This is a genomic window from Yersinia aldovae 670-83 (genome assembly GCF_000834395.1).
In the GTDB taxonomy this organism is placed as follows: Bacteria; Pseudomonadota; Gammaproteobacteria; order Enterobacterales; family Enterobacteriaceae; genus Yersinia; species Yersinia aldovae.
In genome coordinates, this window is the sequence record NZ_CP009781.1 from 4,091,311 (window position 1) to 4,148,981 (window position 57,671).

Genomic DNA, 57,671 nt, shown 5'->3' on the forward strand with positions numbered 1-57,671 from the left:
AGCGCGCGATCCATACGACCACGAAAATCTGGCACCAAGGTTTCAATTTTAATGGTTGGATTTTTGGCTCGAATTGCTGCAATGCAATCGGCAAAATGCTGAGCACCGCCATCACGCAGGTCATCCCGGTCAACCGAGGTGATAACCACATAGCGCAAGCCCATATCCTGAATGGTCTGAGCCAGCTTTTGCGGCTCATTGGCATCGGGTGTCGTTGGGCGACCGTGGGCCACATCACAGAATGGGCAACGGCGGGTACAAATCGCGCCGAGGATCATAAACGTTGCCGTACCGTGGTTAAAACATTCAGACAGGTTGGGGCATGAAGCCTCTTCGCAAACCGAATGCAGGCCGTTTTTACGCATTGCAGCTTTAATGCCCTGAATGCGGCTGGAATCAGCAGGGAGCTTGATTTTCATCCACTCGGGTTTACGTAACAGCTCCTGACGTTCAGTTACCACGGTTCTTACCGGGATCAACGCCATTTTGTCTGCATCGCGGTATTTAACGCCGCGTTCCATCTGAATCGGTTTACTCATAATCGTGCAGGTTCCAGTTATGAATCTCTCAACTTGAGATTTTTCATTAAATTCAACGGGATGTGGCTTTCGTTAAAAAATATTTGAAAATTGTTTAAAAATTATATCATTTTAACCCTGCCCATTCAGCCCCCAATTTTCGTTGTTACTTGTGACTGATACGGTGCTGGCAGCTTAAGTTGCGTAATTTACAATGGGTCAGATGATAAATAGTCAGTCAGCGACCACACCTGCTGCTTGGCCTCTGGGTAACCCAACTGGCGGGTGAATTCACGCGCTAATATCGGTTGAACGTCGGTAACGGTTGTTCCCGCAACCAGCGTGCTGACCTGCGTCATCTGCATTCCCGCATAGCCGCAAGGGTTGATGCGCTGGAACGGTTCCAGATCCATGTCGATATTCAGCGCCAGGCCATGAAACGAGCAGCCCCTGCGGATGCGCAATCCCAGTGAACATATTTTCTGCTGACCGACATAAACGCCAGGGGCATCTGGGCGGGCCTGTGAATCAATGCCGAAGTGGGCCAGAGTTTGGATGACGGTATTTTCAATGGCGGTCACCAACTGCCTCACTCCTAACTTGGCCCGCTTGAGGTCAATCATGATATACATGACCTGCTGGCCGGGGCCGTGATAGGTAACTTGGCCGCCTCGATCACTTTGGATAACTGGAATATCACCGGGCATTAGAACATGTTCGGCTTTTCCTGCCTGACCCTGAGTAAAGACGTGTTGATGCTCAACCAGCCAGATTTCATCTGGAGTAGCGTCAGTGCGGAACTCAGTGAAATTATGCATGGCTTGAGATACGGGAGCATAGGGCTGTAACCCCAGTTGACGTAAAATGATCGTATGTTGTTGCAAGCGAGGCATCGTCTGGTTACAGAAATGGTGGCGTCAGTATACCAGCCCAGCGGTATGGGGCTACTGTTTTGATGTTTGAAAAAGCGGTTTTACTGTCTGAAAAGTATGGATGGATGTTTTACATATCAGACTTGGTAATTAAAAATAAGGCCCGATACGTAAATAAACGGTTCGGGCCAAGTGAATAGCGCGGATATTTTGCGTCGGCAAAATGGGCTGAACTACAGTACCATCCGCACCAGTTCAAGTTCAGCTAGCTCCTTGTACAGGGTTTCCACTTGATCAATATGGATGGCTGTAATGGTGATGGAGACAGAGTGAAAATTGCCTTTGCTGCTCGGTTTTATCTGCGGGGTATAATCACCTGGAGCATGGCGCTGTACCACTTCTACCACCTGGTCTACCAACTGTGGTTCAGCAATGCCCATGACCTTGTAGGTAAAAGAACAAGGGAACTCAAGCAGTTCGTTCAGTTTAGTTTTCATGTGCGCTCCTGGGGTGTTGACGGACAGAGGGTTGCCGGACGGGGTCTGGGATAGCGAAAAAAGTATCCGGCTATAAAAATTATAACTCCCGCCGGAGCGGGAGTTTTACATTATTTATAATATGGGGATTATTTTGTGGCTTTCAAGCTCATCGACTAACCGAACCAGCGGTGGAACATCAGTTTGATGTAATCCACCATGCGGCTGAAGAACCCGCCTTCTTTAACTTCGTTCATCACCACTAATGGGCGTTGATCGATGGTTTTGCCATCTAACTGGAAGTTAATCATGCCAACAACCTGGTTCTTCGCCAATGGAGCATGAATCTCTGGGGTATTTAGCACATAACTGGCTTTCAGGTCTTTCATTCGGCCGCGTGGGATCGTCAGGTATGCATCTTTATCCACACCTAGCTGCACCCGGTCGCTGTCACCGAACCAGACTGGTTCTGAAGCAAACTCTTTACCGACTTTCAGCGGTGCGACGGTTTCAAAGAAGCGGAAGCCCCAAGTCAGCAGCTTTTTACTTTCAGTTTCACGGCCTTTATAGGTGTGACCACCCAATACGGCTGAGATTAAACGCATTTGACCATCGGTAGCTGATGCCACCAGATTATAGCCAGCAGCTTCAGTATGGCCGGTTTTAATACCATCAACATTTAAGCTGGTATCCCACAGTAAACCATTGCGGTTCATCTGACGGATATTATTGAAAGTGAATTCTTTCTCTTTGTAGATGGCATATTCATCTGGCACATCACGAATCAGTGCCTGACCAATCAGAGCCATATCGCGCGCAGAGCTATACTGACCCTCTGCATCTAAACCGTGAACTGTTTTGAACTGGGTATTTTGCAGGCCCAGTGCTTTAACGTAGTTATTCATCAGGTTAACGAATGAATCCTGACTGCCAGCAACGTAATCAGCCATAGCAACACAGGCATCATTACCGGATTGCAGGTTGATACCGCGAGTCAGTTTAGACACGGGCACCCGGTCGCCGGGTTTCAAAAACATCAGCGAAGAGCCTTTGAACTCTGGGTTACCCGTCGCCCAGGCATCTTTACCCACGGTAACCATATCTTCCGGCCCGATTTTGCCTGCTTTAATGGCCTGCCCGATAACATAGCTGGTCATCATTTTGGTCAGGCTGGCTGGGTTGCGGCGTGCATCCGCATTCATTTCTGCCAATACTTTACCGGAGTTGTAATCAATCAGAACGTAGGCTTCCGCATCAATCTGTGGCACGCCGGGGATCATGGTTTTCAAATTGACGTCATCAGCGTTAGCAGCTGAAGCTGCGCTCATAACAATAACAGTACCGAGCGCCAGGCTCTTGATAATGCGAGAAGTAGTTACATATTTCATGATCAAGACAACAACATCCGTGGGAGTAAGTTAAATACGTGCCACACTATACCATAGCCTGCTGACTTGACGCTGTAGCCTTGCTGCAACGCCAACTGATTTGGCTATACATTTATGTGGCGTTTATGCTTTTAACCGTAACATCCTGTTTGCACAGAGAGTTACGGTTATTTTCATCTGATGAACCTTAAATTGCTACAAGGCATGTCTGCCTCTTGGCGAATATTTAAGGTGCCGCGACAACAAATGATTGCTGCTGTGCTTCGCTCGACAAGCGCTGCTGTAATTCAACGGCTTGCTGGCGGCTGCTAAATGGCCCTAACTGAACCCGATGCACGCTGCCATTACTGGTCACTTTACCCGGTACGCTAAAGCGCTGACTCAGACTTTCCTGCCAGCTTTGCGCTCTTTGTGCATCACTCAGAGCACCGACTTGAACAACATACCCACCTGATGCGACTGCGGCTGGTGATGTCGCGGCGACGGATGAGGTCACGGGGCCGGGGTTAGCAACAACCGGTGGCCGTACCGCTTCGGAACTTATGACCGGTTGCGCGCTGACGGTTGGCTCTGCGCTTTCCAGCACACCGGCAGGAACCGGCGTGGTGGCACGCAGGAAGCCGCTGCTCTGCGGTGCTACCGGTTGAGTGGCATCTGCTCCGGATAAGTTACTGTTATCAATAGGGCGCACCGGGGCGCTGATTGCTGGAGCATCCTGCTGGATAGGGGTACCCATACCGCTGGAAGCCAGATTAGGGCGGTCAGGTAAGGCATAACTCTGTTTGGCGATCGTGGTGCCAACCATACCAGGGCCGGATAACGAACCATCAGGTGCCACATTGATAAAATCAATCTTCACCTTGGTATTATTCGAGATATTTAGGCGGTCAGCGGCCGCTTTAGATAAATCAATCACGCGGCCCGGTGTGTAAGGGCCACGGTCATTAACGCGTACTACAATTTGACGACCATTGCTGACGTTGGTGACACGGACATAGCTTGGAATGGGCAGCGTCGGGTGAGCGGCGGTCAGTGCATTAGGATCAAAAATCTCGCCGGTGGCCGTGGCGTTACCGCTAGCTTCTTCACCATACCAGGCCGCAAGGCCAACCTGAGTGAAGTTTTGTGGATCTTTGATAATACGGTAGGACTGGCCGTTCGCTTTATAATCCTGATTAACATTAGGATTAAAGGGTTCATAGCGAGGCTCGGCTCCACCAATCTCTTCAACCGGGCCGTTGTAGGTTTGTTGTACTTGTTGCTGGGGGGCCGGAGGCTGACTGGTACATGCTGACAACAGCACGCCTGCGATGCCGACCCAAAGCCATTCCTTACGCATTGCTCACCTCTATAAATTCTTGGATAACATTTTTCGATGAGTATGTATCGACATCACGATACCAAACCCGGCCATCAGTACTATCAGCGCCGAGCCTCCGTAGCTGACCAAAGGCAAAGGTACGCCAACTACCGGTAAAATTCCACTGACCATTCCTATGTTAACAAACACATAGACAAAGAGTATCAGCATCATACCGCCCACCATGACCCGGCCAAAGGTGGTCTGTGCATGGGCGGCAATCACCAGGCCGCGCATAATGACACACAGATAAAGCCCCAATAGCACCAGTACGCCAATCAAACCGAGTTCTTCTGCCAGTACAGCAAAGATGAAGTCGGTATGGCGTTCCGGTAAGAATTCCAGTTGTGACTGGGTGCCGTGCAACCAGCCTTTGCCCGATAACCCGCCAGAACCAATCGCAATTTTAGACTGAATAATATGGTAACCGGCTCCGAGCGGATCACTCTCTGGGTCCAGTAACATCATCACGCGATCCCGCTGATAACCGTGCATCAGGAAGAACCATAGGATAGGAATGAATCCGGCCACCAATACTGCCGCAATGCCAATTAGACGCCAGCTCATGCCTGACAGGAACAAAACAAACAGGCCCGAAGCGGCAATCAGAATCGAGGTGCCAAGGTCAGGCTGGGCGGCCACCAGCAAGGTTGGCATAAAGATCAAAATCAGCGCGATACCGGTATTTTTCAATGATGGCGGGCAGACGTCACGGTTCATAAAGCGAGCCACCATCAGCGGAACGGCAATTTTCGCAATTTCAGAGGGTTGGAAACGGATAAAACCCAAATCCAGCCAGCGCTGAGCGCCTTTACTGATCTGGCCAAATGCATCCACCAGTACCAGTAAAATCACACAGACAAAATAGAGATAGGGTGCCCAACTTTCATAGACGCGTGGCGGGATCTGAGCCATCACTAACATGACAACCAGGCCGATAGTAATTTGGCCTACTTTGCGCTCCATCATACCGATATCTTGCCCGCTGGCGCTCCACATCACAAAGGCGCTATAAGCTAGCAACGCCAGGATGCAAATCAGAAACGGCAGGTCGATGTGCATTTTGTACCACAAAGAACCTTTTTGTTGATTATCAGTCATGAGTTGCCTTAATCCGCCTCAACCCCAGGAGGCAGCGGAGCCGCATCCGGTAGTTCAGTATTGTTATCGCCCAATAAGATATGGTCGAGGATTTGCCGGGTAATGGTCCCTACCGCAGGCCCGGCACCGCCATTTTCTAATATCATGGCGACAGAAACCGTTGGGTTCTCGTAAGGCGCGAAGGCAACCATTAACTTGTGGTCACGCAGATGTTCTGCCACTTTGTGAGCATTATAGGTTTCATAACTGTAAACCTGTGCCGTACCGGATTTTGCTGCGGCTTTATACGGCGTGCCTTCAAAGAACTTACGTCCGGTCCCGTTCGGGCGATTAGCGACACCATACATGCCATCTTTGGCGATTTCCCAATAACCTGAGTGAATATCACCAATCTGCGTTTTATCTTCCTGCTGGTAAGGCACTAATACCCCATCAATACGGGTACTTTGCAGCAAGTGGGGTGTTTTGACCGCACCGTCGTTAATCAGTGTCATCAGTGCTTTTGCCATCTGGATCGGTGTGGCGGTCCAGTAACCCTGACCGATACCGACCGGGATGGTATCCCCCTGATACCAGGGTTTCTTATGACGTTTTTGCTTCCACTCACGGGTCGGCATCAGCCCCGCGCGCTCTTCTGACAGATCAATGCCGGTATATTGACCGTAACCGAATTTACTCATCCAGGAAGAGAGGCGGTCAATCCCCATGTCATAGGCAACCTGATAGAAGAAAGTATCCGCTGATTCTTCCAGTGCTTTGGTGATATTCAGCCGACCATGCCCCCATTTCTTCCAGTCGCGAAAGCGCTTTTCTGAACCGGGTAATTGCCACCAGCCGGGGTCAAACAGGCTGGTGTTTTTGGTGATAACCCCAGCACTGAGCGCTGAAACGGCAATATAGGGTTTCACCGTCGAGGCGGGTGGGTAAACGCCCTGAGTCGCACGGTTAATCAGCGGGCGGTCTGGGTCGTTGAGTAACCCCTGATAATCTTTGTTAGATATGCCGTCAACAAACAGGTTTGGGTCATAGCTTGGGTTAGACACCAAGGCTAATATTCCACCAGTGCGTGGATCATTGACCACCACGGCGGCGCGGCTGCCACTGAGTAGTTTTTCGATATAGGTTTGCAAATGGAGATCAAGCGTCAGATAAATATCTTTACCGGCTTGTGGCGGTTGCTCGTGTAACTGGCGTATCACCCGGCCACGGTTATTGACTTCAACTTCCTCATAACCGGTTTTGCCGTGCAACACTGATTCATAATAGCGCTCAATGCCCAGCTTACCGATATCGTGAGTCGCGGCATAGTTGGCCAGAATGCCTTCCTTATCCAACCGTTCGACGTCTTTATCGTTAATTTTGGAAACATAGCCAATAACGTGGGTCAGGGCAGAGCCATAAGGGTAAAAGCGGCGTTGGTAGCCTTTGACTTCAATCCCAGGGAAGCGGAATTGGTTAACTGCAAAACGGGCAACCTGCACTTCAGACAATGGCGTTTTAACCGCTATTGAGGTAAAGCGGCGCGAGCGTTTGCGCTCTTTTTCAAAATTAGCGATATCCTCGTCCGTCAGATCCACTATCGGGCGCAGTGCATTGAGGGTGGCGGGAAGGTCTTCAATTTTTTCCGGCATCAGCTCTAACTGATAAATGGTCCGGTTCATCGCCAAAGGCGTGCCGTTGCGGTCAAATATCATGCCACGGCTGGGGGCGATAGGGACCAACTTGATACGGTTGTCGTTCGAGCGGGTGCTGTAATCGTCGAAACGCACTATCTGCAAATTGTACATGTTGGCTACCAATATCCCGCTTAACAGCAGGATACCGAGAAAAGCCACTAAGGCGCGGCGAACAAACAGAGCTGATTCAGCTGAATAGTCGCGAAAAGGGTTAGGTTCTTTTTTCATCCGCAACTACTTCATCTTGTCCAAAAACAGCATTTTGCCCAACGCCAGCATGTCACTAAAAGCCATCACTTTACTCAGATTCATCGCCCGCTTATTCCCGGTGATAAGGGTGATTGGTCGTAATACTCCAGGCGCGATAGAGGCTCTCGGCCACTAATACACGCACTAAAGGATGGGGGAGCGTCAACGGAGAGAGCGACCAGCTCTGCTCTGCGGCAGCTTTACAAGCCGGGGCTAACCCCTCCGGCCCGCCAATCAACAGACTGACATCACGGCCATCCTGTTTCCAGCGTTCTAATTGTTGAGCCAACTGTGGGGTTTCCCAGGGGGTGCCTGGGATATCCAGCGTGACAATACGGTTGTTCTTACCTACCGCTGCCAACATCAGTTCGCCTTCTTTTTCCAAAATGCGTTTGATATCCGCATTTTTGCCCCGTTTACCCGCAGGAATTTCTACCAGCTCGAAGGGCATATCTTTAGGAAAACGGCGCAGGTAATCGATAAAACCTGTCTGCACCCAGTCTGGCATTTTTGTGCCGACGGCTACCAGTTGCAGTTTCACCGTTTAGCTCCAGAGCTTTTCCAGTTCATACATACGGCGGCTTTCTTCTTGCATCACATGCACAATCACTTCGCCTAAATCGACCACAACCCAGTCAGAGACACCCTGACCTTCGACACCCAGCGGTATCATGCCGGCGAGGCGCGATTCTTGCACCAGATTATCTGCCAGTGCCATAACATGGCGGGTTGAGGTACCGGTACAAATGATCATGTAATCGGTGATGCTGGACTTACCCTGAACATCCAGAGTGGTAATGTCCTGGCCTTTCAAATCATCGAGCTTGTCGATAACAAATTCTTGGAGCGCTTTACCTTGCAAAGGTTCCCCCTCGGGTGATTTCTGTCCATACCCTTCGTTCTGGAAGTTGCGGGGTGTTAGCTGCGCTTTCTCAGCCGAATCACTTAATTTATGTAAGCTCATCGGAATTTGGGCGCTGGCTGTCTACCTGCAACGTCAAGTTCTTTGGGTATATAACGTTCATAGGTATTGTTTGCCGGAGATCCCGCGAACAGTTACCGGTATGAACAGTTAGAATGTAACGGTTTTTCAGCGAATACCTGAAATTTAGCGGCGGAGTATAACATGGGTGAATGCATCGCGATATAAACCCTCAGTTACTCAGCCGCGATACAAACCTTGTAACTCAATATATCGCTGTACCGCGCGTGGTAGCAGGTCATCGCAGCTTTCGCCGTTATGTCGCCGGCGGCGAATATCGGTTGCCGAAATATCCAATAAAGGTGTATCTGCCAGATAGATTGCGCCATGTGGCCGTTGGCTTAACGCTTGCGGGCCAAAGACGCGATGAACGTCAAGCCACTGCTGTAGCGCCGGTGTTTCCATCGTTTGTGAATAACCGGGCCGGGCGCAGACCAGCAAATGACAAACATCCAACAGTGATTGCCAACGGTGCCATTTATGCAGTGTCAATAATGAATCCTGCCCAATGATAAACGCTAAGGGCAGTTCGGCACCACGTTCTTTACGTAGGTTTTCTAAGGTATCGATGGTGAATGATGGGTTATCACGTAATAGCTCGCGTGCATCGACACTGAACAGTGGGTTATCGGCGACGGCTAATTCCACCATCTTGAGTCGCTGCTGTGCATTGGCCTCCGGTTGGGGGCGATGAGGTGGAACGTGATTCGGCAGTAAAATAATGTGTTTCAGACCGACTTGCTGAGCCAAGGCTTCAACCGGTTTTAAATGCCCGTAATGGATGGGATCAAATGTACCGCCGAACAGGGCATGTAGCGTGCGAGTCGGGGATGTATTAGGCATCAAAAAAACTCTCAGGTAATGTTTTTCCACACATCAGCATAGATAAGGTTTCTAACTCAGGCCAGATTGATTGACCGTAATCCTGTTTCAGGCGAATTTCCATTCGTGTTAGCAAATGAACCGCTTGTTGCAGTTGTTGCAGCGTAAGACGTTGCAGCGCTTGAGTCATCATTGGACGACGATTTTGCCAGACCTTAAATTGATCAAACAAAGATCGTAATGGAACCTGATCCATCCGGCGCTTAAGTGTGAGCAGTAATAGCAGTTCACGCTGTAGGGTGCGCAGCAAAATAACCGGTTCACTCTCTTCTAGTTGCAGTTGTTGCAAAATATGCCATGCACGTTTGCTCTTGCCCGCCAGCAATGCATCCAGCCAGTGATAAGGCGTGAAATGCGCTGCGTCATTGACTGCTTGCTCCACTCTGGGCAGCGTCAGTTTGCCGTCAGGGTAGAGCAGTGACAACCGCTCTAATGCCTGTGATAGCGCCAGCAAGTTACCTTCGTAGCAGTAACAAAGTAGCTGTGTTGCGGCATCGTCGACTTCCAGGTTGAGGAGCTTGGCGCGGGCACTTACCCAGCGGGGAAGCTGAGTCTGTTCCGGCGTCTGGCAACTGACCAATACGCCATTCTTGCTAAGGGCTTTGAACCAGGCACTGTTCTCCTGTGCTTTGGTCAGCTTGTTGGCGCGTAAAATCAACAAAATATCCGGATGCAACAAACTGGATAATTTGACTAACTGTTCGTTCATTGGGGCGGTCAAGCCACTTTCTGGGAAGTTAAGCAGCAGTGTCTGGCGACTGGCAAATAAACTCAGCGCCTGACATAAACTAAAGATAGTGTCCCATTCGGTGTGAGCATCCAATGTAACGCTGAAATGCTCGCTAAAATCGTGTTGTGACGCAACGTGGCGAATGTGGTCCTGACTTTCCTGTAACAGCAATGGCTCGTTGCCACATAACAGATAACAAGCACGCAGCCCCTCATGGAGCTGCGTGACAAGTTGTTCAGGGTAAATTCGGATCATTGGGCCGGGGTACTGACTACGGGTTTGCCGATATTAATTTCTTTAACTGCGGCGGTACCGCTTACCTTATTGCCACCAAGTGGTTTGACGCCCTCTTCCTGCACATTTTTTACTTCTGCCGCATGAACTGCCAGCAACTGACGCACTAACTGCTGGGCCGCTTGATCACGCATTTCTTGGCGCAGAACCTCTGCTTCAGCATCTTTCGCCAGTGCGGTCAGCGGGTTATCGAAGAATGTGCGGAAAATATTGACCTGCAACGGGTAAATATCATGGCCTGGAATCAATACCTGAGCTTGCACATGCAATACCAACTGATACTCTGCCGTCACACCGTTTTGGAAGATAGACACGGTGTCCTGATTTTCGGATGAACCGATAATCCGCAGTGTGGGTAAGTCTTTACGCATCGGATCATCAACAATAGTGACGTTGTTTAAACGTAATTGTTGACGTACCGCGCGGGTCAGCGGGCCATAAGGATCGCCACTTTCCAGCAATAGTTTTTGCAGTTCAGATGGCACCTGAGTGGTACCGCGCAGATTAAAGCCACAGCCAGCGGTGACCAGCACCGCCAACCCCAGCAACAGCGTCAGAATACGATGTCGCACAACTCCTCCTTGTCTTAACCCACAACCAGGTTAAGCAGTTTGCCAGGGACATAGATTACTTTACGCACAGTAACCCCATCCAGGTATTTAGCCACCAGGTGTTCCTGACCAGCACGTTCACGCACTTGCTGTTCAGTGGCATCGGCAGGCACCGTAATGCGGCCACGTACTTTACCATTAACCTGCACGACCACTAATTTAGAGTCTTCAATCATCGCTTGTTCATCAGCGATCGGCCACGGTGCGGTATCAATATCACCTTCTCCACCCAACGCCTGCCACAAGGTGAAACAGATATGAGGGGTGAATGGATAAAGCATCCGCACCACTGCCAGTAATGCTTCTTGCAACAGAGCGCGGTCTTGCTCGGTTTCCTGCGGCGCACGGCCTAACTTGTTCATTAGCTCCATCACCGCAGCAATCGCGGTGTTGAAGGTTTGGCGGCGGCCCACGTCATCTGTAACTTTGGCGATTGTTTTGTGCAAATCACGACGCAGGGATTTTTGCTCTTCTGTCAGGCTGGCAATATCCAGTGGTGCTGTTGCCCCTTTTGCGGTGCTTTCAAACACCAGACGCCAGACACGTTTCAGGAAGCGGTTCGCTCCTTCAACACCTGACTCTTGCCATTCCAGCGTCATTTCTGCCGGTGAAGCAAACATCATAAACAGACGTACGGTATCGGCACCGTATTTCTCTACCATGATTTGCGGGTCGATACCGTTATTTTTCGATTTCGACATTTTGCTCATGCCAGCGTAAACCAGTTCATGACCTTCGGCATCAGTCGCTTTAATGATACGCCCTTTTTCATCACGCTCGACAATAGCATCTACTGGCGAAACCCAAACACGTTCACCGCCAGTCCCTGTGTAGTAGAAGGCATCAGCCAGAACCATACCTTGACATAACAGGCGTTTGGCTGGTTCATCTGAATCAACCAAACCTGCGTCACGCAGCAATTTGTGGAAGAAGCGGAAGTACATCAGGTGCATGATGGCGTGTTCGATACCACCAACATACTGATCAACCGGCAGCCAGTAGTTCGCGGCGGCAGGATCGAGCATCCCTTCGTCAAATTGCGGGCAGGTATAGCGCGCGTAATACCATGATGATTCCATAAAGGTATCGAAGGTATCGGTTTCACGCAGGCCCGGCATCCCGTTAACGGTGGTTTTAGCCCACTCAGGATCAGCCTTGATTGGGCTGGAAATACCATTCATCACCACATCTTCTGGCAGGATAACCGGCAGTTGGTCTTCTGGCGTTGGCACCACCGTGCCGTCTTCCAGCGTCACCATTGGGATTGGTGCGCCCCAATAACGTTGGCGAGACACACCCCAGTCACGCAAACGATAGTTGACTTTACGCTGACCAACCCCCAGTGCGACCAGTTTGTCGGCAATGGCATTAAAGCCATCTTCATAATTCAGGCCATCAAACTCACCGGAGTTGAACAGGGTGCCTTTTTCGGTCATGGCTTCCTGACTTAAGTCAGGCTCGCTGCCATCAGCGGCTAAAATAACCGGTTTGATTGGCAGGTTGTATTTGGTAGCAAATTCCCAATCACGGGCATCGTGGCCTGGAACTGCCATTACCGCACCGGTGCCGTAATCCATCAAGACGAAGTTAGCGGCCCAGATGGGTAGCTTCTCGCCAGTGAGTGGATGGATGACATACAGGCCAGTGGCCATGCCTTTTTTCTCCATCGTTGCCATTTCAGCTTCGGCAACTTTGGTATTACGGCATTCGGCAACAAAATCGGCCAGTGTGGGTTGAGTCGCAGCGGCTTGCAACGCCAGTGGGTGACCGGCCGCAACGGCTACGTAGGTCACCCCCATAAAGGTGTCCGGGCGGGTGGTGTAAACTGAGAGTTTCTCTTCGCTATCCGCGACATCAAAAACAATGTCGACCCCTTCAGAGCGGCCAATCCAGTTGCGCTGCATGGTCTTAACTTGTTCTGGCCAGCTTTCCAGCGTATCCAGATCGTTGAGCAACTGATCAGCATAATCAGTGATTTTGATAAACCACTGTGGGATCTCTTTGCGTTCAACTTTGGTATCACAGCGCCAGCAGCAGCCGTCGATCACTTGTTCGTTAGCCAGTACCGTCAGGTCATGTGGGCACCAGTTAACCGCAGCGGTCTTTTTATAGACCATGCCTTTTTCATATAATTTGGTGAAGAACCACTGTTCCCAACGGTAATAATCCGGTTTACAGGTGGCAATCTCGCGATCCCAATCGTAGCCGAAGCCCAGTAGTTTCAACTGGTTCTTCATGTATTCGATATTGTCGTAAGTCCACGGCGCAGGAGCGGTGTTATTTTTTACCGCAGCGCCCTCAGCCGGCAGGCCAAACGCATCCCAACCAATGGGTTGTAGGACGTTTTTACCCAGCATTCGCTGATAGCGGGAGATCACGTCGCCGATGGTGTAGTTGCGAACATGCCCCATATGCAGACGCCCTGAAGGGTATGGCAGCATAGATAGGCAGTAATATTTTTCTTTGCTCGCGTCTTCAGTGACTTTAAAAGTTTGCTTCTTCTGCCAGTGAAGCTGTACTTGCGTTTCGATATCTTCTGGGCGGTATTGCTCTTGCATGGCGGCCGGTGGTCCTATAGTGAAAAACAGCTACGCCTGTAGCATCATCTGTTTCATTACATAAAGAGAGATCCGCATAGCATAGCTGATAAGCGGCAGGCGCAACAACACTCAGCGTCCCCCTAAAGGGTTTTTCTGCGCAGTGGATGGCAGAAATAGCCAAAGTAAGGGGATAACCACCTGATGTTCGCATGACTTCAGTCATTTACGACTAAAATAATTAACGATAGCTTTAATGTAGGCACCCAGAAAAACCAGGCAACGGGAACTAAAAACATAAAAACAGGCGAAAAGTTAGCCTTATAACTATGTTGTATTAGCATGATTTGCTTTATTACAAACCGTGGATCGAGGAGACAGTATGAACAAGGTAGCTCAATATTATCGTGAGTTAGTAACATCACTGACCGAACGCTTGAAAAATGGTGAACGTGATATCGATAAGCTGGTGGATAGCGCCGAGCAGCGGCTGGATGCTGTTGAAGAGTTAACTCGCAGTGAGGTTGAGCAGATAATTCAGGCGGTGCGCCGCGATTTGGAAGAGTTTGCCCGCAGTTATGCAGAGAGCAAAGATGAGTTCAGCGACAGCGTATTCATGAGAGTAATTAAAGAAAGCCTGTGGCAGGAACTGGCTGATATCACCGACAAGACTCAATTAGAGTGGCGTGAAGTGTTTAAAGACGTCAGTCATCATGGGGTTTATCACAGCGGAGAGGTTGTGGGGCTGGGCAATTTAGTGTGCGAAAAATGCCACTATCATCTGGCTTTCTATACGCCAGAAGTGCTGCCGCTCTGCCCTAAATGCGGGCACGACCAATTCAATCGCCGGCCATTCCAGCCTTAATATTTGCGAAATATTATCAACCCCTCTCAAGATAGAGAGGGGCGAAAGGCAATCAGTGCAGGATTTTCGCCAGGAAGTCTTTGGCGCGGTCTGATTTAGGGTTGTTGAAGAAATCATCTTTGTTGCTGTCTTCAACGATTTTGCCTTCATCCATAAAAATAACCCGGTTTGCCACTTTGCGGGCAAAGCCCATTTCGTGGGTCACCACCATCATCGTCATCCCTTCCTGTGCCAGTTTGACCATCACATCCAACACTTCGTTGATCATTTCCGGATCAAGTGCCGAGGTGGGTTCGTCAAACAGCATGGCGATCGGGTCCATGCACAGAGCGCGGGCGATGGCGACACGCTGCTGCTGGCCGCCCGACAACTGAGACGGGAATTTATCCGCGTGGGTTGTCAGACCGACACGCTCTAGCAGTTTCAGCCCTTTCTCTCGTGCTTGTGCTTTGTCGCGCTTTAGCACTTTGACTTGCGCCAGTGTCAGATTTTCGATAATAGACAAATGTGGGAACAGCTCGAAATGCTGAAACACCATGCCAACTTTGGAGCGCAGTTGTGCCAGATTGGTCCCTTTATCATTAACGGTAATGCCATTGACGGTGATGTCTCCTTTTTGAATGGGTTCCAGCCCATTAACCGTTTTGATTAAGGTTGATTTACCTGAACCAGAAGGGCCGCAAACCACCACGACCTCACCTTTTTTGACTTCGGTGGTGCAGTCAGCCAGCACCTGAAAGTGACCATACCACTTAGAAACATTCTTCAGGGAAATCATCAAACAGTCCTTTTCTTCAAATAGTTAACCAGCATCGACGCGGCAATGCTGATAACAAAATAAACCAAACCGGCAAACAGTACCATTTCGACTTGAGTACCGTCACGCTCGCCGATGGTGGTGGCGGTACGGAAGAAATCAGCCAGGCTAAGGACATAGACCAGTGACGTATCCTGGAATAACACGATCCCCTGAGTTAGCAGTAGCGGCACCATGGCACGAAAAGCCTGCGGCAGAATAACCAACCGCATTGACTGGCCGTGAGTCATGCCGAGCGCCAATGCAGCAGCAGATTGGCCACGGGAGATACTCATGATCCCGGCGCGGATAATCTCTGAGTAATAAGCCGCTTCAAACAGCGAAAAGGCTACCATGGCAGAGATCAGGCGAATATCAGTTTTTGGTGATAAGCCCAGCACATTTTGTAATAAGCTCGGCACCACCAGATAAAACCACAGCAATACCATCACCAACGGAATAGAGCGGAACACGTTGACATATGCGGTGGCAAACCAACTGACAGCTTTAATCGGCGACAGGCGCATCACCGCCAGAACGGTTCCCCAGAGAATCCCGAACACGATAGCCGTGACGGTTATCTTGGCGGTAACAACCAGCCCTTGCAGCAGATAAGGCATACTGGGGCCGATAGAACTCCAATCAAATTCGTACATTATTTACTCCCCAGATTGCCGGGTAACTGCACTTTCTTTTCAACCAATCGCATCAACAACATGATCACGGCGTTGATTAATACATAACCAAGAGTGATGGCTGTGAAGGATTCATAAGCATGTGCTGAGTAATCCAGCAGCTTACCGGCTTGTGCCGCCATATCTACCAGCCCGATGGTGGACGCAATCGCTGAATTTTTTACCAGGTTAAGCATTTCTGAGGTCATCGGAGGAATAATCACCCGATAAGCATTCGGCAGCAGAACATAACGGTAAGTTTGTGGCAGGGTTAAGCCCATTGCCAATCCCGCGGCTTTTTGACCACGCGGCAGTGATTGGACCCCGGCACGGACCTGTTCGCACACGCGGGCGGCGGTGAATAAGCCAAGGCACATCATTGATGAGAGGAAGAACTGTATATTGGGGTCCAGCTCACTCTTAAACCACATACCAATATCTACTGGCAATAATTCGGGTATTACCAGATACCAGGTAAAGAATTGCACAATTAATGGCACGTTACGGAACAGTTCTACGTAACATGTTCCAATGCCTGACAAAAGGCGATTGGGCACCGTTCTTAAGATGCCAAACAAGGAACCGACAAAGAAAGCGATGACCCATGCGCACAGTGATAAGGCGACAGTGACCTGAAAACCAGACCATATCCAGCCGAAATAGGTGGTATTGCCGAAGGGGGCCGCTTGCAGAAAAATGCCCCAGTTCCAGTCTATTGACATAACAAACTCCCTTAAAAGGATGGATAAGCCATCCTGATGACTGATGATTTAATGCGTTGGGACCACGCGAGGGAAACAAAAAAATGCGGAGTGGGGAACGGCCACCCCGCATCCTGTCTTTACCCTGCATCGTTCAAATTGCAGATGTGTTGGCTGCCTTTGTTCACCTGAATCACTTATTTGCATAAGCCCATCAGGATTCTCTTGCTTGCCGCCTTCCTGCACTCTGAAATCTATTGGGTATCTCCCATCGGCCCATCATCAATCGAATTGGGCGGGCCGTGCCCGCCCTGATTATTATTGTTAGTTCAATGCTTTATCGTTAGGGGCTTTGAACAGCGCCTTCATTTCGTCAGACAATGCGAAATTCAGGTTAAGATTTTTCGGTGGAATTGGGTTTTTAAACCAGCGGTCGAAGGATTTCTCCGCCACACCTGAGGTTTGTGCCGTAGCAATGGTTTCATCCATCAGCGTTTTAAAGGCTGGATCGTTTTTACGCAACATGCAGCCGTAAGCTTCCTGGGATTGCGCGGTACCAACGATATCCCATTGATCTGGTTTCTTGGCCTTGGCGCGTTCGCCTGCCAACAGCGCATCATCCATCATAAAGGCCACTGCACGGCCACTTTCCAAGGTACGGAAAGAGTCGCCGTGGTCTTTGGCGCTGATGATGCGCATGTCCATTTTGTCTTTTTCGTTCAGTTTGTTTAGCAGCACTTCAGAGGTGGTGCCAGAAGTTACAACCACCGCTTTACCGGCCAGGTCTTTGAAGTCTTTAACTTCAGTGCCTTTTTTGGTCAGCAAACGGGTGCCAACCACAAAAATAGTATTAGAGAACGCGGCTTGTTGCTGGCGCTCCAGGTTATTGGTAGTGGAACCACACTCGAAGTCAAACGTGCCGTTTTGCAGCAATGGAATACGGTTTTGCGAGGTAATCGGGATCAGTTTGACTTGCAGGTCTGGCGCATTAAGTTTTTTCTTAACCGCCTCCACGATCACGTTGGAGTAATCTTGTGAATAACCAACCACTTTCTGTTGATTATCATAATAAGAGAATGGAACGGAAGACTCTCGGTGGCCCACAACGATAACGCCACTGTCTTTAATCTTCTTCAGTGTGTCCGAGGACACTTCAGCTTTCGCTGCCGGTTGTGTTGCCGCTTCTTCTGCTTGCGCTACATTACTTGCCATCCCGGCTAACAGTAACGCTAACGCCAATTTACGCATTTGCATGGTCCAACTCCTTTGCGGTTGTTTTATTGCTCAATGTTGTGATGTTAAAAAATCGTAATGTGAAAATCGCCTTACATCGTCTTATTAGTTCTGTTAGTGCTCCGACGCTTCGTGGGCGAACGAGGGATTTTCGCTGTTACTTGTATCAGATTATCTTTATAAAATAGCTAATTGTTACGTAAGTGCTGAATAAATGTTTGTTTTTTGAGACTCAAATCGCACCAAATAGAGGCAATAAAACACAACTGCACTCTCGTGGTGCGGGGTAAGCCCTGTAAATGTGCAAGCTAATAAGGGTAATTTCAGATTCAAAAGCGGCGTTTGCCTAAAACCCGCACAAAGCTTAATGCCAAACCCAAGGATGGCGGGTTTAAACCGCCAACTAACACCATAGGGTTATAAACAATGCAAGGTCTGTGCCAGTAATGGCTGAAATGGAGGAATATAGCCCTGATATAACAGGGCTATAAGCTATCAATGGGGCGTGTTTCGTCAGTTGCCAAAGGCGACTTTAATGATGGGTTAACTCAGTTGCTGGTTATTGATAGCCAGATGAGCTTTAAACACTTCCAGCGCCGTAGGTACGCTCTCTTTACCGGCATGTTTTTCTGGGTTCCACAGGTCTGCAAAGGTAATTGCGCGGCCACAGTGAATAAAAACTTCATCAACTTCAATCACTAATACACTCCGTGCAGGGTGACCATTTTGGCTAAAACGTTCACAAAGCTCAGGATCGACCGAGATCTTCGCACGGCCATTCACCCGAAAACCCTCAGCCCAGTTAGGGATCAGGAACAAGATGCCGATAGCGGGGTTATGCAGCAGATTGCGAATACCATCCAGGCGATTATTCCCTGGGCGGTCAGGTAGCATTAGCGTGTTACGGTCTTCCACATGAATAAAACCAGGCTCGCCGCCTTTCGGGGAGCAGTCGATTCCATTGATGCCGATCGTGCCCAGCACCGCGAAAGGGGCCGCCGCGATAAGTTTTTTGCCGTAATCATCAATGTGATCTATCTGTTTCTTCAATACCGTTTCAAAAGGGGAGGCGTAGTGCTCGCTTAATTGAGCTTCGCTGGTGAGGATAAATTCAGGCTTCAGTGACATAAGGCTCTCAAGATGAACGGGCATGAAGAGAACATGCCCGAATATTACGTTATTTTTTATCGAAACGACCACGGATCACGCACAACAGGGTGAACGCACCCAGAACCAGCGTGATAATCCACATCGGCCACGAGCCAAAACGGGCATAAGGGGTGACGCCGGTAGTCGGTGTAACCTTAACTTCCAGCACCTGTTGCGTAAATTGTGGGATCTGCGCCAGCACTTCTCCACTAGGCCCAACGGCGGCAGTGATGCCATTATTGGTACTGCGTAGCAGAGGGCGGCCCAATTCAAGCGCACGCATACGTGCCATTTGGAAATGTTGCCACGGCCCGATGGAGTGGCCGAACCAGGCATCATTCGAGATGGTCAGCAGGAAGTTGGTATCCGGGCGGAAGTTATCGCGCACTTGCTGGCCCAACACGATTTCATAGCAAATGGCGGCAGTCAGGTTGAATCCGGCCACATTGAGCTGTGGTTGAACATAGTCACCCCGGCTGAATGTTGACATAGGCAAATCAAACAGCGGTGCCAAGGGGCGTAACAGTGACTCTAGCGGCACAAACTCACCAAATGGCACCAGATGATGTTTGCTGTAACGGTTTTGAGTCGGATAGTGGTAAGGCTCTTTATCTCCCAACACGATTATGCTGTTGAAGAAGTGGTAACCTTTGCCCTCAGGACGCCGCCGGGCATCGACAATACCGGTGATAAGGTTGCTGTGATTGGCTCGCATCAGGTCGTCAACCATTGTCAGGAAGCCGGTTTGATCGGTTTCAATATCAGGGATGGCAGATTCAGGCCAGATAATGATCGGGGCTTTGCCCATAAACGGGCGGGTTTCATCCAGATAGACTTGCAGAGTTGAGAGCAGGACTTTAGGGTCCCACTTCATTGATTGCGCGATATTACCTTGCACCATCGCCACCTTGACGGCTCTTTCAGGCTCCGGTGTGAACCATTGAACCTGACGCAACGGCCACGGCAATAACAACAATGCGAGGGCGATTACCGCCGCACTCACACGACGTTGATAACAGGCATAAACCAACAACCCACTGATTGCCATCAACATAAAGGTGATGCCATCGACGCCAAGGATGGGAGCAATCCCCCGCAGTGGGCCGTTAATTTGGCTGTAACCAAATTGCAACCACGGGAAGCCGGTCAATACCCAGCCGCGCAGGAATTCAGTCAGTTGCCACAACACCGGTGCAGCAATCGCCAGCCGCCACCAGGTGGCTTTGGGGCACAATCGGGCCAATAAACCGGCGAACAGCATGGTGTAGAGCGAGAGATATGCCGCCAGTAAGACCACCAGGAAGATATTCACCGCCGTCGGCATACCACCAAACTCGGAGATACTGACGTACACCCAGTTGGTGCCGCTACCAAACAGCCCCATTCCCCAACAAAAACCGATAAAAATAGCTTGTTTGGTGGTGCGGTTCAATGTCAGGCTCAGTAAGCCAAACAGTGAAACAATGGCCGCAGGCCAACTATCAAATGGCGAATAGGCCAGCGTACCGCAGGCACCAAACAATAGCGCCAGCGGGGCGCGAACCCACTGGCGTTGGAGATATGAAGCAATAGGCATCGAGAATTTATTCTTCCAATTTGGGTTGCGGAGCGTCATCCGGGATTGTCACATGAACCTGGATGATACGTCGGCTATCTGCCATCGCAACTTTAAATAAGTAACCTTCAATTTTAATGGTTTCACCGCGAGCAGGTAAATGACCAAACGCCTGCATCACCAAACCACCGACCGTATCGACCTCATCTTCACTGAAATGAGTAGTGAACACATCATTAAAATCTTCAATTTGTGTCAGCGCACGAACGGTATAGGTATGCTTGCTGAGTTGACGCACATCGCGGTCTTCTTCATCGTCATACTCATCTTCTATTTCGCCCACGATCAGCTCAAGAATATCTTCAATGGTCACCAGCCCTGAAACGCCGCCAAACTCATCAATGACAATTGCCATATGATAGCGCTGGGAACGAAACTCCTTTAGCATCCGATCAACGCGCTTACTTTCTGGCACAACAACCGCCGGCCGTAAGACTTTATCAATGCTGAATGGCTCGGAGTCGGTGCGCATAAACGGCAGCAAGTCCTTCGCCATCAGAATACCTTCAATGTGATCTTTATCTTCGCTAATCACCGGAAAGCGGGAGTGAGCAGATTCAATAATGGCATCCAGACACTCATCCAGCGTTTGATTACGCTTTAGTGTGACCATTTGGGAACGGGGGATCATGATGTCCCGCACGCGCTGCTCGGCGATATCCATCACGCCCTCCAGCATGTCACGGGTATCGGGATCGATCAGATCGTTTTGTTCAGAATCACGGATAAGCTCTACCAAATCACCACGGTTCTTAGGTTCACCGTGAAATAACTGGTTAAGGATAAGAGTAAAGAACCCTTTCTTGGGACTGGGGCTATCGTTGTTTTGTGAGTGGTCGTCGCTCATGGCGTTTTAGTTAAGTTTACCCATATGAAATTAAATGTTATCGGCAGTGGTAAATTCACACCGCCAACAGTTTTTTGCCTCATTAACTGGCATTATAACACCCGGTATGATGGGCTTATTCGGGGTCTTTCTCTGAAATATACGGATCCGGATAGCCCAGACTTTGCATGATTTCAGTCTCAATCGACTCCATTTCTTCAGCTTCATCGTCAACGATGTGATCATACCCTAGCAGATGGAGACTGCCGTGAACAACCATATGCGCCCAATGGGCTAATAGTGCTTTCTCTTGTTCGATGGCTTCTTGCTCAACCACTTGGCGACAAATGATTAAATCACCTAATAGTGGCAATTCAATTTCAGGCGGAGCCTCAAAAGGAAAAGATAAGACGTTGGTTGATTTATCTTTACCGCGATAGGTTAGGTTCAACTCATGGCTTTCCGCGTCATCCACTAAGCGGATGGTGACTTCGGCGACGTCCTGAAATTGAGGTAATACCGCCTCTAGCCAGCGTTGAAAATCGGCCTCTGTGGGCAGACCCTGGCTATCAGCGCAGGCAATTTGTAAATCGAGAATAACCTGGCTCACGGAGCCTCCTGCTCAGACGGGGTATGATTTTCCCGCTTACGTTGTTCGGCAATTGCCTCTTTGCGTTTCTGTTCTGCCGCTTCCCAGGCTTCATAAGCAATGACCACGCGAGCAACCACCGGGTGGCGCACCACATCTTCACTGTGGAAGAAGTTAAAACTCAGCTCTTTGACCTCAGAGAGCACTTCGATGGCGTGGCTCAGGCCAGATTTCTGATGACGTGGCAAGTCAGTTTGTGTGATATCACCGGTAATCACCGCTTTAGAGTTGAAGCCCATGCGGGTCAGGAACATTTTCATCTGTTCGATGGTGGTGTTCTGGCTTTCATCTAAAATGATAAACGCATCATTCAGTGTCCGTCCTCGCATATAGGCCAGCGGAGCCACTTCAATCACATTGCGTTCAATCAGTTTTTCAACCCGCTCAAAACCGAGCATTTCAAATAGCGCGTCATAAAGCGGGCGCAGGTAAGGATCGACTTTTTGGCTGAGGTCACCGGGTAAGAAGCCCAGTTTTTCACCGGCTTCAACGGCGGGGCGCGTCAGGAGAATACGGCGTACATTCTGGCGCTCCAGTGCATCAACGGCTGCGGCCACTGCCAGATAAGTTTTACCGGTGCCGGCAGGGCCGATACCGAAAGTAATATCATGGTCGAGAATATTGGCGATGTATTGCGCCTGATTGGGCGTGCGAGGCTTGACCATACCGCGCTTGGTGCGAATGTTTACGGCGTTTCCGTAATCCGGCACACTCTCGGCCGTTTGCTCTAACACGCGACTTTCTTTCACCGCAAGGTGAATCGCTTCGGGATCGATATCGGGGATAACACCGCGAATCGGAGCAGTATCAACATACAGATGGCGCAGGATATCAGCCGCTGCAACCACACAGATATTCTTACCGACTAACTTAAAACGGTTATCACGGCGATTAATTTCAATTCCTAATCGGCGCTCTAACTGTTTGATGTTGTCATCAAAAGGGCCACACAGACTCAGCAGACGCTGATTATCGGCAGGTTCCAGCAAGATTTCTTGTGTCACGACGTGCAAATTGTTTCTCTGAGTCACTGCGTTCCTCTGGGTCACATTGTATGATTCACTTATATATCATTAATCATACATGTCATTTGAAAATTATTCATGGCATGAGCGTGCTCGCCAAATAAAACAGGCAATGCCGTGCCTGCGCAGACGCACTTAAGTATATATTGGTGCGAGTTACAGGAATTCAAGGTTGGTAAAGCCCGACACCAATCTCATTTTCTTTACGGGTACGGGCAATTACCGATTGCGGTGATTCATGAATGCGCAAGTCCATTTGGCCTTCGGTACGCAGCAAAGCCCCGCGCAACGAGCTGGCATAAACATCGACAATCTCGACATCAACAAATTTACCCATCAGTTCCGGCGAACCTGCAAAATTGACGACCCGATTATTTTCCGTGCGCCCAGCCAGTTCCATCACATTTTTACGCGATGTGCTTTCGACCAGAATTCGTTGCACAGTGCCGACCATTTCACGGCTGATGCCCATTGCTTGCTGAGTAATGCGTTGTTGCAGGGTATGCAGCCGCTGCTTTTTCTCTTCTTCGCTGACATTATCGGGCAATTCTGCCGCTGGTGTGCCGGGGCGTGGAGAGTAAATAAAGCTGTAGCTGGTATCGAAACCAATATCTGCCACCAGTTTCATGGTTTGCTCGAAATCTTGCTGAGTTTCACCGGGGAAACCGATAATAAAATCAGAACTTATCTGGATATCGGGCCGTGCCTGACGCAGTTTACGGATAATCGCTTTGTATTCCAGTGCAGTATGAGTGCGTTTCATCATTGTCAGGATGCGATCAGAACCACTTTGCACCGGCAGATGCAGAAAGCTCACCAACTCTGGCGTATCGCGATACACTTCAATAATATCATCAGTAAATTCAATCGGATGGCTGGTAGTGAAACGTATTCTGTCAATGCCATCAATAGCAGCAACCAGCCGCAATAATTCGGCAAAACTACAGATGTCACCCTCATAAGTTGCGCCACGATAAGCATTTACATTCTGACCAAGTAGATTCACTTCCCGCACACCCTGAGCCGCTAATTGCGCGATTTCAAACAGAATATCGTCACATGGGCGGCTGACTTCCTCGCCACGGGTGTATGGCACCACGCAAAAAGTGCAATATTTGTTGCAGCCTTCCATGATGGAGACAAATGCAGTCGGGCCTTCAGCTCGTGGTTCTGGCAGCCGGTCAAACTTTTCAATTTCCGGAAAACTGATATCCACCACCGGGCTGTGAGTGCCTTGTACGTGGTTAATCATTTCCGGCAAACGGTGCAGAGTCTGCGGCCCAAAAATGACATCAACGCAAGGTGCGCGCAGGCGTAAATGCTCACCTTCTTGCGACGCGACACACCCGCCAACCCCGATGATCAGATTAGGATTCTTTTCTTTCAGTAATTTCCAGTGGCCGAGCAGACTGAATACTTTTTCTTGCGCTTTTTCGCGAATTGAACAGGTATTCAGTAGCAGTAAATCGGCTTCTTCCGGGATCGCCGTTAACTGGTAACCGTGGGTGCTGGCCAGCAAATCTGCCATTTTAGATGAATCATATTCATTCATCTGGCAGCCCCAGGTTTTGATATGCAGTTTTTTTGTCATTAAGTCATTCATCATCAAAATCACATCGCTCGGTGCGGTGCTCCACGTTGTTAGCCAGGCGCAAAGGCTCAGTAGTTAAGGGGTATTGTAGTCATTTGGCGTTGCGATGACCACCGCAGAACAACTTACTTATCCTGTTGAATGATGAAAAATCCGGTACACTTAGCGCAAACAAAACGCTTGCCGGTGCAGGTGTTATTTTAACTTTTAAAACATGGCGAAAATGAATAAAACGCAACCAAATTATGATGTTGTGGTCGTGGGTGGTGGCATGGTAGGTGCTGCCGCTGCATTGGGATTGGCACAACAGGGTTGGTCCGTTGCCGTACTGGAGCATGAAGCCCCCGCACCATTTGACACCGAGAGTACGCCTGATTTACGCGTCTCAGCCATTGGCTGCACTTCGGTGTCATTGCTAAAGCAACTTGGTGCTTGGGCGCGGGTGCAACAGATGCGTTATGCCCCTTATCGTCGATTGGAAACCTGGGAGCAGCCAGGGTCACAGGTGGTATTTGATGCGGCATCACTGTCGCTGCCTGAACTGGGCTTTATGGTTGAAAACCGTGTTTTGCAGTTAGCGTTATGGCAACAGATGGCTGAATGCCCTAATTTGACGCTGCTGTGCCCGTCACGGCTGCAAAGCATGATCAGAGTAGATGAGTGCTGGAATATCACATTAGAGGCTCAACAAGAGATACAGGGCCGTTTAGTGGTGGGGGCCGATGGTGCGAATTCGTTAGTACGGCGGTTGGCGGGGATTGGCACCAGCGGTTGGCAGTATCGCCAGTCCTGCATGTTAATCACGGTCGAAACCGATAGCGCTCAACAAGACACCACCTGGCAGCAGTTCTTCCCAACAGGCCCACGAGCGTTCTTGCCACTGTTTGATAACTGGGCATCCTTGGTCTGGTACGACAGCCCGCAGCGTATCCGCCAGCTTCAGGCCATGCCAATGGCACAACTGAATCAAGCCATTGCAGCGGCATTTCCGTCTCGTTTGGGCGCTGTTAACGCCATTGCCGCAGGGTCTTTCCCGCTGGTTCGACGTCACGCCCAGCACTATGTACAGCCGGGTTTGGTATTACTGGGGGATGCGGCCCATACCATCAATCCGCTGGCTGGGCAGGGGGTTAATTTGGGGTATCGCGATGTGGATGCGTTGTTGGACGTACTTCATCAGGCGCGTGAGTTAGCGCAACCGTGGTATAGCGAGCAGGTGTTACTCCGTTATCAGCGCCGCCGCCGTACCGATAATATGATGATGCAAAGTGGCATGGATCTGTTTTATACCGCATTCAGTAATGACCTGCCTCCAGTGAAATTTGTGCGTAACCTGGCGTTGATGGCCGCCCAACGCGCGGGCAAGTTGAAAGAGCGTGCATTGAGGTATGCATTAGGGCTGTAGAGATTGTAATCACTTGTCGCCAGGGGCGTTGTTTTCTGGCGGCCGCGGGCGCGCTGCTTCTTTCTTTTTTTGTTGAAAAGCAAAACGCAAATTCCATCGCCGCGAACAAGCCAAATCCCAAAACGCAAAAAGCCCGCCGAAGCGAGCTTTTCTAAATTTGGCTGGGGTACGAGGATTCGAACCTCGGAATGCTGGAATCAGAATCCAGTGCCTTACCGCTTGGCGATACCCCAAAAGATGGTGGCTACGACGGGAATCGAACCTGTGACCCCAGCATTATGAGTGCTGTGCTCTAACCAGCTGAGCTACGTAGCCATCTTTAAATCTTTAACTTTGGGAAATTGTATGGCTGGGATACCAGGATTCGAACCTGGGAATGCCAGGATCAAAACCTGGTGCCTTACCGCTTGGCGATATCCCAACTGAAATACAATTCTTTATACTGATTTAGCACGATCAAGACACAACGTCCGTCTAACAGTATTCCATTTCAAAGAAATGGCTGGGATACCAGGATTCGAACCTGGGAATGCCAGGATCAAAACCTGGTGCCTTACCGCTTGGCGATATCCCATCTACTGTGACAACCGATAAAAATGGTGCGGGAGGCGAGACTTGAACTCGCACACCTTGCGGCGCTAGAACCTAAATCTAGTGCGTCTACCAATTTCGCCACTCCCGCATACATGAAAAAAGATGGTGGCTACGACGGGAATCGAACCTGTGACCCCAGCATTATGAGTGCTGTGCTCTAACCAGCTGAGCTACGTAGCCATCTTTTTTCTGCACAACCTTCATCGGCGTTGCGGGGCGCATTATGCGTATATGGCCGAATTGCGTCAACTAATTTTTTCCCAAAAAAGCGCTGAAAGGGTTCGTTTGTGTGGTGAGTGAACAGTCTGGTGATTAAAGCAGCAGTTATCTTGATTAATTGTTGAATTTGCCAGCAAAAGACAAGGCCACCCGAGGGTGGCCTTGAGAGTCCGACAGGGCAGGCAGGCAGACTCGTGCCATACCATCATTTTCGATTATTTATAAGCGTCCTGATGCACACCAACAGCACGTCCTGAAGGATCATCCATACTTTTGAATGATTCATCCCATTCAATAGCTTTAGCCGATGAACAAGCCACTGATGGGCCACCAGGCACACACTCAGCCGCACTCGGCAGTGGGAATAGCTCTTCAAAAATTTCGCGATACAAGTAACCCTCTTTAGAGGATGGCGTATTGTACGGGAAGCGGAAGTGAGCAGTTTCCATTTGTTGATCAGTCACTTGCTCTGCGGCTTTCTCTTTTAATGTGTCAATCCAACTGTAACCGACACCATCGGAGAATTGCTCTTTCTGACGCCATGCGACGCTATGCGGTAGGTAGGATTCAAAACATTCCCGCAGGACATGTTTTTCCATTTTACCGTTACCGCACATTTTGTCTTGTGGGTTGATGCGCATCGCAACATCAAGGAAGTTCTTATCCAGGAACGGTACGCGGGCTTCAACCCCCCAGGCAGACATGGCTTTGTTGGCGCGGGCGCAGTCATACATATGCAGAGCCAGCAACTTACGGACCGTTTCTTCATGTAATTCTTTGGCGTTTGGTGCTTTGTGGAAATAGAGGTAACCGCCGAACACTTCATCGGAACCTTCACCAGACAGCACCATTTTGATGCCCATCGCTTTGATTTTACGTGACATCAAGTACATCGGCGTTGAGGCGCGGATGGTGGTGACATCATAAGTTTCAATGTGATAAATCACATCGCGGATGGCATCCAGACCTTCCTGCACGGTGAAGTGAATTTCATGATGCACCGTGCCCAGATGGTTTGCCACTTCTTGCGCGGCACGTAAATCCGGTGAACCAATCAGCCCAACAGCAAAGGAGTGCAGTTGTGGCCACCAGGCCTCACTGCGTTCGTCATCTTCTACCCGGCGCGCGGCAAATTTTTTGGTAATGGCAGAAATAACCGAGGAATCCAAACCGCCAGACAGCAGCACACCGTAAGGCACGTCGGACATCAAGTGACTTTTAACCGCATCTTCTAATGCGTTTGCCAGCTCCACTTTATCGGTAACGTTGTCTTTAACATTATCGAAATCAAACCAATCACGATGATAATATTCGCGAATTTCCCCATCCTGACTCCACAGATAGCTGCCAGCCGGGAATTCTTTAATGGTGCGGCAAACCGGAACCAGTGCCTTCATTTCAGAAGCGACAAACATGTTGCCGTTCTCATCATGGCCCATATACAGCGGGATAATACCCAGATGGTCGCGGCCAATCAGGTAAGCATCTTTTTCTGTATCGTATAGGACGAAAGCGAACATGCCTTGCAGGTCATCGAGGAACTCAGACCCTTTTTCCTGATACAGCGCCAGAATGACTTCACAGTCAGATCCGGTCTGGAATTCATAACGGTCACCATATTGCTGACGGAGTGCCTGATGATTATAAATTTCACCGTTAACTGCCAGAATGTGCGTGTGAGCCGCATTAAGCAGGGGCTGAGCACCGGTATTGACGTCAACGATAGACAAACGCTCATGGGCGAGAATAGCTTTATCGTTAGCCCACACGCCTGACCAGTCCGGGCCGCGGTGGCGCATTAAACGTGACATTTCCAGCGCTTTTTTGCGTAACTCAATGGGGTCGGTTTTAAGGTCGAGAACCCCGAAAATAGAACACATAATAATCTCCCTAACTTCTCTGCTTTGGCGGTGATGAGGTGCAGTTATCTGAATGATTTATAAACCTGATGCAAAAAACACGCCAATTTATCGTGTGCCGAATTCACCGCTATAGCGAACTTTCTCATGAGAACATATACCCAAAGCACTTGGAGTTGCAGGTAGGCGGCCAGCAAGCAAATCCCAATGAGCTTACTCAAGTAAGTGATTTGGGGGAGTGCGCGCAGCTAACGCCCCTGTAGCTTTAAGGATGAGGGGTATAAAAGAAAATGCGCCAAAACAGGGCGTAATGGCAAGAAACTTTGGTGCACCGCACCAAAAAAGGGAGTGGCGACCGGAGCCGCCAACAGAGATCAGATAATATTGATATCAACCACAGAGGGGAAGATGTGGTTCGGGCGGAACGGCATGGCTTCAACATCTGTCAACGTCGAGACACCGGATAGCACCAGAATCGTTTTCAAACCGGCCTGGAAACCGGCCAGAATATCAGTGCGCAGGTTATCACCCACAATGACGGTGCTTTCTGAATGGGCATGCATTTTATTCAGTGCGGCGCGAATGATCCACGGACTGGGTTTACCGACATAAAAGGGTTTGCGGCCAGAGATTTTCTCTATCGGGGCGCATAATGCGCCACAGGCTGGTGCAAATCCATGACCGTGACTATCCGGATTGGTGGCAATAAAGCGCGCACCGTTGGCGACGAAATAGGCCGCTTTATGCATCATATCCCAATTATAAGAGCGGGTTTCACCGACAATCACAAAATCAGGATTGATATCAGTGATAGTAAAGCCAGCCTTATATAATTCGTGTACTAGTGCGCCTTCTCCTACTACATAGGCTTTTTTGCCTTCCTGATTGCGCAGGAAATCGGCGGTGGCCATTGCAGAGGTATAAAAGGCACTTTCTGGTACATCTAACCCGGCAGAGCTGAAGCGGTTAGCCAGATCCTGCGCGGTTTGTGATGGGTAGTTGGTGAGAATAACCAGCGGCATTCCGGCTTCTTGAATCCGGGCCAGGAAATCATTAGCACCAGGAATTGCAATATTGTCATGTAACAGCACACCATCGATATCGCAAATAACACTTTTAATTGTCATTGTTTAAATTACTCTTTTAGCCGCAGCAATGAGTCACTATAACATGGCAGATTGCGAAACTAACCCTGCCACTTTCTTATCTTTACTCGGCCCATCCATCGGTCTCGCCTCTACCATGCCGCTGCGAGCCGCGTTCAAATCTGCTCCCGGCAGATTTATCACCCGAATCATTGTTTGGCATCAACTCATCGGGATTATTGACCCTACGGGCCAGCGCAGGCGCTGCTCAACATGGTTTATAACCCATTTGTCTTGCGCTTGCCGCCTTCCTGCAACTCGAGTTATTGAGAATATATAGGAATTAGTTTTCCAGCAGACGTTGTAGCAAAACGCCGTTCAACATGGCGCGTTTAGCCAGCGCGAAGGCACCGATTGCTGACTGGTGATCTAGCTGTGACGTGACGATAGGCAGATTCTGGCGGAAGTTTTTCAATACTTGCGTATTAATACAACTCTGAATGGCGGCCAACAGAATTTTCTCGGCTTCGATAATTTCCCCCGCAATGACCACTTTTTGCGGATTAAATAAGTTGATCGCAATTGAGATGGCTTTGCCCAGGTAGCGGCCGACATGTTCAATCACTTCAACCGCCAGCAGGTCACCCCGGTTAGCGGCTTTACAGATGGCGGCGATATGGCAATCATCTAACGTCAGTTTGCTCGGATAGCCCTGCGTGAGCAGGTGGCGCACCCGGTTTTCAATCGCGGCATTGGATGCCACGGTTTCGAGGCAACCAAAATTGCCGCAATAGCAGCGCTCACCCAGCGGATCAATTTGAATATGGCCGATTTCTCCGACATTACCGTTGCTGCCTAAAAATATTTGGCTGTTAACAATGATACCGGCACCGGTGCCGCGGTGCAGGCGAACCAGAATAGAATCCTCACAGTCACGGGTTGCACCAAAGTAGTGCTCGGCCAGCGCCAGACTGCGAATATCGTGACCAACGAAGCTGGTAACATTAAAACGATTTTGCAGATTTTCGACTAATGGCCAGTTGTTGACGCTGATATGTGGCATATAGCGCACGATACCTTTACTTGGCTCAACCAAACCGGGGAGGATAACGGCGATCGCAATCAGTTCATTTAATTTGCGCTGATAAGCCTCAATGAACTGACTGATAATATTGAATAGGGCGTGTTCCAGTGTTTCTTGCGTGCGTTCAGGCAGCGCATAGTGCTCTTCACCCAGCGATTTACCGCTCATATCGAACAGGGTGATAGTCGCATCGTGGCGGCCTAAACGAACAGCAACCGTGTGGAATTGACGATTTTCGGTGACTATCGATATGGCTCGGCGACCGCCGGTGGAGGCTTGTTGGTCAACTTCTTTGATAAGCCCCCGTTCCAGCAGTTGGCGGGTGATTTTGGTGACACTGGCGGGGGCTAGCTGGCTGAGGTCGGCAATTTGAATACGCGATATCGGGCCTTGTTGGTCAATTAGCCGATAAACAACAGCACCATTGAGTTGCTTAACAAGGTCCACATTACCAATTTGTGACTGTCCGCCAGTGCTCATCAATACAATTACTCGCTTATTTTAAAACCTCGTTGCCGTTAACGATGGTTTTAGTGATTTTATAATCGCGGGTAAAGGCAGTCAGGTTGGCAACTTTGCCGACTTCAATACTCCCTAACTGCTTATCCACGCCAATGGCGCGGGCCGCATAAAGTGTCGCCATACGCAGTGTTTCATCCAGCGCGATACCAACATGTTCGACGCTGTTTTGTACCGCTTCGATCATGGTCAGAGCTGAACCGCTTAAGGTGCCGTTTTCATCCACACATAAGCCATCGCGATAGTATATTGTTTTACCAGCAAAAATAAATTGATCAATTTCAGCGCCAGCCGGTGCGGTGGCATCTGTAACCAGTACCAGCTTGTCACCTTTTATGCGTTTGGCATTGCGGATATTGGCCCAGTCGACATGTAAGCCATCCGCGATTACGCCGGTATAGACTTCCGGTGTATCGAAAATTGCACCAATTAAACCTGGCTCGCGCCCTGAGATATACGGCATTGCATTATAAAGGTGCGTCGCGAAACGGATACCGGCGGCAAAGCCTTTGCGGGCTTGCGGGTAAGTGGCATTCGAGTGACCGGCAGAGACCAGAATGCCAGCCTCGGTCAATTGATGAATATATTTAGCGTCAACCATTTCTGGTGCCAGAGTGAGCTTGGTAATCACATCGGCATTGGCACACAGATAATCAATCATTTCAGCACTGGGTTTACGGATAAACGCCGGGTTATGGGTGCCTTTTTTCTGTGGGCTGATATAAGGCCCTTCCAGATGCAGGCCTATAGCCTGATGCTGGTTATTTTGCAGATATGAGCGCATGACATCAACGCCGTGCTTCATATATTCATCACTGCAAGTAATCAGTGTCGGCAGGAAGCTGGTACATCCTGACTTTTCATTCGCGCGCTGCATAATTTCCAGCGTCTTTTCGCTGATGGCTTCAAGTGAATCATTGAATTGCACACCACCGCAGCCATTCAACTGCACATCAATAAAACCGGGGGCCAGAATGGCACCACCCAAGTCGCGTACCTCAATGCCAGCCGGAAGTTCATCGGCAGGACAGATACGTTCGATCAATCCGTTAGCCACGATAACAGCGTGATTATCCAGTACTTCATGGCTGGTATAAATACGGCCGTGAGTTAAAGCGTACATCTTAGCCCCCTGATGACTATTACAGATCTTTGATGTTTTCGGCTTCCAGTTCGTGGAAGTATTTTACGGTTTTAACCTTTAATTCCATCGTTGAAGGTTCATCACACACCATGATGGCTTTGGCATGTAGTTGCAGGCAACTGATGGTCCACATGTGGTTGATACTCCCTTCGACCGCCGCTTGCAAGGCTTGTGCTTTACCACGGCCAGTCACCAGAATCATCACTTCTTCTGCATCCAACAGAGTGCCCACACCTACAGTAAGTGCATATTTCGGCACGCGGTTTGCATAACCCCCAAAGAAACGTGAATTCGCGATACGGGTTTCTTCGGTCAGCGTTTTGATGCGAGTACGAGAAGCTAAAGAGGACGCCGGTTCATTAAAAGCAATGTGGCCGTCAACGCCTACGCCACCCATGAACAGGTGAATTTTGCCATAAGACTTAATCTTTTCTTCGTAACGGCGACATTCTTCATCGATATCAGGCGCATTACCATTAAGAAGATTGATGTTTTCAGCAGGGATATCCACATGACTAAAGAAGTTGCTGTGCATGAAGGTGTAATAGCTTTCCGGATGTTCTTTAGGCAGCCCGACATATTCATCCATGTTGAAGGTCACAACATTCTTGAAGCTAACTTCCCCGGCTTTATGCAGGGCAACCAGGTGCTTGTACGCCTCCATCGGTGTGCCGCCGGTTGGCAGGCCCAGTACAAACGGGCGTTCAGCCGTCGGTTTAAATGCATTGATGCGGTTAACAATATGTCTTGCGGCCCATTTACCAACTTCTGTGGTGTTTTTCAGTGGGATAAGTCTCATCTTGCACCTCTGTGATTGCGAATAGTGGCTATACTCTACGCGGTTTGAATCATTCAGCTAAGCGTAACTCAGATTTTGACTCATGCGTTGATACAATGCTTTGTTCATTTTTCGAATGATAAAATAAGTTTTGTATCATGGCTAGTGAATTGGTGCTTTTTCACTGTTTTTTGGTGACGTTTATCACAAAATAGGGGGTTTTAATTTGCGTTACGAAATAATTTTTTTACACTCCATAATGAGCAATACACACAGTAAATAAATAAAAGTGAACCATGCGTTTTTCTAAAAGGTAGTGAGTCAATTAAATAAACTACTTAAAGGGTCCGATATCGGACGAATAGGGGGAAAAGTGAATATTCTTAGTTACTTGCAAAAAGTGGGTCGGGCGTTGATGGTCCCTGTGGCCACACTGCCGGCAGCCGCGATTCTGATGGGTGTTGGTTATTGGATCGACCCGGTAAGCTGGGGGGGTGATAATGCGCTCGCGGCATTATTCATCAAGTCCGGTGCGGCTATTATCGACAATATGTCAGTGCTGTTCGCCATTGGTGTGGCTTATGGTATGTCAAAAGACAAAGACGGTGCTGCGGCACTGACGGGCTTTGTCGGTTTCCTGGTATTGACCACGCTGTGCTCGCCAGCCGCAGTTTCGATGATTCAGAAGATCCCGGTTGATCAGGTTCCTGCTGCATTCGGCAAAATCAATAACCAGTTTGTGGGTATTCTGGTCGGTATCATCTCTGCTGAACTGTACAACCGTTTCAGTAGCGTTGAACTGCCAAAAGCACTCTCCTTCTTCAGCGGCCGCCGTTTGGTTCCGATTCTGACCTCCTTCCTGATGATCGCCGTTGCCTTCATTCTGATGTATGTCTGGCCATTGATTTATAATGCGCTGGTGACGTTCGGTGAATACATCAAAGACATGGGTTCTGTAGGTGCAGGTATCTATGCCTTCTTCAACCGTTTACTGATCCCCGTCGGCTTGCATCACGCCCTGAACTCGGTGTTCTGGTTTGACGTTGCTGGCATTAACGATATTCCTAACTTCCTGGGTGGCCAACAGTCTATTGACGCCGGTAAAGCGGTGGTCGGTATCACGGGCCGTTATCAGGCAGGGTTCTTCCCTATTATGATGTTCGGTTTACCGGGTGCCGCGTTGGCGATTTACCACTGTGCACGTCCGGAAAACAAAGCGAAAGTGGCGGGTATCATGATGGCGGGGGCATTTGCTGCCTTCTTCACCGGTATCACCGAACCTCTTGAGTTCTCCTTCATGTTCGTGGCACCGGTGCTGTACTTTATCCACGCCGTGTTGACTGGGATTTCCGTGTTCATCGCCGCCAGTATGCATTGGATTGCCGGTTTTGGTTTCAGCGCCGGTCTGGTGGATATGGTGCTTTCTTCGCGCAACCCACTGGCAACTCACTGGTACATGCTGATTCCACAAGGTCTGGTGTTCTTCGCCATTTACTATGTGGTATTCCGTTTCACCATCAAGAAATTCAACTTACTGACTCCAGGCCGCGAACTGGCGGTAGAAGGCAGTGAGGAAGATGGTTATGACGTCAATGTTAATAACACTGCGGAAGTCAACGAAAGTGAAATTAATGGTCTGGCACGTCGTTATATCGGTGCTATCGGTGGTTCAGACAACCTGACAGGGATTGATGCTTGTATCACCCGTCTGCGTTTGAATGTGAAAGATTCTGCATTGGTGAATGATAGCGTGGCTAAACGCCTCGGTGCTTCAGGGGTTATTCGTCTGAACAAACAAAGTGTACAGGTGATTGTCGGGACGCGCGCGGAACTGATTGCCTCGGCAATGCGTGTAGTATTGGCCGGTGGGCCGGTTCCTGCAACAACCGGTAGCGCAGCACCTGCCGCCAAACCTCAGGCTGTGGTTAATACGGCTAACACCAGCAAGAGTGCCTCTTTGATACTGGTTTCACCGATTACCGGTGATGTTGTGGCATTGGATCAGGTGCCTGACGAAGCTTTTGCCAGCAAAGCCGTTGGTGAAGGTGTGGCTATTCGTCCTACCGATAAAACCGTGGTTTCTCCGGCCAGCGGCACTATCGTGAAAATCTTCAATACTGACCATGCGTTTTGCCTGGAAACTGAAACCGGTGCTGAAATCGTGGTTCATATCGGGATTGATACGGTGAAACTGAATGGTCAGGGCTTTACCCGTCTGGTTGAAGAGGGTGCCACCGTGGTTGCCGGTCAGCCGGTATTGGAACTGGACTTGGCTTATCTGAATGCGAATGCACGTTCAATGATTAGCCCAGTTGTGGTCAGTAATATTGATGATTATGCCGGTATTTCAATATTGGCAGGCAGCTCTGTGGTTGCCGGTCAAAGCCCACTGTTTGAGATTCAGGGTAAATAATCAGTTTAAGATTCGCAGTGAAAAAGTGCTGATGTACTGAGTCACTGGCCTGAGTTTTAATCAAAGTAGCGGGAGGAGAGCAATCTCTTCCCGTTTTTTTGTTTTGTTTAGGGTAACAAACGGTTGTTTCCGGGCCGGGCTTGTTGGATTATACCTGTCATCCTTCAAGTTGCAGGTGTGTTGGCTGCGCTCATTCACCCGAATCACTTACTTATGTAAGCTCATCGGGATTTTCTCGTTTGCCGCCTTCCTGCATCTTGAAATCTATTAGGTAAATATGCGGTTATATTTGTTGCGTTTGCATTGAGGAAAAGAACAATGAGTGAGGCAGAAGCCCGCCCGAGTAATTTTATCCGTCAGATTATTGACGAAGATTTAGCCAGCGGCAAACATACATCAGTTCATACCCGCTTTCCGCCAGAGCCAAACGGCTATCTGCATATCGGCCATGCAAAATCTATTTGCCTGAATTTTGGCATTGCCCAAGACTATCAGGGCCAATGTAATCTGCGTTTTGATGACACCAACCCAGTGAAAGAAGACGTGGAGTTCGTTGAGTCAATTAAACACGACGTAGAGTGGCTAGGCTTCACCTGGAGCGGCGATATACGTTACTCCTCAGACTACTTCGATCAACTGTATCAGTACGCTGTAGAGCTGATTAACAAGGGGTTGGCGTATGTCGATGAGTTGAGTGCCGAGCAAATGCGTGAATATCGCGGCACACTGACCGCACCGGGTAAAAACAGCCCATATCGCGACCGCAGCATTGAAGAGAATCTGGCACTGTTTGAAAAAATGCGTGACGGTGGCTTTGCGGAGGGTACCGCTTGCCTACGCGCTAAAATTGATATGGCATCACCGTTTATCGTAATGCGTGATCCTGTGCTGTATCGTATTAAATTCGCTGAGCATCATCAGTCAGGTAACAAGTGGTGCATCTATCCGATGTATGACTTCACCCACTGCATTTCCGATGCGATTGAAGGGATCACCCATTCACTTTGCACGCTGGAGTTCCAGGACAACCGCCGTCTGTATGATTGGGTGCTGGATAATATTTCCATTGAATGTCATCCGCGTCAGTATGAGTTCTCTCGCCTGAATCTTGAATACACCATCATGTCTAAGCGCAAGCTGAACCAACTGGTGACCGAGAAGGTGGTAGAGGGCTGGGATGACCCACGTATGCCGACTATCTCTGGCTTGCGTCGCCGTGGCTACACCGCTGGCTCTATCCGTGAATTCTGCCGTCGTATCGGTGTGACCAAGCAGGATAACAACGTTGAAATGATGTCGCTGGAATCTTGTATCCGTGACGATTTAAACGAAAATGCGCCGCGGGCGATGGCGGTGCTTGACCCTATCAAAGTGGTTATCGAAAACCGGGTTGCTGGGGAAGAGTGGCTCACCATGCCAAATCACCCAAATAACCCAGATATGGGTACCCGTCAGGTGCCGTTTGATAGTGAAATTTATATCGATCGTGCTGATTTCCGCGAAGAAGCTAATAAGCAATATAAGCGTCTGGTATTGGGCAAAGAAGTGCGTTTGCGTAATGCTTATGTCATCAAAGCCGAACGTGTCGAAAAAGATGCAGAAGGTAATGTTACGACACTTTATTGCAGCTTTGATGCAGAAACACTCAACAAAGATCCCGCCGATGGCCGTAAAGTGAAAGGCGTTATTCACTGGGTTTCAGTGGCTCACGCACTGCCTGCGGAAATTCGTTTATATGATCGCCTGTTTAGTGTGCCAAACCCGGCGGCAGCGGATGACTTCTTATCGACGATTAATCCGGAATCTTTAGTTATTCGTCAGGGCTTTGTTGAGCCGAGCCTGGCAAATGCGAATCCGGAAAAAACCTACCAGTTTGAACGTGAAGGTTATTTCTGCGCTGACAGCCACTATTCACGCCCAGATGCTTTAGTGTTTAACCGCACTGTAGGCTTGCGTGACACCTGGGCGGCTAAAGCGGCAAACTAAGCTTTAACGTATCAAATAACCCTAAAAGGCGTGGCTTAGTCCACGCCTTTTTTACCCCCTAAAAACGTGAAATCGTTTATTTTACTAAACTCTAATGGGTATTTCCTTTTCCATTACTCTCGGCATTACCTCATGGTCAATCACGGCCTATTAACCTCTTTCTTCCCCGCCAGGTGACTCACTGTAAGTCTTTCTTAAACATTCGCTTTGCAAATTAACTGAATAAAAAACCTTCATCTTAATAAAAAAATCACATTTTATTGTGCGGGCTGAAACCATTCAATTATGTCAATGAGAGACTATTTTCGCCAAAAAAAGGATGCTATACATTGTTTTTTAAGCTTTTGTGAACTTGGTAATATTTTTTCACAATTATGTGCTCATTGTCATACTTTGAAAAGTTAGCTCTATTTTTGATTGATAATTCGCGTCGCGAAAAATAGTCTGTATTACAGCAACACATCAGCACGAGTTTGTTTTATTGAAAATTGTTTTGTCGAAAATTGTTTTTTTGAAAACTAATTGCTAACGGAAATTTCTTCCGGGCAAGAAATTTTACCTATTTAGGTTTTTTTTGAGGCGGCACCTGTGAGCTGTGGTGGACACAGAGGGCGCACTTTAAATGTGATGTCAAAGAGGATTTTTTTCTTATGGTTACGCACGATGTAAAACGTAAAACATTAGCGCTCGCCGTTGCGGGCGCATTGTTAGGAACGGGGTTCATGGCAGCCCCAGAAGCCAAGGCTGAAGGTTTTATTGATGATTCGTCGCTGACCGGCGGTATTTACTATTGGCAGCGTCAGCGTGACCGTAAGGATTTAACGCCGGGAAGTGCTGAGTATGGTAAATACGTTGCCAACCTACATCACTCCACATTTAACGCCAATCTGGACTTCTCGTCGGGTTATGCGGCAGACATCTTTGGTATCGATCTGGCTGCATTTGGCGCGGTTGAAATGAGCAACAGTGGCCCTGCTGCTCCGAACGAAATTGGTTTCAGTGATGCCAAAACCCGTTGGGACGAAAAGTGGACTGGCGATAAGAGCGGTGTCAGTGTTTATAAAGCGGCTGCCAAATTTAAGTTAGGCGATTTTTGGGCGCGTGGGGGTTATATCCAACCGACCGGCCAGACGTTGCTGGCTCCGCACTGGAGCTTTATGCCAGGGACCTATCGTGGTGCGGAAGGCGGCGCGAAATTTGATTTTGATACGGCGGGCGCACTGTCCATGTCTTACATGTGGACTGATGAATATAAAGCACCGTGGTATCAGAACATGTACAACTTCCGTCAGGCTGATGGTTTGACCGGTGTCAGTTACTTGCACTCAATCGGTGCTAAATACGACTTCAAAAACAAACTGGTGATGGAAGCGGCATTCGGTCAGGCTAAAGATTATATGGACCAATACTTTGCGAAAGCCTCTTATGCTTTCCCGGTTGCGGGCAATGATCTGCGGACTTCTTACCAATTCTACGGTGCTAAAGATAAAGTGGATGGCGGTGCCAGTAATATCAATGATGTTTATGACGGTTTGGCATGGTTGCAGGCACTGACACTGGGTTACACCACCGGGCCATTCGACCTGCGTCTGGAAGGAACCTGGGCTAAAGCCGACGGTAATCAAGGCTACTTCCTGCAACGTATGACTCCGGGCTATGCTTCATCTAATGGTCGCCTGGATGTTTGGTGGGATTCCCGTTCTGATTTTAACGCCAACGGCGAAAAAGCGCTGTTCGGTGGCGTGATGTATGACTTGAAAAACTGGAATCTGGCAGGGTGGGCGGTTGGAACCTCTTATGCTTATGGCTGGGATGCGAAACCAAGCACCAATCCGAAGTTTGACCAGAATACCCGTTTGAAAGAATCCGCATGGAACTTTGACGTCCTCTACACCCTGCAAGAAGGCCGTGCGAAAGGCACGCTGTTCAAACTGCACTATACCATGTACGACAACCACACCAATATCCCAAGCTATGGCGGTGGTTTCGGTAACGTATTCCAGGATGAAAAAGACGTTAAATTCATCGTGATTGCGCCATTTACCATCTTCTGATCCTGATAAACCCACCCTGGCAGTGATGCTGGGGATTATGGAGTGCCTGCCATGAAGAAAACGCTTTTTATTATTGCTGCGGTGTTGGGATTAAGTGCCTGTGCACCACAACAGCCTGTTCAGTCGGAAGATAGCAAACTCAAGCAAGCCTACAGCGCCTGTATGACAGCCAGCGAAGGTCAACCGGAAAGGCTGATCCCTTGCAAAGCGGTGCTGAATGTCTTGAAACAAGAAAAAGCACATCAAGCCTTTACTGACAAAGAAACGGTACGGGTATTGGATTACCAACGTTGCATTGATGCGGCTCATACTGGCAATGGCCAGGCTTATAACGAGCAATGTGGCAAGCTGTGGCAGGAAATTCGCAGCAATAACTCAGCCGCCAGCAGTACGAGTCTCAGTAATTAAACTATAAGTAATTAGGGCAATAGCCAATAACCATTACGGACGAGGTTAGTGATGAATAAATTTAGATTGAATGCATTGGCGGCGATAACCGCGACTTTTGGTTTGATGGGGTATGCACAAGCGGATGCCACCCATCAGCAGACTGTTGACCAGCTCAGTGCATTAAACGTTAACTATAAACTGTTAGATAACCGCGCTGCTGAAAATGGTGTGGATTGTGCCAAGCTGGGGGCTGATTGGGCATCTTGTAATAAGTTAGTTATTACTCTGACCAATACGGGAGATGAAATCAAAGGCCAGGATTGGGCTATTTACTTCCACAGCATCCGCCAAATCCTGACGGTAGATAACAGCCAGTTTAAAATTACTCACCTAACCGGTGACCTGCATAAGATTGAACCCACGGCCAAATTTACGGGTTTCCCTGCCAATCAGGCCGTTGAAATCCCCATCACCGGTGAGTACTGGCAGTTGTTTGACACTGATTTTATGCCTCGCTGGTACGCTACTTCTGGCGATGCCAAGCCAAAAATCCTGAAAAATACCGATACTGAAGATATTAGTGAATATCTGACACCGTTTACTGACTCGCAGTGGAAGCGCACCAAAGACGACAATAACGTGCTGATGACGCCAGAATCACGTTTCCTCAAAAATGAAACGGTAAAAACGTTATCGGCGGCTAACTTGCGTGGGCAAATTATCCCGACGCCAATGGACGTTAAGGTTTATCAACAAGATATCGATTTGAGTAACGGTGTGGCACTGGATCTGAGCGCGTTACCAAAACCGGCTGCCAAGGCGGTACAGCAGCGCTTTGAGTTACTCGGGCTGAAGATGAACGCGGCGGGTTACCCAATAAAAACAGGGGTTCAACCTACCGTTTTTAAAGGTGATTTAGCTGTTTCTGGTGCTTATGAGCTGAATATTGGCGAGCAAGGCACGCAGGTGATTGGTTTTGATCCAACCGGCGTATTCTATGGTCTGCAATCAATTCTCTCGCTGGTCCCAACTGACGGTACTAAGAACATTGCTACTCTTGAGGCGAAAGATGCGCCACGCTTTGAATACCGTGGTGTTTTCCTCGATGTGGGCCGTAACTTCAAAACCAAAGATGCAGTGCTGCGCCTGCTTGATCAGATGGCAGCTTATAAGCTGAACAAATTCCACTTCCATCTGAGTGATGATGAAGGCTGGCGTATTGAAATCCCAGGCTTGCCGGAACTGACGGATGTCGGTGGTAAGCGTTGCCATGACTTGACCGAAAATGCCTGTCTGTTGCCACAACTGGGTTCTGGCCCGGATAGCAATAATCTGGGCAGTGGTCATTTTACCCGTGACGATTATATTGAGATCTTGCAATACGCTAAGGCGCGCCAGATTGATGTCATTCCTGAGATTGATATGCCAGCACATGCCCGTGCAGCGGTGGTTTCGATGGAAGCGCGCTACAACAATCTGATGAAGCAGGGTAAGGAAAAAGAAGCCAACGAATTCCGCTTGGTTGACCCGACGGATGACTCTAATACTACCTCGGTGCAGTTCTATGAGCGCAAAAGCTATCTGAATCCATGTCTGGACTCGTCCAAACGCTTTGTCGATAAAGTGATTGGCGAAATGGCTCAGATGCATAAAGACGCGGGAATGCCGCTGACTACCTGGCACTTTGGCGGTGATGAAGCGAAAAACATTCGTCTGGGGGCGGGGTTCCAGGACAAAAGTGGCCCAATCGAACCAGGTAAGGGCATTATCGATAAGAGTATTGAAGATAAGCCGTGGGCCAAGTCTCAGGTCTGTCAGGACATGGTCAAGCAAGGCAAGATTCAGGATGTTGAGCACCTTTCCAGCTACTTCGCTATTGAAGTCAGCAAGATGGTCAATGCTCACGGTATCGAGAAGATGCAAGCCTGGCAGGATGGTTTGAAAGACGCGAAAGATGCCAAAGCGTTTGCGACCAAACGTGTTGGCGTCAACTTCTGGGATACCCTCTACTGGGGTGGGGCTGATTCTATCAATGATTGGGCCAATAAAGGCTATGAAGTTGTAGCTTCCAATCCGGATTATGTCTATTTCGATATGCCATATGAAGTTAATCCGAATGAACGCGGCTACTACTGGGCAACGCGCTTCACTGATGAGGCTAAGGTCTTTAGTTTCGCTCCCAATAACATGCCGCAAAACGCTGAAACCTCCGTGGATCGCGACGGCAATCACTTTAGCGCGAAGAGCGATAAAGCGTGGCCGGGTGTACAGGGTATCTCTGGTCAGTCATGGAATGAAACCGTCCGTACTGATGAGCAGATGGAATACATGATCTTCCCACGGGTGTTGCCATTGGCTGAGCGTGCCTGGCATCGCGCATCATGGGAGCAGACTTATCAAGCGGGTCGCGAGTATAAAGGTGGCGAAACGCACTGGGTGGATACTAAAGCATTGGACAGTGACTGGCAGCGTTTTGCCAATATCATGGGCCAGCGCGAACTGGCAAAACTGGATAAAGCGGGTGTGTCATATCGCTTGCCGGTTCCGGGAGCGCGGATTGTTACCGGGCTGTTGGAAGCCAATATCTCTCTGCCTGGCTTGATTATCGAGTATTCAACTGATGGTGGTAAGCAGTGGCAGAAGTATGATGTCAACGCGCAGCCTAAGGTCAGTGGTGAGGTGTTGATCCGCTCGACCAGCCCGGATGGCAAACGCAGTAGCCGCGTTGAACCGGTTAAAGTTTGATGCTTTATAAGTGCTGTGTCTGATGTACCTCCTGTTTGATTTATTTGTAGCTCAACGAATTGTCGATTAAATGAAGTTGAGTTGATAGCTTTCCCCCGGCGAGTCCGGGGTTTTTTTTGCGTTAAATTTATGCAGGTCGCAAGGTCTATACCCAAAGTCATTGCAGGTAGGCCGCCAGCGAATAACAAATTGGTTATAAACTATTTTGAACAGCACTTGCGCTGGTTCATAGGATGAATGAGAGTAACTAAGGGAGAAGGGTATAAATAAGAATGACCACCTGACTCCCCACCGAGCTAATCTCGGGTTACATGCGGGAAAGGCGGCCATATTGCGGGTTATATATTTCAGCAGTGCTTAAAAATCTTTATAAGTTAACGCGATAAAACAGCATTATCTTTTGTCGTGAGCTGACTCATTTTCACGGCAATCACCGGATTCACAGTGGCCGTACAGATACAGACTGTGATTGGTCAGTTTGATACCGTGTTGTTTAGCAATTTCACGTTGCAGCGATTCAATCGATTCATTGCTAAATTCGATCACTTTGCCGCAATCCAGACAGATAAGGTGATCATGGTGATGTTGTTGCGTCAGCTCAAAGACTGATTTGCCGCCTTCGAAGTTATGGCGGGTAACAATACCGGCATCATCAAACTGATTCAGCACACGGTAAACCGTTGCCAAACCAATCTCTTCTCCGATATCGATCAGCTTTTTATAAAGATCTTCCGCGCTGACGTGATGGCACGCTGGGTTTTGCAACACTTCCAGAATTTTGAGCCGGGGCAGTGTTACTTTAAGGCCTGCGTTTTTTAAGGCTTTGTTGTTGTCAGTCATGCGGATTCAGTCCTATTACTATCGATTCAAATTAAGGCTGTTCAGCCTATGACATCCGTGGCGCAATATTCTCAATTGCGTCTCATTATAGAACTGCTAGCCCCAAATGAAAACCGTGGTTGTTAACAAAGTTATAATTGCACACTTTGTAAGATTAATCATGCAGTGTGTTGAGGAATGGGGATAACACATCATTCAAGTGTACAGTGGCTACAAATAAAGTTACAAATTTGTAGCCGTTTATTTTCATTTTACACCGATGATGGTGCGGATTTGTGGGCCGCTTAACAGAGCAAATTTACCCGGCAGACATAGCCACACATGTTTGGTGGGCTATTCAGGGCGAAAGAGATTATTTTACGCGAAGCAAGCGTGCTTAAAAGAGGGCGGAAACGCCTGATTGTATATAAAAGATACCATCACAGCGTTTCCGATATACCAAATTAACCGACGATCTCGGCCAAATTCAGTTCTTCACTGATCTGTTTTACCCAAGCGTGAACACGTTCATTGGTCAACTCTGGCTGACGGTCTTCATCGATTGCCAGACCAATAAAGTGGTCGTCATCAGCCAGGCCTTTAGAGGCTTCAAAATGGTAGCCTGCGGTTGGCCAGTGACCGACGATAGCAGCACCACGCGGTTCGATGATATCGCGCACTGTCCCCATCGCATCACAGAAATACTCGGCGTAATCTTCCTGATCACCGCAACCGAACAATGCTACCAGCTTGCCGTTGAAATCGATCTCTTCCAGGGTTGGGAAGAAATCATCCCAGTCACACTGCGCTTCACCGTAATACCAGGTTGGAATACCGATCAGCAGAATATCGAAGCCTTCTAAATCTTCTTTACTGCTTTTGGCAATGTCATGAACCTCAGCAACCTCTTTGCCCAGTTGCTTTTGGATCATCTTGGCAATGTTTTCAGTATTGCCAGTATCGCTGCCAAAGAAAATGCCTACAGTTGCCATATAACTTAATACCTTTTAAATTCAAATAGTTATGCTGATTTTTGAGCGTTATGCCCAATAATATAGCACATTTCGATAGGGCAACATAATGCCAGAAAACAGCATCAGGCTGATATCAAGTTTATGCGATATTAAATTTTCGCGAGTCACTCAACCTTACAACGCCGTTGCCGATAACCGTTGTGTAGCCGAATGGTTGCAATTTGCGGTGCCAGGGGAAATTCGTCAGATGAAAGTCTGCCGGTAAAGGAGCTATCGTTAGCTGTATGGACGTACTTTACTGCTTTTCGGTCATCAAATAACACCAGAGTCTCTAACGGCAATCATCCGTTATATAAGGGGAACGCACATGCAGTTTTTAAAAAATATTAGCATCAGGGTGGCTTTACTTTGGGTTCTTGGCATATTTTGCCTGCTCTGGGGCGGCGTATCAGCTTATACATTGCTATCACTGAATCAATTAACACAATCATCCAATGCGAACAGTGTGTTGGTAGAAAACATGAATTTGGTGAATCAGGGAACCGATCAGTATTTCCGTATGGTGACACGGCTTGCCCGCTCAGTGGATTATCGCCAAAACGGTAATATCGCGGATGCAGACAAAGAACTGAAATCATCGAATGTCGCCCTGGAGAATTTGAAAAAAAAACTGGCAGAGTTTAAAGCTGTCGACCATGCACAAATTGATCCTGTACTAGTCACTGGGGTTATTGATGGATGGAGCGGATTAATTGAGCAGGGTGTTACCCCGCTTTATCAGGCCGCGATGGATAACAATAGTGCCGCGTATCAAGAATTGGCCAAGAAAACCGTGCCTGCCTTGAGCCGCCAATATGGTTCCGTGGCAGAAAGCTTTAATCAGTCGGCATCAAAAGCTATCGGGGTGGCTAAAGAACAATTCTCACATCTGACAAAAGTGAGTAGCGTCACGCTTATCTCTGCTTTGGTTGCTGGCTTGTTGATTTTATTAGCGACGGATCGTTATCTGGTGGCGAACCTGGTGCGCCCGTTGGATGAGATCCGCGAGCATTTCCGGGTGATTGCTTCCGGTCAGCTTGGTCAGCCTATCACCGATTTTGGTCGAAACTGTGTTGGGCGGTTATTTCCGCTTTTGCGCGATGTACAAACCAGTCTGGTGAACACGGTTCAGACGATTCGTAGCAGTACCGACGGTATTTATCACGGTGCCGCTGAGATTTCAGCCGGTAATACTGATTTGTCATCCCGCACCGAACAGCAAGCGGCGGCATTGGAAGAGACGGCAGCGAGTATGGAGCAGCTCACCGCGACCGTAAAACACAATGCGGATAACGCACATCATGCCAGCCAACTTGCAGCGAGTGCCTCTGCGACGGCGAAAAAGGGCGGGTTGCTGGTGGCGGATGTGGTTAACACCATGAATGAGATTTCTGCCAGTTCACGAAAAATAGCTGACATAACTACTGTCATTAACAGCATTGCTTTTCAAACTAACATTCTGGCGCTGAATGCGGCAGTGGAGGCGGCAAGAGCGGGCGAACAGGGCCGTGGTTTTGCCGTGGTAGCCAGTGAAGTGCGTAACCTGGCCCAACGCAGCGCGCAAGCGGCGAAGGAGATTGATGGCTTGATCAATGAGTCGGTCAACCGTGTCAGCAGTGGTTCGGCGTTGGTGGAAAGTGCGGGAGTTACGATGGATGAAATTGTCCGTTCGATTACTAATGTGACTGATTTAATGGGGGAAATAGCCTCGGCTTCTGATGAGCAAAGTAAAGGTATCAGTCAGGTCGGGCAGGCGGTGGCTGAAATGGACAGCGTGACGCAGCAAAATGCTGCGCTGGTACAGGAGGCTTCGCGCGCAGCCGCCTCATTGGAAGAACAGGCAACACAATTGAATCGGGCGGTGGCGGTATTCAAATTACACCTGGATGACGAGCGGGTTAAACCGGCAATGAAGCCTCGGGCGCATCCCACAGCGATGGCACCTGTCACTAAGGTAGACAACAACGCCAATTGGGAAACTTTCTAAGCAACGGTGAGGATATTGGCGTGGCGTAATGACTTACGCCACGCCGTCATGGTAACCGGTAGGGTTAAAACCCTTCATGAGAGTGATCATGCGCTAATTGAGCCAGTAACATCTGTTCAATTAGCTCACTACGGCTGATGTTACGCAGCTCTGCAAGACTATTGAGAGCATCGACTGCATCGGCATTAATCTTCAGTTCCACGCGTCGTAAGCCACGGACTTTATCGCGTTGCAGTTGATTTCGCTTATTAATTCTAAGCTGTTCATCACGGGATAATGGGTTTGTTTTCGGTCGCCCCGGACGGCGTTCATCTGCGAACAGATCCAGCGTCGTGCGATCCGTTTGTTCTTTTGCCATAGGTAGCGTTACTACAAGGGATTTACATCAGAAAGCGTAACGGAGCCTTGTCTGACGATTCGGTTAACACGTATCAGGTTGAGAGCATAGATAGAGCGCATTTAATAACCTATATATCGCAGCCTGAATTTGCATTTGCACCGGTTATAGCCTGAGAACAGCGACCATACACCGCGGCAAAATTATAGCGCGCCATAATACCCCAGCCAAGCGAGCAACGACAATGCTTTACTGTGATTAGATTGGGCTAATTCATTCTTTTTTGCACAATTTTTCCACAGGAAATACATTTCTTTTCCCCAGGGTATGATTTTTAATCAACATCCGGGTGCGCAACATTATTCTGCATCGATAAAGCGGTGGATGGCCCGTAACACCGAGTCCGGTTTTTCTGCGTGGACCCAATGGCCGGTTCCTGCTACCACATGCGCTTTAGCTTGCGGGAACTGACGGGCAATATCATCACGATAGCTGTCCTGAACATAGGGGGATAACTCGCCGCGAATAAACAAAATGGGGTGGGGCCATGCAGGTACTGGTTGCCAACCAACAATATTCTCATATTGATCCCATAGCGCAGATACATTAAAGCGCCATTCGCCGCCTTGAAATGATTTCAGTAAGAACTGAATAACGCCTTCTTCTTTTATAAACTCACGCATCAGTTGGGCCGCTTCCTGACGTTGAGTTACCCCTGCTGCGTTGACTGCATTCAGTGCGGCAAAAATCTGATCATGACGGCGTACCGGATAATTGACCGGGGCGATATCGATGACAACTAATTTATCGATTCTATCCGGAGCCAGTGCGGTCATCGCCATCGCGACTTTTCCGCCCATCGAGTGGCCGATAATTATGGCCTTTTCTATTTCAAGCTGATCCAGCAATTCCAATACATCTTGCGCCATTTCCGGGTAATTCACTTGTGGCGAGCGAGGCGATAACCCGTGGTCGCGCAAATCAACCTGAATCACATTATGGTCTTTATGGAGGTCGCGAGCCAAAACCCCCAAGTTATCAAGATTACCAAATAACCCGTGGATCAGGATGATGGGCAGGGCGGGCGTAGGAGAAAGTGCATTTTGTAAGCGGAAGTTTAATTTCATGGCGAAGTTCATACTGAGAGATATTGTGGTTAGGGTATCATGACTGAGCTTAGGTGTGCTGCTATACGATTATTCGCCTTATCATCAAGTTCATGTGGATTATTGCATCATTGTAGGCGAGGGCGGGGGATTTATCCCGATAAGCCATGATAAAGGTACTCGTCAGCACGCTTTGACTTTATAATCCTTAGATATGCATAAGAAAGTAGAAACCGTACTGGATAAAGATGAAAACTATTGAACTCGACGAAGAACTTTATCGCTATATTGCCAGCCATACGCAACACATTGGTGAGAGCGCGTCCGACATTTTACGGCGTATGTTGAAGTTTACCCTAGGCCAGATGGCAGCCAACGTGCCTGCCAGTAATACTACGGTAGCAAAAGTCGCTACCGCTCCCGTGCCGAAGGATAGGGTTCGTGCGGTACGTGAATTACTGCTGTCCGATGAATATGCGGAGCAAAGCAGGTCAGTTAACCGCTTTATGTTGGTGCTATCAACACTGTACTTGCTGGATGCACAGGCATTTACGGAGGCGACTGAATCATTACATGGCCGCACCCGGGTCTATTTTGCCGGTGATCAGCAAACATTATTGCAAAACGGGACACACACCAAACCTAAGCATGTGGCAGGTACGCCATATTGGGTTATCACCAATACCAATACCGAGCGTAAACGCAGTATGGTGCAACATATCATGCTGGCTATGCAGTTCCCGCCGGATTTGACTGACAAAGTGTGCGGGACTATTTGATCTACAGGAATGTCTGACTTCATTGAAACCATCTTTCCCGCTGGGCACAGAGCTGTCCTGCTATGAAAGTGAAAGCCTATAGGGAGTAGTGACTGTGGCCAATCATCCTCGAGCCGGGCAACCTGCTCAGCAAAGCGATTTGATTAATGTTGCCCAACTGACGTCGCAATATTATGTATTGCAACCCGATGCTAAAAACTCGGCCCATGCGGTCAAATTTGGTACCTCTGGGCACCGTGGTAGTTCAGTGCGCCACAGTTTCAATGAGGCTCATATTCTGGCTATCGCGCAGGCGATCGCAGAAGTTCGTCACCAACACGGCATTACCGGCCCGTGTTATGTGGGTAAAGATACCCATGCTTTGTCTGAACCGGCCTTTATCTCGGTGCTGGAAGTGCTGACGGCGAACGGCGTGGATGTGGTGGTGCAGGAAGATAATGGTTTCACCCCGACACCGGCTATCTCTCATGCCATCCTTTGCTATAACGCGCAGGGTAAAGGTAAAGCCCTGGCTGACGGCATAGTTATCACGCCGTCGCACAACCCACCAGAAGACGGTGGCATCAAATATAATCCACCGAATGGCGGCCCGGCTGACACCCATTTAACCTCGGTAATTGAAAAGCGTGCGAACGAGTTAATCAGTGCAGGCTTAGCTGATGTCAAACGCCAGACCCTGGATAACGCACGGAACTCGGGCTATTTTCATGCACAGGATTTGATTACACCGTATGTTGCGGGGTTGGCCGATGTGGTGGATATCCCGGCTATTCAAGCTGCCGGTTTGAAATTAGGTGTCGATCCGCTCGGGGGTTCTGGTATTGCTTACTGGCAACGCATTGGCGAGCATTATAAATTGGATCTGACGCTGGTTAATGATTCCGTCGATCAGACATTCCGCTTTATGCATCTCGATCATGATGGCGTGATCCGCATGGATTGCTCGTCAGAATCAGCGATGGCAGGTTTGTTGGCGCTGCGTGATAAGTTTGATTTAGCCTTTGCCAATGATCCGGACTACGATCGCCACGGTATCGTCACGCCAGCGGGTTTGATGAATCCGAATCATTATCTTGCGGTAGCCATCAATTATCTGTTCCGGCATCGTCCGCAATGGGGAACTAATGTCGCAGTAGGTAAAACACTGGTTTCCAGTGCGATGATTGACCGCGTGGTGGCTGATTTAGGCCGTAAGCTGGTGGAAGTGCCGGTTGGTTTTAAGTGGTTTGTCGGGGGTCTGCATGATGGCAGTTTTGGTTTTGGCGGTGAAGAGAGCGCGGGGGCATCTTTCCTGCGCTTTAACGGCAAGCCGTGGTCTACGGATAAAGACGGCATCATTATGTGCCTACTGGCGGCGGAAATTACGGCGGTGACGGGCAGAAATCCACAGCAGCACTACGATGATTTAGCCAAGCGCTTTGGCGCACCAAGCTACAACCGTATTCAGGCTCCGGCAACGCAAGCACAGAAAAATGCGCTGTCTAAGCTGTCGCCAGAAATGGTGCAGGCCAGCACGCTGGCGGGTGACCCCATTACTGCGCGTTTGACGGCGGCTCCGGGTAATGGTGCTTCCATTGGCGGCCTGAAAGTGATGACGGCTAACGGCTGGTTTGCCGCCCGCCCATCAGGTACCGAAGAGGCTTATAAAATCTACTGTGAAAGCTTCCTGGGGGCAGAACATCGCGAAAAGATAGAACAGGAAGCGGTCGATATTGTCAGTGACGTTCTGGCGGGCGCTAAATAACAGCCTTAAGAATATCGGGCCAGAATCAGGTGACAGACTGCTAGTCGTTTGATTCTGGTATTCGCAGTGCCAAGGCGCTCATTTTGTGCTGTTAAGCATCTATCACCCTAACGCCACCAGTAATGCTCCGGCGGTAATCAGTGCGACACCGGCTCCTGCCACAAGTGAAATCTTTTCACCAAACAGAATAACGGCCAGAATCACCGCAAAAACCACACTGAGTTTGTCAATGGGCGCGACTTGCGAGACATTGCCATGCTTGATAGCCATAAAGTAGAACAACCAGGACAACGCACCCGCCACACCACTTAGCACGATAAACAAGAGCGCTTTTTTATCTGCCAATATTGTGCCAACCAGATTAAATTTACCCTGCACGACGACCACTCCGACTAAAAATAGTGCCATCACAACAGCGCGAACCGCAGTGGCGGTATTGGCATCCAAATTCTGTAAGCCGATTTTACCGAATATTGCGACCAGGGAGGCGGTGAGGGCAGACAGCAGGGCGTAAATTAACCAAGTGCTCATGAATAATAAGACCTATTAGCATTTAAAAACATGATGCTACGCCGCTGAACGCTATTTTCCTAGTCTCAAGGTGAAATTTGATGGTGTACAATCTGTTATGGCATAAAACGATAGCCGACGCCGGTTTCAGTCAGCAGGTGTTTAGGGCGAGTGGGGTCCGTTTCTAATTTCTGGCGTAAATGCCCCATATAAATGCGCAGATAGTGGCTGTGCTCGACATAATTTGGCCCCCAAACCTGATTCAAAAGCTGGCGTTGGGTAATCACTTTACCCGCATTAGCCAAGAGTGCTGAAAGTAGCCGAAATTCAATCGGTGTCAGATGCAGATCAACACCCGCACGGGTAACCTGCCGGTTAATCAAATCGACACTGATATCGGAAAAATCGACCCGTGGGCTTTCCAGGCTACCACCACTGTGGCGGCGTAAAGCCACTCGTACTCGTGCCAGCAATTCACTGATGCCAAAGGGCTTGCTCAGATAGTCATCGGCACCGGCATCCAATGCAGCCACTTTGTCTTCTTCGCTGTTACGGGCCGATAGCACAATAATGGGGATCGCGCTCCACTGGCGCAGGTCTTGAATGTATGTCAGCCCATCGCCGTCCGGTAATCCCAAATCCAGAATAATCAGATCCGGTTTACGGGTACCCGCTTCAATTAAACCCCGTTGCAGAGTATCACTCTCAAATACCCGCCAACCCTCACTCTCCAGCGCAATACGAACAAAGCGGCGGATCTCTTTTTCATCTTCTACGATCAGGATGTTAGTCGGGGATATAGTCATTTCTCCTCTTACCGGTCATACTTTGAGCTGCTTGTGCATTGGCTGCTTTCGTTAACCCCGGTCACTGACTTATGTAAGCTCCCGAGGATTTACTCAATTGCCGCCTTCCTGCAACTCGAATTATTTAGGGTATATCACTTTTCAGTATCAATGTTTTCACCATCAATATCCGGCGCTTTTTCTAGTGGTAGCGTAAAGCGGAAACTCGCACCACCATCTTGGCTCTTTTCAACCCAGATACGCCCACCGTGTACATCAATAATGGCACGACAAATGGCTAAACCCAAGCCCACTCCCGGAATTGCTGACTCTTTGTTACCACGAGAGAATTTGTCAAAAATCAGATTCTCTTGCCCAGCGGTGACTCCGGGGCCATTATCCCACACTTCTACATTTAGCCACTCCCCTTGCACAATGGCCCGAATACCCAGTGAGGCGGCATTTCCCGCATATTTATGGGCATTTTCCAGCAAGTTGATAAACACCCGCTCCAGCAAACTGCCATCGCAATTGATTAGCACTATTTCGCCGGGTAATTCGACCTTAATCTGATGATAACTTAAGGTGGTTTCCAGCATGTGCAGTGCGCTGCCAACGATCTCTTCGAGCGATTGCCACTCTTTGCGCAGATTAAAACCACCGGACTGAATACGTGCCATATCGAGCAGGTTATTCACCAATCGAGTGGTACTTAATACCTGTTGGCGAATTTGGTTGGCTTGCGGAGCATGACGCGAACCTTCGGCTGCCAGATCCAGAGTCAGGATTTCTGCCTGACCGAACAGCACCGTTAGCGGAGTACGTAAATCGTGGGAAAGCGCTGCCAGTAGCGAGTTACGCAATTGCTCTCGCTCGGCATCCAGTTTGGCCAGTTCGGCACTGCGCGCCAAATGCAGCCTTTCCAAGGCGTTGGCAATCAGGCTGGTAAAGGTTTGCAACAAACGTTGCTGCTCCGGCACCATTAATTGGCGCAAGTTGGCCGGCTCTATCGCCAGTACACCAAAGGTCTGTTTGGAGGCACTAAGGGGCAGTAATTGATAGGGGACGCCGGGTAGAGTATCGGTGCCCGCACCGGCAGGTGCGCCCTTATCAAAACTCCAGCGGGCAATAGCTTCATCCACTGACAATATGCCCCCTTCATCGGTGGCAATTTGTTGTAAACTGCCATCCTCTTGCGGCAACAGCAGGCCGGTTTTAGCCTGAAAACTGCTGGAAAGAAAATGGCGGCTGGTTTTGGCAATATCCTCTGGGGTGAGCGCGCGGCTCAAACCTCGTGACATTTCATACAGATGCCTGGCCCGTTGCTCTCGATATCGGGCAATTCGTGCCTGATAACGCACGCCTGCCGTCAGATTACCCACCACAATACCGACAATCAGCATTACGCCGAAGGTCACCAGATATTGTACGTCGGTGACCGCTAACGACCAGTGTGGTTGGACAAAAAACAGGTCGAAACTGGCGACATTAATCACCGCTGCCAATACCGATGGCCAGCGGCCAAAGAACAGGGCAATAATCACCACTCCGAGCAGATAAACCATCACCAGGTTTGCCTGATCGAAACCGGGCATTAACCATTGCGATAATAAAGTTATCAAGGCGCACAGGCCGATGGCGGCCGCACAGCCGCGTAGCTGCATACGCCACTTTTCAGTGAACGTGCGCGAATCATTCTCTTTCACCACGTTGGTCGGGGTATCACCTTCCAGCGCGATAATTACCAAATCGAGATCCGGCCCTAACTTGCCCAAGCGGTCAGCAAAACTACCGCGCAGTTTCCAGCGTTGCTCGGCACGGCGGCCAATAATGATTTTGCCCAGATTGTGTTCACGGGCATAACGCAGCACCGCTCGCTCTTCACTGGGTTCTGATAACGTAGCTGTTTCCGCTCCTAACTCCTGTGCCAGTTTCAGTGTGCGTAAGATAGCGCGCCGCTTGGCTTCAGGCAGCCCATGCAACCGTGGGGTTTCCACATAAACCGCATGCCAGATACAACCTAAACGGGCGGCCAGACGGGCTGCGGTTCGAACCAGTTTTTCGTTACCGTTATTGTGGCCGATACACAGCAGAATGGCATCGCGTGTATGCCAGACACGTTCACGCCCTTGGTTGTCACGAAAAGCCCGCATCTGGTCATCAACCCGATCGGCGGTGCGGCGCAGTGCCAGCTCGCGCAGGGCAATGAGATTCCCTTTACGGAAGAAATGTTCGATGGCACGTTCAGCCTGGCCAGAGATATAGACTTTGCCTTCGCTCAGACGCTGGCGCAGGTCATCGGGAGGTAAATCGACCAATACCACTTCTGTGGCCTCATCGAACATATGATCGGGCACCGTTTCTCGTACCCGAATCCCGGTGACGCCACCGACCACATCATTGAGGCTTTCCAAATGTTGCACATTGACGGTCGTTAGCACGTCAATGCCGGCATCCAATAGCTCTTCGACGTCCTGCCAACGTTTGGGATGGCGCGAGCCGTGGGCGTTGCTGTGGGCCAGTTCATCCATCAGGATCAGCGCCGGACGGCGAGCCAGCGCGGCATCTAAATCAAACTCACGTACCTGACGGTTGCGGTGGTGGATGCGTTTTAGAGGTAGAACCGCCAGCCCTTCCAGTAACGCCGCGGTTTCACTGCGCCCGTGAGTTTCCACCACGCCAGCCAGCACATCTAACCCCTGCGCACGTAAACGCTGAGCTTCTTGTAGCATGGCGTAGGTTTTGCCCACTCCCGCACAGGCCCCAAAGAAGACTTTCAGTCGCCCGCGCGGCTTTTCATTCGCCACCGCGAGCAGGCTGTCGGGGTCCGGACGGGTTGGTTCTGCTTCCACCATCATATTTCCTTATTATTTCATCGGGTTGGCGGGTACTTTGACCTGGCTTTGGGCATCCAGCGCCATATTCAGATTCAGCACATTGACGACGGATTCACCGAAGAAATTAGGTGTCGCTTTTTGTACATTATCATCAATCAATTGCTTAACCTCAGACAACGGCATCTGGCGTACCGTTGCTATGCGCGGTGCCTGATAGTAAGCCGCTTCCAGCGAAATCTGTGGATCTAAACCACTACCAGAAGCGGTGACTAAATCAACCGGAACCGGGCCGGTTTGGGTGGGATTGGCCTGATGCAGGGCTTTAACACGTTCACTAATGGCTTGATCCAGTGCCGGGTTACTGATAGCCAGATTGCTGCCGCCAGAAGCCATTGGATTATAAGGCATATCCGCTGTTACCGACGGGCGACCAGCAAAATAACCCGGTTGGGTAAAGTTCTGACCCAGCAATGAGGAGCCAACCACCTCATCACCCAGCATCACCAATGAACCGCTAGCTTGATGTGAGAACATCAATTTTGCCAAACCGGTGGTCAGCAGAGGATAAGCTATCCCGGTAATCAGTGTCAGTAATATCAGTAAAACCAGTGAAGGTCGCAGGTATGACATTTTATTTGCCTCTTAAATAACGCTTAAACCGGCCACAACCATGTGCTGTGGCCCATTGCTGAACACTTGATTAGTGTGACTTCAACTCATCATCACGGCGCTTAGCACCAGATCGATCAGTTTTATCCCGACAAATGGCACCAGTAAGCCACCCAGCCCATAGATCCACAGGTTACGGCGTAAAAGGGCAGCCGCGCTCATCGCCTTGTAACTCACCCCTTTTAGCGCCAACGGGATCAGGAACACAATCACCAGTGCGTTAAAAATAACCGCCGACAGAATGGCTGACGCGGGTGAATGCAACTGCATGACGTTCAAGGCATTTAACTGCGGATAAGTCGCGGCGAATGCTGCCGGAATAATGGCAAAATATTTGGCGACGTCGTTGGCGATACTGAAGGTGGTTAGTGAGCCACGGGTCATCAGCATTTGCTTACCGATATGCACCACTTCAATCAACTTGGTCGGGTTGGAGTCCAAATCCACCATATTGCCCGCTTCTTTAGCCGCTTGCGTCCCCGAGTTCATCGCCACGGCAACATCCGCCTGCGCCAGTGCCGGAGCATCGTTGGTGCCATCACCGGTCATCGCCACCAATCTACCTTCTGCCTGATACTGGCGAATCAACGCCAGTTTAGCTTCGGGAGTGGCTTCGGCCAGAAAATCATCCACACCCGCTTCGGCCGCAATGGCGGCGGCGGTCAGGCGGTTATCACCGGTGATCATCACCGTTTTGATGCCCATTTTGCGCAGTTCGGCAAAACGTTCTTTAATACCGCCTTTCACGATATCCTTCAGTGCCACCACACCCAGCACACGCGGCCCTTCGGCCACCACCAATGGGGTACCACCGGTGCGTGCAACACTCTCGACTGCATCTTCAACTGCCCGTGGGAAATGGCCCTGATTGGACTCAACGTGACGGCGGATAGCATCTACCGCACCTTTGCGAATCATTCTGTCTTGTACATTCACCCCACTCATGCGGGTTTGCGCAGAGAAGGGCACAAAGGTGGCATTCAGGCTGTGCAAGTCACGCTCACGCAAATTAAAGCGCTGTTTAGCCAGCACCACGATGCTGCGGCCTTCAGGCGTTTCATCCGCTAACGAAGAGAGTTGCGCGGCATCTGCCAGTTGTTGCTCGGTGACTCCGGGAGCCGGTAAAAACTCAGACGCTTGACGGTTACCCAAGGTGATGGTGCCGGTTTTATCCAGTAGCAGCACATCGACATCACCGGCGGCTTCCACCGCGCGCCCGCTGGTAGCAATGACGTTAGCACCCAGCATCCGGCTCATCCCGGCCACCCCGATGGCGGACAGCAAGCCGCCGATGGTGGTGGGGATCAGGCAAACCAGCAGTGCGACCAATACCGTAATTGTCACCGGTAAACCGGCCTGATTAGCTTCCACACTAAACATCGAGAACGGATAGAGCGTAGCGGTTGCCAGCAAAAAGACGATAGTCAGTGCTATCAGCAGTATCGTCAGCGCCACTTCGTTAGGTGTTTTGCGCCGTTTGGCACCTTCCACCATCGCGATCATCCGGTCAAGGAAGGTTTCGCCGGGGTTAACGCTGCATTCTACCACCAGCCAGTCGGACAGCACCCGAGTGCCACCGGTAACGGAAGAGAAGTCACCGCCGGACTCACGGATAACCGGAGCCGATTCACCGGTAATAGCACTTTCATCAACCGATGCGCCGCCTTCCAGTACCTCGCCATCGCAGGGCACGGTGTCACCTGCTTCGATTAATACCAAATCACCTTTGCGTAGGTTGTCAGCAGAGACTTTCTCCTGAGGTGCATCGAAGCGGGCTTCAGACAATTTCTTGGCCCAACTGGTCTTTTTCACGCCACGCAGACTCTCGGCCTGCGCTTTACTGCGCCCCTCGGCCAGTGCTTCGGCAACGTTGGCGAACAGCACAGTAAACCACAACCACAGGGCAACATTGCCGGTAAACATGGCGCTACCGCTGGCCTGACCGCTCAAAATAGCCAGCCAGATAAGGGTGGTCAGCCAACTGCCCAGATACACCACGAACATCACCGG

At 49.5% G+C, this 57,671-nt stretch carries 47 protein-coding genes and 6 tRNA genes (2 of these 53 only partly in view); 10 read left to right on the plus strand and 43 right to left on the minus strand.

Translation table 11 applies throughout. The annotated features are described in order from the left end of the window. The 13 genes from lipA to leuS form a co-directional block, all read right to left on the minus strand. A protein-coding gene (lipA, locus tag AT01_RS18385; RefSeq protein WP_004700815.1) for a lipoyl synthase crosses the window boundary here: on the minus strand, positions 1 to 539 show its 5' portion. Its footprint begins 427 nt before the window's first position; the window shows 539 of its 966 coding nt (coding positions 1-539); it begins with the start codon at positions 537 to 539; its stop codon lies off the left edge, out of view. Positions 540 to 727: 188 nt separating this feature from the next. Further along, the gene (gene lipB, locus AT01_RS18390) at positions 728 to 1,411 is read right to left on the minus strand and encodes a lipoyl(octanoyl) transferase LipB (RefSeq protein WP_042548169.1); all 684 of its coding nucleotides are present in this window, start codon (positions 1,409 to 1,411) and stop codon (positions 728 to 730) included. A 212-nt stretch (positions 1,412 to 1,623) separates the two neighbouring features. Beyond that, a complete protein-coding gene (ybeD, locus tag AT01_RS18395) occupies positions 1,624 to 1,887 on the minus strand; it encodes a DUF493 family protein YbeD (RefSeq protein ID WP_004700811.1) in 264 nt (87 codons plus the stop codon). 155 nt (positions 1,888 to 2,042) lie between these two features. Then, positions 2,043 to 3,254 (minus strand): D-alanyl-D-alanine carboxypeptidase DacA, encoded by a 1,212-nt coding sequence (dacA, locus tag AT01_RS18400; RefSeq protein WP_004700809.1) that lies wholly within the window; start codon positions 3,252 to 3,254, stop codon positions 2,043 to 2,045. A gap of 226 nt (positions 3,255 to 3,480) precedes the next feature. After that, entirely contained in the window at positions 3,481 to 4,593 is a 1,113-nt protein-coding gene (gene rlpA, locus AT01_RS18405; protein WP_042548170.1) for an endolytic peptidoglycan transglycosylase RlpA, read from the minus strand. 9 nt (positions 4,594 to 4,602) lie between these two features. Continuing rightward, positions 4,603 to 5,715, minus strand: a complete 1,113-nt coding sequence (mrdB, locus tag AT01_RS18410; RefSeq protein ID WP_004700805.1) for a peptidoglycan glycosyltransferase MrdB — start codon at positions 5,713 to 5,715, stop codon at positions 4,603 to 4,605. Between the two features lie 8 nt (positions 5,716 to 5,723). Next, positions 5,724 to 7,619: a peptidoglycan DD-transpeptidase MrdA gene (gene mrdA, locus AT01_RS18415; protein ID WP_042548171.1), complete on the minus strand. Its 1,896-nt coding sequence runs from the start codon at positions 7,617 to 7,619 to the stop codon at positions 5,724 to 5,726. A gap of 91 nt (positions 7,620 to 7,710) precedes the next feature. Next, complete coding sequence (rlmH, locus tag AT01_RS18420; protein WP_004390602.1) at positions 7,711 to 8,181, minus strand: 23S rRNA (pseudouridine(1915)-N(3))-methyltransferase RlmH; 471 nt, start codon at positions 8,179 to 8,181, stop codon at positions 7,711 to 7,713. 3 nt (positions 8,182 to 8,184) lie between these two features. Next, positions 8,185 to 8,502: a ribosome silencing factor gene (rsfS, locus tag AT01_RS18425; protein WP_042548715.1), complete on the minus strand. Its 318-nt coding sequence runs from the start codon at positions 8,500 to 8,502 to the stop codon at positions 8,185 to 8,187. A gap of 300 nt (positions 8,503 to 8,802) precedes the next feature. Further along, positions 8,803 to 9,465 carry a nicotinate-nucleotide adenylyltransferase gene (gene nadD, locus AT01_RS18430; protein ID WP_042548172.1) on the minus strand — a complete coding sequence of 221 codons (663 nt, stop codon included), beginning with the start codon at positions 9,463 to 9,465 and terminating at the stop codon, positions 8,803 to 8,805. Then, positions 9,458 to 10,489, minus strand: coding sequence for a DNA polymerase III subunit delta (holA, locus tag AT01_RS18435; RefSeq protein WP_042548173.1), 1,032 nt, complete (start codon positions 10,487 to 10,489; stop codon positions 9,458 to 9,460). Before holA ends, nadD begins: the two co-directional genes overlap by 8 nt. Continuing rightward, positions 10,486 to 11,100 (minus strand): LPS assembly lipoprotein LptE, encoded by a 615-nt coding sequence (gene lptE / locus AT01_RS18440; protein WP_042548174.1) that lies wholly within the window; start codon positions 11,098 to 11,100, stop codon positions 10,486 to 10,488. Before lptE ends, holA begins: the two co-directional genes overlap by 4 nt. Before the next feature lie 14 nt (positions 11,101 to 11,114). Next, positions 11,115 to 13,697 (minus strand): leucine--tRNA ligase, encoded by a 2,583-nt coding sequence (gene leuS / locus AT01_RS18445; protein ID WP_042548175.1) that lies wholly within the window; start codon positions 13,695 to 13,697, stop codon positions 11,115 to 11,117. 361 nt (positions 13,698 to 14,058) lie between these two features. Here leuS and AT01_RS18450 point away from each other — a divergent pair, with 361 nt between their 5' ends. Further along, complete coding sequence (locus AT01_RS18450) at positions 14,059 to 14,541, plus strand: zinc ribbon-containing protein (RefSeq protein WP_042548176.1); 483 nt, start codon at positions 14,059 to 14,061, stop codon at positions 14,539 to 14,541. 52 nt (positions 14,542 to 14,593) lie between these two features. Here AT01_RS18450 and AT01_RS18455 read toward each other — a convergent pair whose 3' ends face one another. The 10 genes from AT01_RS18455 to miaB form a co-directional block, all read right to left on the minus strand. Further along, complete coding sequence (locus AT01_RS18455; RefSeq protein ID WP_042548177.1) at positions 14,594 to 15,319, minus strand: amino acid ABC transporter ATP-binding protein; 726 nt, start codon at positions 15,317 to 15,319, stop codon at positions 14,594 to 14,596. Beyond that, positions 15,319 to 15,993 carry a glutamate/aspartate ABC transporter permease GltK gene (gene gltK / locus AT01_RS18460; RefSeq protein ID WP_042548178.1) on the minus strand — a complete coding sequence of 225 codons (675 nt, stop codon included), beginning with the start codon at positions 15,991 to 15,993 and terminating at the stop codon, positions 15,319 to 15,321. The genes AT01_RS18455 and gltK overlap by 1 nt, the downstream gene beginning before the upstream one ends. Continuing rightward, positions 15,993 to 16,733, minus strand: coding sequence for an amino acid ABC transporter permease (locus AT01_RS18465; RefSeq protein ID WP_042548179.1), 741 nt, complete (start codon positions 16,731 to 16,733; stop codon positions 15,993 to 15,995). Before AT01_RS18465 ends, gltK begins: the two co-directional genes overlap by 1 nt. 303 nt (positions 16,734 to 17,036) lie before the next feature. After that, on the minus strand, positions 17,037 to 17,966 hold the full coding sequence (locus tag AT01_RS18470; RefSeq protein ID WP_004700787.1) for an amino acid ABC transporter substrate-binding protein: 930 nt from the start codon (positions 17,964 to 17,966) through the stop codon (positions 17,037 to 17,039). Positions 17,967 to 18,488: 522 nt separating this feature from the next. Further along, positions 18,489 to 19,073, minus strand: a complete 585-nt coding sequence (locus AT01_RS18475; protein WP_042548180.1) for an MSMEG_1061 family FMN-dependent PPOX-type flavoprotein — start codon at positions 19,071 to 19,073, stop codon at positions 18,489 to 18,491. Between the two features lie 49 nt (positions 19,074 to 19,122). Continuing rightward, entirely contained in the window at positions 19,123 to 20,670 is a 1,548-nt protein-coding gene (gene lnt, locus AT01_RS18480; RefSeq protein WP_042548181.1) for an apolipoprotein N-acyltransferase, read from the minus strand. 7 nt (positions 20,671 to 20,677) lie between these two features. Further along, a complete protein-coding gene (corC, locus tag AT01_RS18485) occupies positions 20,678 to 21,556 on the minus strand; it encodes a CNNM family magnesium/cobalt transport protein CorC (RefSeq protein ID WP_042548182.1) in 879 nt (292 codons plus the stop codon). Between the two features lie 115 nt (positions 21,557 to 21,671). Continuing rightward, on the minus strand, positions 21,672 to 22,145 hold the full coding sequence (ybeY, locus tag AT01_RS18490) for an rRNA maturation RNase YbeY (RefSeq protein ID WP_042548183.1): 474 nt from the start codon (positions 22,143 to 22,145) through the stop codon (positions 21,672 to 21,674). Next, on the minus strand, positions 22,142 to 23,215 hold the full coding sequence (locus AT01_RS18495; protein WP_186367564.1) for a PhoH family protein: 1,074 nt from the start codon (positions 23,213 to 23,215) through the stop codon (positions 22,142 to 22,144). The genes ybeY and AT01_RS18495 overlap by 4 nt, the downstream gene beginning before the upstream one ends. Positions 23,216 to 23,375: 160 nt before the next feature. After that, a complete protein-coding gene (gene miaB / locus AT01_RS18500) occupies positions 23,376 to 24,800 on the minus strand; it encodes a tRNA (N6-isopentenyl adenosine(37)-C2)-methylthiotransferase MiaB (RefSeq protein ID WP_042548717.1) in 1,425 nt (474 codons plus the stop codon). A gap of 223 nt (positions 24,801 to 25,023) precedes the next feature. Here miaB and ubiF point away from each other — a divergent pair, with 223 nt between their 5' ends. Beyond that, positions 25,024 to 26,205: a 3-demethoxyubiquinol 3-hydroxylase gene (ubiF, locus tag AT01_RS18505; protein WP_042548718.1), complete on the plus strand. Its 1,182-nt coding sequence runs from the start codon at positions 25,024 to 25,026 to the stop codon at positions 26,203 to 26,205. 158 nt (positions 26,206 to 26,363) lie between these two features. Here ubiF and AT01_RS18510 read toward each other — a convergent pair. From AT01_RS18510 to nagB, 11 genes are all read right to left on the minus strand, one after another. Then, a tRNA-Gln gene (locus tag AT01_RS18510) sits at positions 26,364 to 26,438 on the minus strand. Between the two features lie 5 nt (positions 26,439 to 26,443). Beyond that, a tRNA-Met gene (locus AT01_RS18515) sits at positions 26,444 to 26,520 on the minus strand. Between the two features lie 31 nt (positions 26,521 to 26,551). Then, a tRNA-Gln gene (locus tag AT01_RS18520) sits at positions 26,552 to 26,626 on the minus strand. Between the two features lie 78 nt (positions 26,627 to 26,704). Next, positions 26,705 to 26,779 (minus strand) — tRNA-Gln (locus tag AT01_RS18525). Positions 26,780 to 26,802: 23 nt separating this feature from the next. After that, positions 26,803 to 26,887, minus strand: a tRNA-Leu gene (locus AT01_RS18530). 15 nt (positions 26,888 to 26,902) lie between these two features. After that, positions 26,903 to 26,979: transfer RNA gene (locus AT01_RS18535), tRNA-Met, on the minus strand. A gap of 254 nt (positions 26,980 to 27,233) precedes the next feature. Beyond that, positions 27,234 to 28,898, minus strand: a complete 1,665-nt coding sequence (asnB, locus tag AT01_RS18540) for an asparagine synthase B (protein WP_042548184.1) — start codon at positions 28,896 to 28,898, stop codon at positions 27,234 to 27,236. A gap of 353 nt (positions 28,899 to 29,251) precedes the next feature. Continuing rightward, the gene (locus AT01_RS18545; protein ID WP_042548185.1) at positions 29,252 to 30,004 is read right to left on the minus strand and encodes an HAD-IIA family hydrolase; all 753 of its coding nucleotides are present in this window, start codon (positions 30,002 to 30,004) and stop codon (positions 29,252 to 29,254) included. A gap of 301 nt (positions 30,005 to 30,305) precedes the next feature. Beyond that, the gene (gene nagC / locus AT01_RS18550) at positions 30,306 to 31,526 is read right to left on the minus strand and encodes a DNA-binding transcriptional regulator NagC (protein WP_042548186.1); all 1,221 of its coding nucleotides are present in this window, start codon (positions 31,524 to 31,526) and stop codon (positions 30,306 to 30,308) included. A gap of 16 nt (positions 31,527 to 31,542) precedes the next feature. Further along, complete coding sequence (nagA, locus tag AT01_RS18555) at positions 31,543 to 32,688, minus strand: N-acetylglucosamine-6-phosphate deacetylase (RefSeq protein WP_042548187.1); 1,146 nt, start codon at positions 32,686 to 32,688, stop codon at positions 31,543 to 31,545. Between the two features lie 19 nt (positions 32,689 to 32,707). Continuing rightward, complete coding sequence (nagB, locus tag AT01_RS18560) at positions 32,708 to 33,508, minus strand: glucosamine-6-phosphate deaminase (protein WP_042548188.1); 801 nt, start codon at positions 33,506 to 33,508, stop codon at positions 32,708 to 32,710. A gap of 352 nt (positions 33,509 to 33,860) precedes the next feature. Between nagB and nagE the strand changes: the two genes are divergently transcribed. From nagE to AT01_RS18585, 5 genes are all read left to right on the plus strand, one after another. Then, positions 33,861 to 35,900: an N-acetylglucosamine-specific PTS transporter subunit IIBC gene (gene nagE, locus AT01_RS18565; RefSeq protein ID WP_042548189.1), complete on the plus strand. Its 2,040-nt coding sequence runs from the start codon at positions 33,861 to 33,863 to the stop codon at positions 35,898 to 35,900. Positions 35,901 to 36,218: 318 nt separating this feature from the next. Further along, positions 36,219 to 37,886, plus strand: coding sequence for a glutamine--tRNA ligase (gene glnS / locus AT01_RS18570; protein WP_004700756.1), 1,668 nt, complete (start codon positions 36,219 to 36,221; stop codon positions 37,884 to 37,886). 650 nt (positions 37,887 to 38,536) lie between these two features. After that, entirely contained in the window at positions 38,537 to 39,940 is a 1,404-nt protein-coding gene (gene chiP / locus AT01_RS18575; protein ID WP_042548190.1) for a chitoporin ChiP, read from the plus strand. A gap of 51 nt (positions 39,941 to 39,991) precedes the next feature. Continuing rightward, complete coding sequence (gene chiQ / locus AT01_RS18580; protein ID WP_042548191.1) at positions 39,992 to 40,348, plus strand: ChiQ/YbfN family lipoprotein; 357 nt, start codon at positions 39,992 to 39,994, stop codon at positions 40,346 to 40,348. Positions 40,349 to 40,399: 51 nt separating this feature from the next. Further along, positions 40,400 to 43,075, plus strand: coding sequence for a beta-N-acetylhexosaminidase (locus tag AT01_RS18585; protein WP_042548192.1), 2,676 nt, complete (start codon positions 40,400 to 40,402; stop codon positions 43,073 to 43,075). 393 nt (positions 43,076 to 43,468) lie between these two features. Here the strand turns inward: AT01_RS18585 and fur are convergent, their stop codons facing one another. Both fur and fldA read right to left on the minus strand, forming a co-directional pair. Continuing rightward, complete coding sequence (gene fur, locus AT01_RS18590) at positions 43,469 to 43,915, minus strand: ferric iron uptake transcriptional regulator (protein ID WP_004700748.1); 447 nt, start codon at positions 43,913 to 43,915, stop codon at positions 43,469 to 43,471. Positions 43,916 to 44,358: 443 nt separating this feature from the next. Continuing rightward, a complete protein-coding gene (gene fldA, locus AT01_RS18595; protein WP_004700746.1) occupies positions 44,359 to 44,886 on the minus strand; it encodes a flavodoxin FldA in 528 nt (175 codons plus the stop codon). 349 nt (positions 44,887 to 45,235) lie between these two features. Between fldA and AT01_RS18600 the strand changes: the two genes are divergently transcribed. Then, positions 45,236 to 46,894: a methyl-accepting chemotaxis protein gene (locus AT01_RS18600; RefSeq protein WP_042548193.1), complete on the plus strand. Its 1,659-nt coding sequence runs from the start codon at positions 45,236 to 45,238 to the stop codon at positions 46,892 to 46,894. Positions 46,895 to 46,958: 64 nt separating this feature from the next. Here the strand turns inward: AT01_RS18600 and ybfE are convergent, their stop codons facing one another. Both ybfE and ybfF read right to left on the minus strand, forming a co-directional pair. After that, entirely contained in the window at positions 46,959 to 47,252 is a 294-nt protein-coding gene (ybfE, locus tag AT01_RS18605; protein ID WP_004700739.1) for a LexA regulated protein, read from the minus strand. Between the two features lie 338 nt (positions 47,253 to 47,590). Continuing rightward, positions 47,591 to 48,358, minus strand: coding sequence for an esterase (gene ybfF / locus AT01_RS18610; RefSeq protein ID WP_042548194.1), 768 nt, complete (start codon positions 48,356 to 48,358; stop codon positions 47,591 to 47,593). Positions 48,359 to 48,585: 227 nt separating this feature from the next. Here ybfF and seqA point away from each other — a divergent pair, with 227 nt between their 5' ends. Beyond that, positions 48,586 to 49,116, plus strand: coding sequence for a replication initiation negative regulator SeqA (gene seqA, locus AT01_RS18615; protein WP_042548195.1), 531 nt, complete (start codon positions 48,586 to 48,588; stop codon positions 49,114 to 49,116). 94 nt (positions 49,117 to 49,210) lie between these two features. Further along, positions 49,211 to 50,860 (plus strand): phosphoglucomutase (alpha-D-glucose-1,6-bisphosphate-dependent), encoded by a 1,650-nt coding sequence (gene pgm / locus AT01_RS18620; RefSeq protein ID WP_042548196.1) that lies wholly within the window; start codon positions 49,211 to 49,213, stop codon positions 50,858 to 50,860. 102 nt (positions 50,861 to 50,962) lie between these two features. Here pgm and AT01_RS18625 read toward each other — a convergent pair whose 3' ends face one another. The 5 genes from AT01_RS18625 to kdpB all read right to left on the minus strand — a co-directional run. Next, positions 50,963 to 51,391 (minus strand): EamA family transporter, encoded by a 429-nt coding sequence (locus AT01_RS18625; protein WP_042548197.1) that lies wholly within the window; start codon positions 51,389 to 51,391, stop codon positions 50,963 to 50,965. 95 nt (positions 51,392 to 51,486) lie between these two features. Further along, positions 51,487 to 52,176, minus strand: coding sequence for a two-component system response regulator KdpE (gene kdpE / locus AT01_RS18630; RefSeq protein WP_042548198.1), 690 nt, complete (start codon positions 52,174 to 52,176; stop codon positions 51,487 to 51,489). A gap of 134 nt (positions 52,177 to 52,310) precedes the next feature. Next, complete coding sequence (gene kdpD / locus AT01_RS18635) at positions 52,311 to 55,010, minus strand: two-component system sensor histidine kinase KdpD (protein ID WP_042548199.1); 2,700 nt, start codon at positions 55,008 to 55,010, stop codon at positions 52,311 to 52,313. A gap of 12 nt (positions 55,011 to 55,022) precedes the next feature. Further along, positions 55,023 to 55,622, minus strand: coding sequence for a potassium-transporting ATPase subunit KdpC (gene kdpC / locus AT01_RS18640; protein ID WP_042548200.1), 600 nt, complete (start codon positions 55,620 to 55,622; stop codon positions 55,023 to 55,025). An 81-nt stretch (positions 55,623 to 55,703) separates the two neighbouring features. Continuing rightward, positions 55,704 to 57,671: the 3' portion of a potassium-transporting ATPase subunit KdpB gene (gene kdpB / locus AT01_RS18645; RefSeq protein ID WP_042548201.1), read on the minus strand. The gene runs 99 nt beyond the window's last position; the window shows 1,968 of its 2,067 coding nt (coding positions 100-2,067); its start codon lies off the right edge, out of view — the gene reads right to left on this strand; it ends in the stop codon at positions 55,704 to 55,706.

Coding starts and splice junctions, on each gene's coding strand:
- lipB (WP_042548169.1), bottom strand. CDS start 1,411: ATGCCTCGCTTGCAACAACATACGATCATTTTACGTCAACTGGGGTTA.
- ybeD (WP_004700811.1), bottom strand. CDS start 1,887: ATGAAAACTAAACTGAACGAACTGCTTGAGTTCCCTTGTTCTTTTACC.
- dacA (WP_004700809.1), bottom strand. CDS start 3,254: ATGAAATATGTAACTACTTCTCGCATTATCAAGAGCCTGGCGCTCGGT.
- rlpA (WP_042548170.1), bottom strand. CDS start 4,593: ATGCGTAAGGAATGGCTTTGGGTCGGCATCGCAGGCGTGCTGTTGTCA.
- mrdB (WP_004700805.1), bottom strand. CDS start 5,715: ATGACTGATAATCAACAAAAAGGTTCTTTGTGGTACAAAATGCACATC.
- mrdA (WP_042548171.1), bottom strand. CDS start 7,619: ATGAAAAAAGAACCTAACCCTTTTCGCGACTATTCAGCTGAATCAGCT.
- nadD (WP_042548172.1), bottom strand. CDS start 9,465: ATGCCTAATACATCCCCGACTCGCACGCTACATGCCCTGTTCGGCGGT.
- holA (WP_042548173.1), bottom strand. CDS start 10,489: ATGATCCGAATTTACCCTGAACAACTTGTCACGCAGCTCCATGAGGGG.
- leuS (WP_042548175.1), bottom strand. CDS start 13,697: ATGCAAGAGCAATACCGCCCAGAAGATATCGAAACGCAAGTACAGCTT.
- AT01_RS18450 (WP_042548176.1), top strand. CDS start 14,059: ATGAACAAGGTAGCTCAATATTATCGTGAGTTAGTAACATCACTGACC.
- AT01_RS18455 (WP_042548177.1), bottom strand. CDS start 15,319: ATGATTTCCCTGAAGAATGTTTCTAAGTGGTATGGTCACTTTCAGGTG.
- gltK (WP_042548178.1), bottom strand. CDS start 15,993: ATGTACGAATTTGATTGGAGTTCTATCGGCCCCAGTATGCCTTATCTG.
- AT01_RS18465 (WP_042548179.1), bottom strand. CDS start 16,733: ATGTCAATAGACTGGAACTGGGGCATTTTTCTGCAAGCGGCCCCCTTC.
- AT01_RS18470 (WP_004700787.1), bottom strand. CDS start 17,966: ATGCAAATGCGTAAATTGGCGTTAGCGTTACTGTTAGCCGGGATGGCA.
- AT01_RS18475 (WP_042548180.1), bottom strand. CDS start 19,073: ATGTCACTGAAGCCTGAATTTATCCTCACCAGCGAAGCTCAATTAAGC.
- lnt (WP_042548181.1), bottom strand. CDS start 20,670: ATGCCTATTGCTTCATATCTCCAACGCCAGTGGGTTCGCGCCCCGCTG.
- corC (WP_042548182.1), bottom strand. CDS start 21,556: ATGAGCGACGACCACTCACAAAACAACGATAGCCCCAGTCCCAAGAAA.
- miaB (WP_042548717.1), bottom strand. CDS start 24,800: ATGACAAAAAAACTGCATATCAAAACCTGGGGCTGCCAGATGAATGAA.
- ubiF (WP_042548718.1), top strand. CDS start 25,024: ATGAATAAAACGCAACCAAATTATGATGTTGTGGTCGTGGGTGGTGGC.
- asnB (WP_042548184.1), bottom strand. CDS start 28,898: ATGTGTTCTATTTTCGGGGTTCTCGACCTTAAAACCGACCCCATTGAG.
- AT01_RS18545 (WP_042548185.1), bottom strand. CDS start 30,004: ATGACAATTAAAAGTGTTATTTGCGATATCGATGGTGTGCTGTTACAT.
- nagC (WP_042548186.1), bottom strand. CDS start 31,526: ATGAGCACTGGCGGACAGTCACAAATTGGTAATGTGGACCTTGTTAAG.
- nagA (WP_042548187.1), bottom strand. CDS start 32,688: ATGTACGCTTTAACTCACGGCCGTATTTATACCAGCCATGAAGTACTG.
- nagB (WP_042548188.1), bottom strand. CDS start 33,508: ATGAGACTTATCCCACTGAAAAACACCACAGAAGTTGGTAAATGGGCC.
- glnS (WP_004700756.1), top strand. CDS start 36,219: ATGAGTGAGGCAGAAGCCCGCCCGAGTAATTTTATCCGTCAGATTATT.
- chiP (WP_042548190.1), top strand. CDS start 38,537: ATGGTTACGCACGATGTAAAACGTAAAACATTAGCGCTCGCCGTTGCG.
- chiQ (WP_042548191.1), top strand. CDS start 39,992: ATGAAGAAAACGCTTTTTATTATTGCTGCGGTGTTGGGATTAAGTGCC.
- AT01_RS18585 (WP_042548192.1), top strand. CDS start 40,400: ATGAATAAATTTAGATTGAATGCATTGGCGGCGATAACCGCGACTTTT.
- fur (WP_004700748.1), bottom strand. CDS start 43,915: ATGACTGACAACAACAAAGCCTTAAAAAACGCAGGCCTTAAAGTAACA.
- fldA (WP_004700746.1), bottom strand. CDS start 44,886: ATGGCAACTGTAGGCATTTTCTTTGGCAGCGATACTGGCAATACTGAA.
- AT01_RS18600 (WP_042548193.1), top strand. CDS start 45,236: ATGCAGTTTTTAAAAAATATTAGCATCAGGGTGGCTTTACTTTGGGTT.
- ybfE (WP_004700739.1), bottom strand. CDS start 47,252: ATGGCAAAAGAACAAACGGATCGCACGACGCTGGATCTGTTCGCAGAT.
- ybfF (WP_042548194.1), bottom strand. CDS start 48,358: ATGAAATTAAACTTCCGCTTACAAAATGCACTTTCTCCTACGCCCGCC.
- seqA (WP_042548195.1), top strand. CDS start 48,586: ATGAAAACTATTGAACTCGACGAAGAACTTTATCGCTATATTGCCAGC.
- AT01_RS18625 (WP_042548197.1), bottom strand. CDS start 51,391: ATGAGCACTTGGTTAATTTACGCCCTGCTGTCTGCCCTCACCGCCTCC.
- kdpE (WP_042548198.1), bottom strand. CDS start 52,176: ATGACTATATCCCCGACTAACATCCTGATCGTAGAAGATGAAAAAGAG.
- kdpD (WP_042548199.1), bottom strand. CDS start 55,010: ATGGTGGAAGCAGAACCAACCCGTCCGGACCCCGACAGCCTGCTCGCG.
- kdpC (WP_042548200.1), bottom strand. CDS start 55,622: ATGTCATACCTGCGACCTTCACTGGTTTTACTGATATTACTGACACTG.